Source organism: Thermocrispum sp., from assembly GCF_002919275.1.
Taxonomy (GTDB): domain Bacteria; phylum Actinomycetota; class Actinomycetes; order Mycobacteriales; family Pseudonocardiaceae; genus Thermocrispum; species Thermocrispum agreste.
Genome location: NZ_PKFA01000015.1, coordinates 1 through 57671, shown reverse-complemented (window position 1 = coordinate 57671; position 57671 = coordinate 1). Strand labels below are relative to the sequence as shown.

Sequence of the window (57671 nt, the reverse complement as noted above, 5' to 3'; positions counted from 1 at the left end):
CGATTGAGCTCAGTGCAAGTCGCCAGGTGGACCGGACGAGAAACGACCGCGCTCAGACACGCGATGCGCCTCAGCATTCGTGCATTTGCCCAGCTGATCGGTGTGTCGGATCGCACGGTCTCCGTGTGGGAAAGGCGCGGCCGAAGTATCCGGCCACGCCCGTTCATGCAGGGCGTGCTGGACACCGCACTGCAACGCTCGGATCACGCCACCCAAGCACGATTCGTGCTTCTGCTGTCGGCACCGGCCACCGAAGAGCCGGTCGCACCGACCGGGCCGAGGATCACAGCGAGCAGCCGATGAGCAGCGGTTCCGGGTGCAGCACGATCCCGAACCGGTCGGCGACCCCGTCGCGCACCTCCCTGGCCAGCGCCAGCAGGTCCTCCGTGCTGGCCGAGCCGCGGTTGGTCAGCGCGAGCGTGTGCTTGGTGGACAGCGACACCCGGCCACCCGGGCCCGGGTGCCCCTTGGTGAACCCGGCCCGTTCGATCAGCCACGCGGCGGAGAACTTCACGGCGTCCCCAGGCGCCGGATAGGTGGGAATCCGCACGTCGCCGCCGACGACCTCGGCGATCCGCCGCATCGCCCTGTCCGCCTCGCCCGCGGGCAACACCGGGTTGGTGAAGAACGATCCGGCGCTCCAGGTGTCGTGATCGTCCGGGTCCAGAACCATGCCCTTGGTCCGCCGCAGCTGGAGCACCGCCTGGCGGACGTCCGCCGCAGGCACCCGCGCGCCCTGCTCGACGCCGAGCATGCGCGCCAGCTCCGCGTACCGGATCGGCCTGCTGAGCCCGTCGGCGTACAGGTCGACCGTGACCGCGAGCACCACGGCCTCGTCCGTCCCCTTGAACCTGCTGGTGCGGTAGCCGAGCGCCAGCTGCGACGGCTCCATCGTCTCGCGCCGGCCGGTGGCACGGTGATACACCCGCACCGAGTGCAGGAAGTCGCCCACTTCCCAGCCGTAGGCGCCGACGTTCTGGATCGGCGTGGCCCCGACCCGTCCGGGGATGCCCGACATGCACTCCAGCCCGCCGAAGCCGGCCTCCACCATCTCGGCCACGAAGGCGTCCCAGTCCTCGCCCGCGGCCACCTCGACCCGGACCCGGTCGCCGCCGCCGGAGCCGGGCGAGGTCACCCGCTCGATCCGCCGGCCTTCGGTGCACACCCGGATCACCGTGCCCGGGAACCCGCTGTCGGCAATCACCAGATTGGACCCACCGCCGAGCAGCAGCACCGGCTCGCCCGCGGCATCCCGCTCGGCCACCGCGGCGACGAGTTCGTCGTCGGTCTTGACCTCGAGCATGCGGCCCGCCGGGCCGCCGAGCCGCAGCGTGGTGTAGTCGGCCAGGGATGGGGACATGACCAGCAGGGTAATCTCCCGCCCATGGCACGCCCCCTGCAGCACAGCACGGAGTTCGCATACCCGGTCGAGAAGGTCCTTGCGGCCATCGCCGACGAGGAGTCGGTGCGCGGGCGATTGGCCGCCATCGGCGGACACAATGCGAAGCTTGTGGATTACCAACGGTCACCGGACGCCGTCCGTTACACCGTGCAGCAAGGCATACCGGCGGAAAAGCTGCCGCCTGTCGTGCGCAAAATCCACGCCGGTGACCTGATTGTTAAACGCACGCAGGAATGGCGGACGCGCGGCGACGGCACCGTGGTGGGCACCGGTTCGGCGCATGTGTCCGGTGTGCCGGGTTCGATCCAGGTGAACACCGCGCTCACCTCGCATGGCAGCGGGTCGAAACTGCAGGTCACGGGCCAAGTTCAGGTCTCGATTCCGTTGGTCGGCGGCAAGATCGAGCAGACCATCGCCGAGCAGGTGGTGCGCCTGCTGCGGCACGAGGACGCCCACGTCGCGCAGCAATTGGCCCACGCCGAGACCGGGTGAATCCCCTCGGGGACAACCCGGATATTGCTCCATTTCGGTGGTGACGGGAGTCGATTCGGGCCACCATCGAGACATGTTCGAGCTTCTTGATCAGTTCGTCACCCTGCTGCGGACCACCGTCGATTCGCCGTGGCTGTGGGTGCTGCTGTTCCTGATCACGATGCTCGACGCCGTCATCCCGTTCTCGCCGAGCGAGACCACGGTGGTCACGGTTGCCGTGCTGGTCAGCCCGCAGACCGAGCTGCTGCTGCTGGCCGTCGCGGTCGCGGCCATCGGGGCGTTCGTCGGCGACTGCGCCAGCCACGCCATGGGCCGGTTCGCCGGCCCGACCCTCATCGCCCGGTTCTCCCGGGGCGAGAAGGGCCGCCAGCGCATCGAGTGGGCGCGCGCCAAGGTGCATCAGCACGCCGTGATGTTGCTGCTGGTCGCGCGCTACCTGCCGGGTGGAAGGTTCGCCACCGGCGTCGCCACCGGCGGCATCCGGTACCCGTGGCGCAAGTTCCTGACCTTCGACCTCATCGGCACCACGATCTGGGCCGCCTACAGCGTGACGATCGGGTACGTGGGCGGCGCCTACTTCGCCGACAACCCCGGCAAGGCGTTGCTGCTGGCCTTCGCCCTGGCGCTGACCACCGTCGGCCTGATCGAGATCGGGCGCCGCATCTGGGCCCGCAGTCACGGCAAGCACGAACCAGGTGAGGACGTCGCCGCGACACAACCGCTCACCCCTGAGCCCGCGCAGCAGGACGCCTGCGCCGGCTGACCCGCGCCCGCTGCCGGATACGTGCCCGGCTTACAGTGGCCGAGTGCCAGAACGCCGTTACGTGATCACCTTCGGTTGCCCGGACCGCACCGGGATCGTGGCGGGCATCGCCACGTTCCTGGCCGAGGCGGGCGGATGGATCGTGGAGGCCGCCTACCACACCGACCCCGACACCGGGTGGTTCTTCACCCGGCAGGAAGTACGGGCCGATTCGCTGCCGTTCGACGTCGACGAGCTGCGTGCCCGGTTCGAGCCCGTGGCCCGCTCACTGGGCGGTGACCAGGCGCAGTGGCGCATCGACGACACCGGCCAGAAGCGCCGCGTGGTGATCCTGGTGTCCAAGGAAGGCCACTGCCTGTACGACCTGCTCGGCCGGGTGGCCTCCGGTGAACTGGACATCGACCTGCGTGCGGTCATCGGCAATCACGACGTGCTCGCCGACATCACCCGCGCGCACGGCATCCCGTTCCACCACGTGCCGTTCCCGACCGAGCCGGACCCCGAGGCCCGCGCGGCCGCGTTCGACCAGATCGAGAAGCTGGTCGACGAGCACGATCCGCACGCCATCGTGCTCGCCAGGTTCATGCAGATCGTGCCGCCGCACCTGTGCGAACGCTGGGCGGGCCGGGCGCTGAACATCCACCACAGCTTCCTGCCGTCCTTCGTGGGGGCCCGGCCGTATCACCAGGCGTACCAGCGTGGCGTGAAGCTGATCGGCGCGACGTGCCACTACGTCACGCCCGAGCTCGACGCGGGGCCGATCATCGAGCAGGACGTCATCCGGGTCAATCACGAGGATGCGGTGAGCGACCTGGTGCGCAAGGGCCGCGACATCGAGAAGGTGGTGCTGGCCAGGGGGCTGCGCTGGCACCTGGAGAACCGGGTGCTGGTGCACGCCGGACGCACCGTGGTGTTCTGACTCCCCGCCGGTTCAGCCGCGCCGGAGGACCCCTCCAGCTCCGGCCGAGGCCCACAAGGCCGACGCTCGGGCACTGGGCTCCACTCAGCGGCAAGCGGCCGCACGCCGACAGGACCTCGACGCTCACCCGCAAGAGCTCGACGCTCACCCGCAAGAGCTCGGCCCCGCACCCGCAAGAGCTCGGCCACCGGCGGGCCCGTGCGGCTCACCCGGCCTGCCCAGCGTGGGGCGTGACACTGTCCACCAGGGCCCGGAAGTCGCCGACCACCTGATCGATCTCCTCCGGCACCGCGCTGAGCACCAGCTCGATCACCGCCCGTTGTTCCGGGTACTGCGGGTCGGGCACCGCGAGGAACACCTGGACCTGCAGCACGCGGCGCGGCGTGCCCTGCACGTCGGTGGTCAGCGAAACGATCTGGGTCACGCTCGGCGTCTGTTCGGCGTCGGTCTCGGTGCGCTTGACCAGCTCCGCGTCGGGTGCGGTCTGACGCAGCCGACGCAGGGACTCGTCGACGTACTCGACCAACGAACGATCGCCGTTCAGCCGTTCGCCTGCGACGGTGATGTTGGCGACGAAGTCAGTGACTGTGACCGGCTCGGGCCGCAACGCAACGTAGGCCGCCTCCGGCGCTCCGACCTGTTCGGGCTCGGCGGGCCGCCAGTTCTGCGGCAGCTCGAACGCGATGGGCACGGGCAGTGCACTGCTCACGACGCGATCCTCCTGATTCGTCCCTCGCGCATTCTGGCAGGCCGTGATCGTCTGCATGCGGCACTTGCCGAACTCCGTGCCGGACCGTCGAGAATGTCCGCGGTGGCTTCCCGGCACAGCCCCTCGTCATGCCGGAAAGCCACCGCGGTCAGGCGCGTCGTGGGACAGGCCGACGGAACCTCGGCGCGGTGAAGTCCGTCGGAGCGACGCGCCCCATCGGGCGCGGGGCGTGCTGACGTGGCGCACGCCGTGCGGGCCCGAAACCGGTTTCGCGCCGTGCGGTGGGCTCCGGCGCCGCGGGGGCAACGCGGCGCCGGAGCAGGACCCCGAGAGGCCGGGCGCGGTCGGCCCATCGGGTTGCTCGCGGGCGACCGCACTCGGTCTCGTGCGCGGGACGGTGCCCGGCGCTGTTGTGAGCAACGATGCGGTCGGTCATCGGAAATGCCCCTTGTGCGGTCGGCGGCCGACGGACCACGAACGTCGGTACGCCGGAACGGACGGATGGCTCAGCTTGCTAGGCCAGGTGGGGTAAGGCGAAAAAGGACGCAGCTGTCCCGTCGGATCCGGGGCGAGGTCAATCAGGGGAGGTACACGGCAGCGCGGCGGTCATGACGGCGCGCGATTCCGGTGCGACTGCCACGGCGCCGATCCGGTGCAGCGGGTTGCTCGCCGTCGTCGTCGCGACGACGCCGAGCAGCTTCTTGCTCGGCGCGTCCGCGTGTGCCACCGTCGGCGACGAAGCGCCGCACGGCGTCGACGGCATCTGCTTCTCCATGGCGCCAACCGCGCCGTCCTGGCTCGACAGCGCCGAACCCGTCGACGCGCTACCGGCGGAACGTGCCAAGTCGGCCATGCCAGCCGCAGGAGCGCGGTCGTCGTGACGCTCGGCCCGCGCCGGCGAGCGCTCGCTCGACTGCGGCTTCTTCGCTTCTGGCCGCTCGGACGTCGTGACGGCCTTCTTCGTGACCGTGCGCACGGAGGACGTGGCCGGTGGTGTCTGCGGCTTGATCGGCACGGTGACGACCGGCTGCACCACCGGAATCGACGGCGCGGGATCGATGATGTCACCGATTCCGCTGCCGGGGCGGATGACGTTGCCCACTGTGTCACGCACGCCGCCGGTGACGGCGTTGACAGTCTCCGACACCTGCTTGACGGTGTCGTGCACCGTCTTGGTCACCGCACCGGTCGTCTGCTTGACGGTGTCCACGGCCGAATTCGCGATGTGCGACGTGGTCTGAGCCAGACCGCCGATGACACCGCCCAGCAGGCCGGGACGCGATGCGCTGGTGGCGGCGGTCGTGGCCTCCTTCGTGGCGGCTCCCCGGCTCACGGACTCGTCCTCGGAGCCGGGCTCGGCGGAGTTCCCGGACCGTGCCGGCTGCGCGGGAGAAGCGCTCGCAGGCCGCTCGACAGAGCCGAGCGAAAGGCTCGGTTCGTCGGCCGAAGCGGCGGCGGAGCCGACGACCAGCATCAGCCCCCACCCGGCAGCCGCCAGACCTGCGGCGACCGCGACACGGACCACAACGCGGGCGAGCAGGACCGACACGCGCGCGGCAGCCCTACGGATGCCGTCGGCCCACGTCGTCGAGGTCGCCGCGTTGACGTACACGTGCACGAGTGTTACATCCTGCACCCCTTTGATCCAGTCCCCCATGCGGCGTTTGGGCGGTTTGCCGGTAGTCCATCTCGCCCACCCGCGACCATCGTGACCTGCACTGACACGCTCACAGACGGCTTCGAACCGGTAAGGACGGGCGTGACCAGCGGATCGGCGGAACCGCGCGCGGCGGCGGACAGGTCGGCACCGCGCCCCGGCCTCGGCGAAGAACCCGGCGAACTTTTCGTCCTCCGCCACGGCGGGTGAGGCCGAACGGGTGTAGGGGCCGCTACAGCGAGCGCAATCGCTTGATGGCTTCGTCCAGCACGTCGTCCTGCTTGCAGAAGGCGAACCGCAGCAAGTGGTCGAATTCCGGCCCCTCGGTGAACGAACCCACCGGCACCGCGGCCACCCCGATCCGCTCAGGCAACTGCCAGGCCAGCTCGGTGGCGTCCGTGATGCCGAGCGGCCGGACGTCGGCACAGACGAAGTACGTGCCGGACGACTCGAGCACACCGAAGCCCGCGTCCGCCAGCCCTTCCGACAACCGGTCCCGCTTGCGCTGCAGTGCCTGCCGATTCCGCTCCACCCACGGCAGCTCGTTGTTCAGCGCGTGCGCCACGGCGACCTGGAACGGTCCGCCGGAGACGAACGTGAGGAACTGCTTGGCCGCCCGGACCGCAGCCACGATCTCCGGCGTGCCGCAGGCCCAGCCGATCTTCCAGCCGGTGCAGCTGAACGTCTTGCCCGCGCTGGAGATGGTGACGGTGCGCTCGGCCATCCCGGGGAACGTGCCCAGCGGGATGTGCTCGCGGCCGGACGGCGCGTCGAACACCAGGTGCTCGTACACCTCGTCGGTGATGGCGATCAGGTCGTGCTCGACACACAGCTGAGCCAGGCCGGCGAGCTCGTCCCTGCCGAACACCGTCCCGGTCGGGTTGTGCGGGGAGTTGAGTACGACGGCCCTGGTCCGTGGGGTGATCGCGGCCCGGATCGCGTCCAGGTCCAGCCGGAACGTGCCGTCGGACTGGGCCAGCGAGACCACCACGCGGCGCGCTCCTGCCATCGCCACCGCTGCCGCGTAGGAGTCGTAGTAGGGGGCGAGCAGAATCACCTCGTCGTCGGCGTCGGTGAGCCCGAGCAGGGCGGCGGTGATCGCCTCGGTGGCTCCCGCGGTCACCAGCACCTCCGACTCCGGATCGAACGAGGTGCCGTACCGCTGCCGGTGCGCCGCGACCGCCTCCCGCAGTTCCGGCCTGCCCGGTCCCGGCGGGTACTGGTTCACCCCGTCGGCGATGGCTTGCCGGGCCGCGTCCAGCATGCCCGCGGGCCCGTCGGTGTCCGGGAAGCCCTGCCCGAGGTTGACCGATCCGGTTCGCGTGGCCAGCGCGGTCATCTCGGCGAACACGGTGCTTGCGAACGGCCGCAGCCGGGGTACCAATACCGGGTCGCGCATGACGATTGATCCTCGCAGATCACCGGCACGCGGGAACAGAGCGGGCAGACAAGCCGCGCCGGCGGCGACAATGACGGCCGCGCGGATGTTGAACCGGTGAGTCGCACGCCAGCAGCAACGAGGGAGCCACCGTGACGCAGACGGAACAGGCCGAGACCCTGACCATGGTCACCCGGCGCACACAGCTGGCCGAGGAGGAGAAGCGGCAGGGGCTGCGCCGCATGAAAGCGGTGGCGCTGTCCTTCCTGCTCGGCGCCGCCGCGGTGTTCCTGCTGAGCAGCTGGGCACTGTCGGCCGGTGGCGGGGAGTGGCTCGGCTACGTGCGGGCGGCCGCCGAAGCCGGCATGGTCGGCGCGCTGGCCGACTGGTTCGCGGTGACCGCGTTGTTCCGGTACCCGCTGGGCATCCGGATCCCGCACACCGCGATCATCCCGAACAAGAAGGACCAGCTGGGCTCCAGCCTGGGCGAGTTCGTCAGCACCAACTTCCTGTCCGAGCAGGTGGTGCGCCAGAAGCTGCGCAACACCGACCTGGCCAGGCGGCTCGGGCAGTGGCTGGCGAAGCCGGAGAACTCGGCACGGGTCACCAGCGAGGTCGCCACGGTGGTGCGCGGCGCGGTGACGGTGCTGCGGGACGAGGACGTGCAGGCGGTGATGGAGCAGGCGGTCGCCCGCCGGGTGATCGCCAAGGAGTGGGGCCCGCCGCTCGGCAAGATCCTGGCCAAGGTGGTCGAGGACGGCTCCCACCACAAGCTGGTCGACCTGGTGTGCGACCGGGCGTACGAGTGGGTGCGGGACAACCAGAAGACGGTGCTGACCGTGGTGATGGACCGGGCGCCGTCCTGGTCGCCCCGGTTCGTCGACGAGCTGCTGGCGGACAAGGTCTACAGCGAGGTGCTGTCGTTCGCCTGGGCGGTGAAGGTGGACGCCGACCACCCGATGCGGCAGGCACTGGACCGGTTCCTGACCGAGTTCGCCAAGGACCTGCAGGTCGACCAGGAGACCATCGCGCGGGCCGAGCAGGTGAAGATGCAGATCGTCGAGCACCCGCGGGTGCAGGAACTGATCGGCTCGGCGTGGGCGACCGCCAAGGAGATGTTGCTGACCGCGGCCGAGGACCCGTCCAGCGAGCTGCGGCTGCGCCTGCAGCAGAGCCTGGTCCGGCTGGGCGAGCGGCTGTCCGGCGACGACCCGCTGCGCGCCAAGGTGGACACCTGGGCCGAGGACGTGGCCGCCCATGTGGTCGGCAACTACGCCGACGAACTGACCACGCTGATCACCGACACCGTCGAGCGCTGGGATGCCGACGAGACCGCGCGCAAGGTGGAGCTGCAGGTCGGGCGTGATCTGCAGTTCATCCGGATCAACGGCACGGTGGTCGGCGCGCTGGCCGGGCTGGCCATCTACACGGTCGCGCAGCTGCTGTTCTGAGACCGGAAAATCAGCTGCGGCTGTCGGTGCCCCGGAACACGATGGGCGGCACCGGTAAACCGACGAAGGAGTCGCCATGCCCGACATCACCGTCAGCTGTGTCGCTTTGGACTGCCCGGACCCGTACGCGCTGGCGCAGTTCTACGGCGAACTGCTCGGCTGGTCCATCTCCGCCGAGGACCAGCCGGGCGACCGATGGGTGACGCTGGTCAACCCGGACGGCGGCGTGGACATCTGCTTCCAGCAGGACCCGGAGTACCAGCCGCCCACCTGGCCGTCGAACGAGCGCGCGCAGATGCTGCACCTGGACTTCGACGTCACCGATCTGGAGACGGTGCAGGAACGCGCGCTGCGCCTCGGCGCCCGGATGCTGGACGACACGCCGAAGACGTTCCGCGTCTTCGCCGACCCGGCGGGCCATCCGTTCTGCCTGTGCTTCGACTCGACGGCAAACGGTCAGGGATAGCGGGCGCCGCCGGCGAGAGTCCGGCCACACCTCGGCACCGTCGCGTTTGGCCTCCCGCGGCACAAGGAAATCCGGTACCGAGCACGGTGCTTGCAGTAGTGCTTGCGCCCGCTGCCCGTGTCGGCATCCCGCCGAAGTCTGATCGGCACGCGCATTTGCCGACGTCAGGGTCGGTCGCCGAGCGTCATGTGGCCCCACCCATGGTGGCTGAGCTCACACCGAGTGGTTGCAAGCAATGTGCTTGCAATTGCTAGCACTTGGGCGTAGCGTGGGTGATGTCGCAAGGAGGTGGGCGGGATGCCTGAATCGACCAACGAGGGTCCGGGTGCCCGAACCGACGCGTCCGGCACAGCCGGCTCGCGGGAGTCCTCTTCCGGCAAGCCCATCGGCAGGGTGGCCGATTTCGGCCGGGACATCGGCCGGGACATCGGGCAGTACATCAGGCAGCAGCGCACCAACGCCAAGATCTCGCTGCGTCAGCTGGCCAAGCGCGCGGGTGTTTCCAACCCGTACTTGAGCCAGATCGAACGGGGCGTGCGCAAGCCGAGCGCGGAGATCTTGCAACAGATCGCCAAAGGGCTGCGTATCTCGGCCGAGGCGCTGTACGTCCAGGCGGGAATCCTGGACACCCCGAGCGGGGGTCCGGTGCCGGACGCGATCCGCGCAGACACCGAGCTCACCGAGCGGCAGAAGCAAGTACTGCTCGACATCTACCACTCATTCCGCCGGGAGAACGCGGCGAAGCAGGACCAGCACCGTGCTGAGTCCGACAAGAACGAGGAGTGATCTCAGCATGACCCGTCCGACCGTGACAGACACCAAGGACAACATCGCCAAAGTGCGCGAGCAGGTCAACAGCGCCTTCGAGCAGGTCCGCACGCCGCTGCTGGCCGCGCTTGGCGCGGGCAACCTGGCCACCAAGGCCGTCGTGGACACCGTGCACAAGGCGCGCGAGCGGGCCGGTGAGGGCCGCGAAGGCGTGCGCAAGACCATCGACGAAGCGGGCGAGGGCCTGCGCAAGGCCATCGACGAGGCCCGCAAGGCCGCCGAGGACCTGCGTGGGTCCGGCGACTTCAGCGAGCTGCGCAGCAAGCTGACCGCCGACGAGCTGCGCAAGCTGGTCGACGAGTACAGCGAGTCGGCGCGCAAGCTGTACGACAAGCTGGCCGAGGCCGGCGAGGAGGCGTGGGACCAGCTGCTGGCGCAGCCGCAGGTGCGCAACACCCTCGAGCAGCTGCAGGACGCGCTGGAGAAGGCGCAGGAGCGGCTGGAAGAGGTCGCCGGCGAGGCGCGCGAGCGCATCGACGAGGTGCTGAGCAAGGTCACCCAGCGCACCCGTAAGGCCACCGCGGCCGCGGAGCAGGCCGTCGACACCGCCGCCGAGGAGAGCGTCAAGACCGCGACCTCGGCCAAGAAGACGGCCAACGCCGTCGCGGCCGAGAACACCGCGGCCACCAAGCGGGCGAAGGCGAGCACCACCCGCAAGAGCACGACCCGCAAGACGGCCGGTTCCACCTCGGCCCGCAAGACCACGCGGAAGACCGCCGAGTAACAGGTCCGGTCACCACACCGATTCAGACCCCGGCGCACCTGGCATACGCCGGGGTCTGAGTGCTATTTGTGGAGGTCTGCAGCGTGACCCGAGCTGGCCATGGCTCCGCGATTCCAGGAGACTGGTGACGTGGCACCGCTTTCGTTGGACATCCTCTACATCATTCAGCTGGCCGGAATCCCGGTCGGTGTCTTCGCGTTCGTGCATGCCGCGTTGCAGCGCCCCGATGCCTATGCGGCGGCGGATCGGCTGACCAAGACGGCCTGGATGGGTCTCACCGGCGGTGGTACGGCGGCCATGGTCCTGTTCGGGGCGTTCGGCGTGGCCGGGCCCGGCCTGATGTTCTGGATCGCGGGGCTGGTCGCCGTGCTTGTCTACATGGTGGACGTGCGGCCGAAGCTCATCGAAGTCCAGCGCGGCGGGCGATGGTAAACGTTCAACCATGACGTGGACGATCGCCGGGACGCTGGACGTCCTGCCTGCGCTGGAGAACACGCATCTGCTCGCCACCCCCGTCGCGAAAGCGCTGCCCGAGGTCGAGGACGCGGAGCGGATCGGTGTCGCGGCCATCGACCGGGCGTTGGCGGACACGGCGGACTTCTGCGCCGCCTACTCCTCTCCGTTGGAGGCCTCCGCCAACTGTGTCGTGGTAGCCGGCAAGCGTGCCGGTGAAGTGCGCTACGCGGCGGCGATGGTGCTGGCCACTACCCGCGCCGACGTGAACACCGTCATCCGCAAGCGGCTGGATGTGCGCAAGGCGTCGTTCGCGCCGATGGCCGACGCGACCGAGCTGACCGGGATGGAATCCGGCGGTATCACACCGATCGGGCTGCCCGCAGGATGGCCGATCCTGATCGACGAGCGGGTGGCCGAAGCCAAGGAGTTGATCGTCGGCAGCGGGGTGCGCGGCTCGAAGCTGCTGGTGACCGGTGCCCAGCTGGCCGCGCTGCCGGGTGCCGAGGTGATCGCTGGACTGGCCAAGCCGGTGGCATGACCGCGCCGCTGGCTGGCCGCGCGGCCACGGTCTATCCGAAGCCGGACCCGCGCACCGGCGCGCCGCTGATGGTGAAGGTCTTCCACCGACCCTTCGATCAGCAGACCCGCGGTGAGATCGCGGCGGAACAGGCCGCACTCGCCACGCTGACCCACGTTCGCTCGATCCTGCCGTCGGTCTGCGAAGAGCTGCCCAACGGCTTCCTGGCCATCCGGATGCCGCGCTGCCCGCAGTCACTGGCGCAGCAGGTGCGGGCAAGCGGACCGCTGCCGGTGGACCGGGCGCTGGCGGTCGCCGAGACGGTCGCGCTGGCGTTGGCGGCCGCGCACCGTGCCGGGGTGGTGCACGGCGCCGTCCACCCGCACAACGTGCTTGTCACCGCGCCCAGCCAGCAGGCTCCGGAGGTCGTGCTGGCCGACTTCGGTGTGGCAGCGCGACGGACGTACGGCCAGCCGACGGGCGAGCACCTGGGGTTCACCGCACCGGAAACGCTGCGCGACGGAACACTCGACCAGCGCACCGACGTGTACGGGATCGGGGTCGTGTTGTACTTCGCGCTGACCGGCCGCTCGCCGTATCCGGTGGTGACGGGGGAGCCCGACGCCCAGCGCATTCTGCGCATCCTGAAGGACGGCCCGCCCACGGTGGAGCGGGACGACCTGCCCGCAGCGGCGCGGGAACTGATCGGCCAGCTGCTGGCGACCGAGCCGGGAAACCGTCCGGACTCCGCATCGGCCGTGGCGAACCGGTTGACGGTGCTGCTGGCCGGCGGCTCCCCGGAGCGGCCGGTGCACCGAGAGGGGCCGGTGCGTCGACCCGCCGGTCCGCCGGTGGCGGTGTTCCGGCCCGAGCGGAAGCGGCGGCGCGTGACCGGTGTCCGCGTGGCCGCGCTGGTGGGAGTGATCTTGATCGCCGGGATCCTTGCCGCCGTGCTGCTGATCGGGGACCAGGGTGCGCCACCGACAGCCCTGCCTGCCCCGCCGAGTGGTACGGAGAGCGAGCCGCCGTCCCGGAGTGATCGAGCCGGCGAAGTGGTGCGGCTGGCCGTGCCGACCGTGGCGGACGGGTACGTGGAGCTGCGCTGGAACGGACCGCCGGGCTTGGACTACGTGGTCTGGTTCCGCGAGGGCTGGTCGAGCTGGGAGCACCGGATCGCCAAGCGGCGGCAGGACATCCGTCTGCCGGTGAAGCCCGGCCGGGAGTACTGCTTTCGCGTGGAGGGGTCCTCGGTGGACGGCAGGTACACGAGCCGGCAACTGGGGCTGGACGGATCGAGCTGCGACTAGGGGTCACTGGCGTCCGACCGACAGCGGGGCCGGGGCCTGCTGCTGTGGTTGGTGATGTCCCTGTGGGTGATCTGCCAGGGTGCGTGACTTGCCAGGGTGCGTGCCAGGGTGGGTGACTTGCCGGGGGCGTCGCCGGCGCGAGTGGGCTTGCCGAGGCCCTGCTCACCGCCCAATGGGGCGTTTGGCTCGTGTGGGTGACGTTGCGCCGCTCTCTCGCGCGGGTCCGCTACGGGGTGCCTCGCACAGGTTCGTCACGGGACGCCTCGCGCAGTTCCGCAGCGAGGGGCACCTCGCGCGGCTCCGCTGCAGGGGCACCTCGCGCGGCTCCGCTGCGGGGGGCACCTCGCGGGTTCGCTGCGGGGTGCCTCGCACAGGTTCGCTGCGGGGACAACTCCGATCGGCTCCGTCGCGCGCCTCCCCGCATGGCCCGTCCGCATCCACGGGCCGCCGCTCGCACCCTCGGGCGATCCCGTCCGCTTCCACAGGCAGGCCGCCCGTTTCCTCGGGCCAACCCGTCCGCGCCCACAGACAGCCCGTCCCCACCCACAGGCAACCGCTCGCACCGCTCGGGCGAGCCCATCCGCATCCTCGAGGCATTCGGTCCGGCGGCGGGCTGTGCACGCTTCTGGAGCTGCTGTCCAAGACCATCGGATCGACGGAAAGACCCCGCGTCAGGTCACAGGCTGCCCAGCAGTTCGTCTCTCGTGTGCAGGGCACGCCGGGCGAGCCGTCCGCACCCTCGGCGGCCCGCGCTTCTCGAGCGAGTTCGCTGCGCAGGTATCGCCGACCAGCCCCCTCGCACGGCCCTGTCACCCACACGTACACCAGACGCATCAATTGCCACGACCGAGCGGGTTACCGGCTCCCCTGGGTGCCTTCTCCTTGGGCGGAAACAAACTCTTCAGGTCGAGCGCGGCACGCAGGCGTGCCCCCAGCGGGCGAGTCGCCAGCCCTCGCCGGACCAGCCGCACCGACGCCCACGCCTGATCCGCCGTCGCTTGCGTCACCGCGCTGCCGGACCACAGCGCGAAGTCGACCGCCTGCGCCAACGCCCGCACCCCCTCCACGGTGGCCTGCCCACCGATCCGAGCCGCAGCGGGCGCGAGGTCCCGTACCGTCATTCCCGGGCTGACCGGCACACCGTGCGCACGAAGCCGGTCGCGAACCTCGGCCCACGCCCCGACGACGGCACGCACCGGGACAGCTCGGCGACGCCGCACTGCGCGTATCCCCCGGACCACGGGCACCATCAGCCACGCCAGCAGCCCCGACGCCAGCACCGTCCCCAGGCCCACCGCGAGCGTCAAGGACCACGGCCAAGCGTCGTCCGCCGACGAAGCCGAATCACCCGGCTCGGGCGCCACCGGCGGGTCGGACAGCCGGCTGACGTCCTTCGGCAGCTCCGACCGCACCTGCTCCGCCACCCCGGCGAGCCCGGTCGGCCGCTGCCCACCCGCACCGGCTGCGCTGCCCACCGGATCCAGCGGGACCCAGCCCAACCCCTCGACCGCGACCTCCGGCCACGCCGTGGCCTGCGCGTTGCGGACCACGTACCGACCGCCATCGCTCGGCTGCCCCGGCCCGCGGAAACCCACCACCAAGCGCGCCGGGATGCCGCGGATTCTGGCCAGCATCACGTATGCGGCGGCGAACTGCTCCGTGGTGCCGCGCTTGTCCGGCCCGGTGAGGAAGCGACGCAGGTGAAAAAGGGTATGCCCGGCAGGCACGTTCTCCCCGGTCGCCAGCTGGTAGTTGTCCCGTAGATAGTTGGCCAGCACCAAGGCGGCGCGGAAGGTGGCGCGCAGCCCGCCGGTCGCTTCGTGCGCCAGCTCGTCGAACTCCGGCGGGATCGGCCCGAGCGGGCCGAGTTCGGCCAGGGCGTCGCCGTCCACGGCCGCATCGGCCAGCTCGGCCGCATCGACGGCCGGCTCCCGCCACGCGATCCGGTACCCGGCGAGTGGACCGCTCTGGGTCAGCAACGTGCCACTGGCCTCGTCGACGAAAGGACTGATGCCCTGCACACCGGACAACCGGGGCTGACTGGGCAGCCACGGCGCCAGCAACGCATCCAGCTGCGTGACCTGGGCGGTGCGGGCTGTGGTCGGCGCGGTCACCGCTGGATCCGGCTGCAACGCGGTGCCGAGCCGCCGGAACCTCCAGTCCGCGGTCCAGCTGACACCGTCGAATCGGTCCAGCACGGCGAGCGTCCACCGGTCGACCGGCGCATCCGCGACATAGGTGAAAGCGGTCGCCTCCGGCTCTTGCACTCGCGCTGCCAAGGCGTCCAACGGTTTGGCCACCGAGTGCTGCACCACCGGGGCGACGACGGCGTCGCGCAGCGTCGTCGGTGGCCGCGCCAGCGGGCTTGTCACCGCAAGCAGCAAGGCACCGACGACCGCGAACACCACCACGGGCACGGCCAGCCCGGCGAGCACCCAGCGACGCGGACCGGCCGTGGGCCGGGTGACCATCAACAGCACCGCCGCCAGCAGCGCATAGCTCAGCCCGGCAACGACTGCGAGACCACCGGTGAGCGGAAAGAACGCCTGACTGACGGCCACGACCACCGCACTGGGCAGCAGCGCCACCAGCGGAGGCCGCACCCGATGCAACAGTTCCACGCCGAGCACTGCGGCCAACAGAACAGCCAGCGGAACGAACGTCACCACGTGCGGTTCGGCACGAGCCGGCCACGTCGACTGCAATGCCAGCTGCCACGAATCGGTCAGCCCGGCCAGCAGCAGCTGCAGCGTTCGCCCCGACGGGATTCCGGCAACCGTGGTGTCCGCCAGGACCGTCCAGACCACACCGAGCAACCCCGCGGCGATCACCAGCAGCGGGCGCACCGGGATCAAGCGGGGCAGGTGCCGGCACATCTCGTCGGCCAGGAAGGCCAGGACGAGAACGACGAACACGGGCAGCAGGAGCGCTTGCACCGAGAACACCGGGGCGAACAGCAAGCCACCCACGGCGGCAGCCCCGAGCACACAGCACACCGCCCGCCGATTGCGCAGGGCGTCCTGGGCCGGCTGCACCCCCGTCGGCAGCCCCGGCGAGCCCGCGCTGACCGCCGAACCAGGCCGTTCGTCCTTCCTCACCGGCGCACTCACACGACCACCGCATTCCACTCACGGATCGCCTGCTCGGCGTCCACCGCGGAGATCGCTTGCGCAGCGGGCAGGCCGGACAGCCGCTGCACGCCGATCCCGTCCCACCCGAGTCCGTGCTTGGCGACACCGATGAGCACCATGCGCGAGTACCGGTCGCGCACCGTGGACAACCCGCGGACGTCGCGCTGATCCACCCGGCCAGTGACCGCGACCAGCAGCCCGCCACCACCGGCACCCGAACCGGCCAGCGTCTTCGGCACGATCACGTCGCCTTCCGGCTCGTCGCTCTGGGCGACGTCACACAGGGCGTCGAGGATCCGGCGCAGCGCCGCCGGACCGCCAGGCGTGGCGACGTCGATGCCGCCCGGCGTGAGCAGCCGGCACCGATGGCCCGCCAGCGCGGCCGGCTTGACCAGCGAGGCCGCCACCTGCACCGCCTGTTCGAACTCGTCCGGGCGCAGCACCCGCTTACGGGTGTCCAGCAGCACGCTGAACCGAGGCTGATCCGGGTCGATGTAGTCGCGCACCATCAGCCGGCCGGTGTGCGCGGTCGCCTTCCAGTGCAGGTGCCGCACCTCGTCGCCGATCACGTACTCCCGCACGTCCCGCAGATCCGACGACCCGTGCAACGGCTCGTCGATCGCCCGGCCCTCGTGGTGGTGCCGCGGATACCCACCGACTCGTTCCCGCGCCGGGTAGGTCTTGGGATAGACCCGCAAGGTGGCCGTGTTCCCGGTGGCCAGCGGCCTCCGCACCACTCCGAGCGGGTCGACCCTGGCCATCTGCAACGGCCCGACGGTGATCCGCCCCCGGCGCTCGGTGGGCAGCTCGTAGTGGAAGGTCGCGGTGCCGCCCGGCGGCAGGGACGGCACCAGAACGCTGTGCTCACCGCCGTGCTCGATCCGATCACGCGCCAGGAAGGCCGATTGCCGCCGTCGCGTCGGATTGGTGACCCGCAACGTGGCCAACGCGGGCCGGCCGCTCTCCACCCGATCCGGATAGACCTCGCGTCGTACTTCGACCCGCGGACGCCGGACGGTCGTGACCACGCCCGCGATCAACGCCCCCAACGCTGCTCCCGCCACCGCGCGCAGCATGGGCCACCCCGCCAGCTCACCGGCCGCATACAGGGCGATCGCGGAGATCAGCACGGCAACGCCCCGCCTGGTGAGGCGCACGGCAGGCAATCGCATGGCTCAGATCTGGTTGATCGCCGGAGCCGGGGTGGCCGCCAGCACCTCGTCGACCACTTCGGACGACGAGCGCTGGTTCAGCTCGGCGTCCGCGGTCAGCACCAGGCGATGCGCCAGCACCGGCTGCGCAACGCTCTTCACGTCGTCCGGGGTCACGAACGCCCTGCCCTCGGTGGCCGCCATCGCCTGGGCGGCCCGGACCAACGCGATCGAGCCGCGCGGGCTGGCGCCGTAGCGGACCGCGGCGTGCTCCCTGGTCGCCGCCGCGAGCCGGACCGCGTAGGAGACGATCGCCGGGTCCAGGTACGCCTGCCGGACCTGGACAATCGCCTGGCGCAGCGTGTCCAGGTCGACCACCGGCGCCAGCTCGTCCGGGTTGATCCGCGCAGTGTCGCCCATGACCACCCGCACCTCGGCGTCGTGGTCGGGGTAGCCGACGGCGATCCGCATCAGGAAGCGGTCCAGCTGCGCCTCCGGCAGCCGGTAGGTGCCTTCCATCTCGATCGGGTTCTGGGTGGCGACGACCATGAACGGGTCCGGCACCGGATGGGCCGTGGCGTCCACGGTGGCCCGGCGCTCGGCCATCACCTCCAGCAACGCCGACTGCGTCTTCGGCGTGCCCCGGTTGATCTCGTCGGCGAGCACCACGTTGGCGAAGATGCCGCCGGGGTGGAACTCGAACCGCTCGGCGTTCTGGTGGTAGACCATCACCCCGGTGATGTCCCCGGGCAGCAGGTCCGGGGTGAACTGGATGCGGTTCCACGTGCCGCCGATGCTGCGCGCCAGGCAGCGGGCCAGCGTCGTCTTGCCCAGCCCCGGCACGTCCTCGATGAGCAGGTGCCCTTCGGCCAGCAACGTAGCGATGGCCAATCGCACCACGTCCGGCTTGCCGCGCACCACGCGCTGCACGTTCTCGGCGATCAGCCGGTACACCTCGGCTACGCCCACGCGGTTCCTCCCTCGCCCTCCAGCTGCCCGACGTGCCCCGACCCTACTGACGTGCGGGCGGGTGATCACCACACCATTTCGTTCGACTTGACCTTCGTGCCGTCCGGCAGGGTCGCCACCACCCACACGGTGTGCCCGGTCCCCGCGTAAGCGAAGCGATCGGTGGAAGCCGTGCCGTCCTCGTCGATGACGATCGTGGCACCCGGGTTGTCGTAGTCCGGATCGCTGGAATACGGATCCAAGTGCACGCTGCTGCCCGGCTCGAATCCGGTGAACTCGATGTGCATCCACGCGCAGCCGGGGAGGTCGCCGCAGTACTCGTCGGTCGGCTCGCCCTTGGTCAGCACCAGCTTCGGGCCGATGACCTGCACGGTCGCGCCTCGGCCGCGCGGACCCCGGCCTGCCCGGTTCTCCCCGCTCGCGTAGAACGTGTAGCTGCCGGGCGGCAGGTTGCCGATGACCAGCTGCCGCGTGGCCGTGCCGCCGTTCGAGGCGGCATTGCACAGCATCGTGCGGCCTGCGCTGTTGCGTTGCCAGGTGACGCGGCACGTCACGTTCGGATCACCGCCACCGTCGACCCGCACGGTCAGCGTCACCTCACGGTCACCGGTCTGACGCGCGGAGACGACGTCGACGGTCGGAACGGCGCGCGGCGTCACTGCGCGCGAGTTCGCCTTGGTGCCCAGCCCCGCCGCGTTGCGGGCGGCGACGGTGAACACGTAGCTCCGGCCGTTGGTCAGCCCGGTGATGCGGGCGCTCGTGGCGTCCGCCGACACCGTTCTCGACCCGCCTGCCCACGTGATCCGGTATCCGGTGATCGCACCACCACCGGTGGACCTCGGCGGCGACCACGAGACCACGGCCGAGGCGTTGCCCGGGCTCGCCGAGACGTCGCGCGGTGCGCCCGGCGGCGTCGCAGGCTTCGGATCGGGGAGCACGTTGCCCTCGGGCCGGTCGTCGACCGACCGATCGGATGCGGACGGCTGCTCCTGCTGCCGCCGGGGCCGTTCCCGATCGGTGCGGTCGGGTCGGCGGCTGGGCGCCCGGTCCACGTTGCGATCGGCGGTGCGGTCCTTCGCCGTCCTCTCTCCGTCGCCGTTCGCACCGGTCAGGTCGACGTCCGCGACCTTGCCGTCGTGATCGACCACCAGGACGTGATCCCCACGCTTGCCGTCCGCGTAGACCCGGCCGTCCTCACCGGTGATCAACGGCTGCTCGCGGTCGGCAGGCTCGCCGGGCAGCTGCTGCCTGGCGATCTGCCGTCCGTCACCGCCGTACGTCTCGACCGTGTTCGACGACCGATCCAGCAACGCCACCGCATCACCGGTGGACGCCGGGCCCTCGTAGTCACCCCCGGCCAACGGCACGATCAGCGGCTGCTCGGGCCGCCCGCTTCTGGTCAACGGCTTGGCGTCGACCAGCACCAACCGCTTGGCCTGGGGGTCCAGCACCGCCACCCGGCCGTCCACGTCCCGCGGCGCGACCTCGACTTCGGTGGGCACGTCCACGCCCATCGGCACCCCTTCGCCCAGGCCGGCTGGCCCGAGCGGGTGCACGCTGTCGGTCGTGGTGTCGACGAACGCTGGCCGGTCGGCGACCACGGTGAGCTTCCCGCGGTGCCCCTCCGGCACGCTGACCGGACAGCTCACCAGCCGCGCGTCCTTGGCCAGCCAGCACAGCAGCCCGTTGTCCACCCGCAGCAGCCACAGCGTGCCGTCGCTGGTCACCACCGGGTCCGCCAGCGGGCCACCTACGTCGATCGGGCCGCCGTCGGCGCCGAAGCGCATGATCCGGCCCGCCTGCCGGTACACCGCGTACGGCCCGCCGTTGGCCTCCAGCATCACCGGCGGCTCCGGCGACACCGACGGCCGGACCCCGGCGACGCTCATGTCGGCCTTGCCGAACTCGACCACGTGCTCCTTGCCGACCACGTACCCGCTCTTGTCGCCCTGGACGACCTGGCTGTCGGGGTCGGCCATGCCGTTCATGTCGACCTCGGCGTCGACGGCCTGGCTGGCTCCGTCGACGTGATACACCGTGTCGGTGGCCTCGTGGTAGACCCAGTGGCCGGATGAGAAGAAGTGCAATCCGTGCAACGGCTTGGCCGCTCCGCTCAGCGCCACGACCACGGCCGCGACGCACGCCAGGACCAGCACGACGACCGGCACCCGGCTGCGCCACCTGCGCTGAGTCGTGCCAACCTCCCCGGACCGCACGTGATCAGCGTAATTCATCGGGCTCCGAAACCGTCCAGCCGCGAACCGGGCAGTGGCACCAAGCTGTCATCGCACAACCAGCACAACCGGAGACAAAACAACACATCACCGAGTAGCCGGCGGCAAAACCAATTCGAAAATTGCTCCCCCTTGTTCGGCGTTGTATACGCTCAACGTGCCGCCGTGCGCCAGCGCCACCCAGCGCACGATGGACAGCCCGAGCCCGGACCCTCCGCTGGTGGTGAACCGGTCGAACGCCGACTGCGCCACCGCCGGATCGATGCCCGGGCCGCTGTCGGCGATGGTGACCCTGCCGTTGGCCACCGCGACGTGCACGATCGCCTTCTGGCCCGGCAGCCTGCCGTAGCGCAGCGCGTTGTCCAGCAAGTTGGTCACCGCCCGCTGCAGCAGCACCGGGTCGCCGTGCACCATCGTCGGCGCGGCGGTCACGGTCACCTGGGCACCGTCGGCCGGAGTCTCCTCGACGACGCCGGTCACCAGCTGGTCGAGCCAGATCGGCTGCATGGTCAGCTGCTCGACGCCCGCCGCCAGCCGGGCGCGCACCAGCAGCCCGTCGATGATGCCGCCCATCCGCTTGGCCAGCCGGACGGTCCGGGAGAGCAGTTCCTCCCGCTGCTCCGGGTTGCGCTCGGCGGCCTCGGCCAGCGCCCGCAGCGCGGCCACCGGCGTGCGCAGGTCGTGCGCTGTCTCGGCGAGCAGCGTCTCCTGCTGTTCCAGCGCACCGGCCGCAGGCCGGATCGCCCTCCCGGCCAGCAGGTAGCCCGCCACACCCACCACCCCGATGAGCAGCACGCAGCCGCCGACGATCAGCAGAACCATGCGATCGTGCCGGGCCGCCTCGGGTTCCGCGTCGGCAACGGAGACGACCGCGCCGACGTACGGGCCTTCGGTGTCGGTGCGGAACCGTTCGGCGGCGAACCGGACGGTTCGGTCGTCGGGCGTGGTGGCGTAGCCGACCTGCATCCCGTCGGCGACGACGGCCCGTCGCGCGATGTCGGTCATCAGCTCCGCCGGCACGTCGACGCACTGACGGGCACTGTCGTGACGGGTGAACGCCTGGTCCGCGGGGACGACGGCGAACTGGGGACATGTGTCGTTGAGCGGGTCGTTGATCACCCGCTCGAGCAACAGGCTGTCGTCGGCGACGCCGAGCGCGCGCAGCACAGCAGTGGTCACCCTGGTCAGCTCGGCGTCCAGGCGCTGCCTGCCCTCGTCCGCGTCGGCCTCGATCAGCAGCAGCGCCAGCACGATCACCGCGACCGCGTTCATGGCGGTGAACAGGGCAGTCAGCAGCCAGCGCAGACGGCGCAGGCGATCCGCGGCGCTTCTCATACCGTTCGGTCGCTGGTCATCGGATCCTCGCGTCGCCCACGGACATCTGTTGCCGAGGTCTTCCGCCGACGGCTCCGGCGCAAGACCACCTTGCCCCGCAACGCTAATGCGTGGAGTGAGCTTAACCGGATCGAACGCCGCGACATGGCAGCAAACGGCCGCTGCCGCGCCAGGCGCCCGAGCACGCCCACCGAGCGGGCACTGTGGCACTGACCCACCACGAGGGACGCGGCTGCGCACCGGGCACCCCGACCCTGCGACCGGAACTGCTGACCGCCACGAAGAGACATGGCCGCTGCACGCCGGGCACCCCGACCCTGCAACCGGAACTGCTGGCTCGCTGCGAGGGGACACGCCACTGGCACGAACGAGTGGTTGTGCGAGCTTGACACTCGCTCGAACGGAGTAACGCGCCCTTGCCACCCCGGCCCGGCGGTACTACTGCCGGTATTGCTTTCGAAACGTCCCGGACATGCCAGGAATCACCCAGCAGACTGACCGTACGGTCAATTTTCCAGGCTGACCGCCCGGTCAATTATCACGGCCGATCTCGCCGCGACGAGCCTACTGTCGAGGGAGATCACGAAATTCTGCAGGCGTATGACTGGCGAAACTCGCCCCGGCGAGGTAGACATAATTGTTCACTCGGTTCGACGATTCGAGGAACTCGTACCGAGAACGGGCGTCATACGACCACTGTGAGGGGCGTCGCCTGACTGCCGGCCTCGGCGGATCCACGCGGCAGCAGCGACGGGAGGAGGGACTATGAAGGTCAAGGACACCAGGCCCAGCGGCCAGTTGCACCGAGCGCTCGGACCAGCGAACGGGTACCCGAACGGGTCGTCGACGGCCAAGCGAACGGTCACCGTGGGGGTGGTGGAGACCGTTCCGCTGTACCGGGACGGCCTCACCGCGCTGATCGAGCGCACCCCATGGGCCAAGGTCGCCGCGCACTCGGCCAGCCAGCAGGGTGCACTGCTGATGAACGAGCAGCTGACGCCCGACATCGTGCTGCTCGACTCCGGCCTGGCGCCCAACGCTCATCTGGTCGAGCTACTGACCGCGCACAAACTCCACGCACGGGTCGTGGTGCTGGTGCGCGACGCCGACCGCAACCCGCGCTACCTCGCGTCCTGCATGCGTGCTGGGGCGCACGGCGCGGTGCCACGGACCGCGGAACCGCAGCGTGTCCTGGAGGCGGTTCGGCAAGCTGCCCGCGCCCATCGGTATCTCGACCCGGCGCTGGCCTCGCTGGTCACCCATCCCGAGGCCCAGCCGCCCGCGCAACGCCGCGCCGGCGACGGTGAGGCGCCGCCTCCTCGCGTCCCCCTGTCGCGCCGCGAGTACCAGGTCATGCAGCTCATCGCCGAGGGCCAGGAGAACGCGGCCATCGCCAAGGAGCTGTTCCTGTCGGTGGAGACGGTCCGGACACACGTCAAGAGCATCCTGCGCAAACTGTCCGCACGGGACCGCACGCATGCGGTGTCCATCGCGTTCCGCACCGGGATGCTGTCCATCTCACCGGACGCCGCCCGGGACGACGATCTGGCGGCACCGACCACGCCGACCCGCCCCGTCCGGCGCTGACCCCGACTCGGGCCGACCAGATCCCGGTGGGCCCGGTCGGCGGCGTGTCGACGGGCCCGCGGGTCGCCGCGGCCAAACCACCACGGTCGGTCGGCGTGGCTAATCGAAGAAGAGGTGAACAACGCACCACCACGTCTTGCCGTTCACTGACAGCCTGGACACCATGAGCGCGCCGTCCGCCGGCTTCCCGCCGAGCGTGCCGCGCACCAACCGCGTCGCGTGCGCGGGGCTCGCTTGGGTCACCTGACCGAGGGTCAGCTTCGCGTCGTCGTCGAGCAACTTGGCCAGTCCCCCACCGATGATGCTCGGGCATTCCAGCCGCAGCACGCTCTGGTCCCTGTCGTTGATCTTCCGCACGACCCTCTTCATGAACTGGTCAGCGGCGGGCGGCACACCGCCTTGCCACCGTTCGTCCGGCTCGCTGGTCTTGCTCGGCTGCGGCGGCTTGAGCGGGGAAGGACCTTCGAAGGTCACTGCGTCCCAGCACACGGTCCCGCCTTGCTCCTCCACGTGGACCTTGAGCACGGTCCTGTCCTGTGCGGTGGACAGCCTCATCGAGGCCACCACGAAGTGGTCGTTGTGCTTGAGGATCCGGAACAGCGTCGCCGAGCGGATCTCCGGCACGATGTCGATCGTGCGGTCCACCGTCGAGCGCCGCTTCGGGCACGCCACCTTCTTGAGCGCTGCGGTGTCCTTGCGGTTGAGTCCTTCGGCGATCCGGAAGACGAGACGTTCCCCAGGGGATGTCTGCGGGCGCTTGGTCGGCGCGATTCGCTCAGTGCCGCCCGCGACCGCCCGCTGATCCTCGTCGCCCGACAGGAAGAATCCAGGCGCGAGGAATCCGGTGACACCGACGATGCCGAGGATGACCACCACCGCGACGATGCCGACGATGCGGGGTGGTCGATCTCTTGACGGGCGGGGGAACCGGCACGGGCGGTGCCGCCGGGAGATGCTGCTCGCCGGGCGTGGTGGCTCCCTGCTGCGAGGAGCCTGCCCCTTGCTGCCGTGGGTCGTGCGGAGTCGTCATGGTCGTCCCATCACTCGATGACACCTGCCGGACTCGATGACACTTGCCGGCGCGTGTCGCCGTCTGGTCCTCACCGACACCGACCCACCCGCGTCCCGTCAGGTTGGGTCTCCGCCGTCGGCGCCGGGTGGAATGCCGCTCATGATGGCGCGACGCGGCCCGACCGGGGACAGTGCGGCGAATTTCACCCGGACGGACTACCTCGATGCCCGGACGGGTCGCGTCACGCCGACCACTTGCCCTAGTTACCGGCAGGTAATATCGTCGGAGTTACCGGCAAGTAATAGCCCGCAACGCGGCACCACGCACGCGGAGAGACGAATCCGGAGCCACGACATGGGCCACTACAAGAGCAACGTCCGCGACCTCGAGTTCAACCTGTTCGAACTGCTGAGGATCCAGGAGTACCTGGGGAAGGGTCCCTACGCCGAAGCTGACTCCGACACCGCCCGCGCGGTGCTGACCGAGGTCGACAAGCTGGTCTCGTCCGACGTCATCGCCCAGGCGACGGTGGACACCGACCGCAACCCGCCGGTGTTCCACCCGGACAGGTTCGACGTGACCATGCCCGAGTCGATGAAGAAGGCCTACCGGGCCACCCTCGAAGCGGGCTGGGACCGCATCAACCTGCCCAGTGAGCTCGGTGGCTTCGGGATCCCGCCGTCCGTGGCGTGGGCGGTCGCGGAGCTGTTCACCGGCTCCAACCCGGCCCTGTACTTCTACCTGGCGGGCAAGACGTTCGCAGGCATCCTCTACGAGGTCGGCAACGAGCAGCAGAAGCGCTGGGCGGAGATCGCCATCGAGCGCGACTGGGGCGCCACCATGGTGCTCACCGAGCCGGACGCCGGCTCCGACGTGGGCGCCGGCCGCACCAGGGCGATCAAGCAGCCGGACGGCACCTGGCACATCGAGGGCGTCAAGCGCTTCATCACCGGCGCCGCTCAGGACGACATGACCGAGAACATCTACCACCTGGTGCTGGCCAGGCCGGAAGGCGAAGGCATCGAGCCGAAGCCGGGCACCAAGGGGCTGGGCCTGTTCTACGTGCCGATGTGGCACCACGACCCGGAGACCGGCGAGCTGACCGGCGAGCGCAACGGCGTGTTCGTCACCAACGTCGAGCACAAGATGGGCATCAAGGGCTCGACCACGTGCGAGCTGACGTTCGGGCAGCACGGCAAGCCCGCGGTGGGCTGGCTGGTCGGCGACAAGATCGACGGCATCGCGCAGATGTTCAAGGTGATCGAGCACGCGCGGATGATGGTCGGCACCAAGGCGATCTCCACGCTGTCCACCGCCTACCTGAACGCGCTGGAGTACGCCAAGGAGCGCATCCAGGGCGCGGACATGACGCAGATGACGGACAAGACGGCGCCGCGGGTGCCGATCACCCGTCACCCGGACGTCCGCCGCGCGCTGATGACGATGAAGGCGTACGCGGAAGGCCTGCGCGCCCTGTACCTGTACACCGCGTCGTTCCAGGACAAGATCCGGCTTGGTGAACACCAGGGCGAGGACGTCTCGCTGGCCAAGCGGGTCAACGACCTGCTGCTGCCGATCGTCAAGGGCGGCGGCTCCGAGCGGGCGTGGACGCTGCTGGGCACCGAGGCGTTGCAGACGCTGGGTGGCTCCGGCTTCCTGCAGGACTACCCGATCGAGCAGTACGTACGGGACGCCAAGATCGACACCCTGTACGAGGGCACCACGGCCATTCAGTCGCTGGACTTCTTCTTCCGCAAGATCGTGCGGGACAAGGGCCAGGCGCTGACCTACCTGGCCGGCGAGATCACCAAGTTCATCGAGGCCGAGTCCGGCAACGGCCGCCTCAAGCAGGAGCGGGCCGCGCTCAAGCAGGCGCTGGAGGACGTCCAGGGCATGCTCGGCGCGATGTTCGGCTATCTGACCGAGGCGCAGCAGGACCCGAAGAATCTGTACAAGGTCGGCCAGCACACCGTCCGGCTGCTGCTGTCGGCGACCGATCTGCTGGTCGGCTGGCAGCTGCAGCGCCAGGCCGAGGTGGCCATCGCGGCCCTGGACAACGGCGCCGCGGACAAGGACAAGCCTTTCTACCAGGGCAAGATCGCGGCGGCGTCCTTCTTCGCCAGCACCGTCCTGCCCGAGCTGTCGGCCCGGCGCAAGGTGGTCGAATCGGCGGACAACACGCTGATGGAGCTGGACGAAGCGGCGTTCTGAGGACCACTCGCTCCCGCGGCGTGACAGGTCGGCGGCGGTCCCGGCACGGGGCCGCCGCCGTCGTCTGTCGGGAGAGCCCACCGCTTGCCGGTCCCGGCCACCCCCGGCAAGCAACGAACTAAGCCACAGACACCAACCGACGCCTGTCAGGAAAGCCCACCGCCTACCGATCCCGGCCACCCCCGGCAAGCAACGAATTGGGGCACGAGCGCTAACGAGTTGGCTTCCACCGCCCGTTCAGGTCCACCTGGAGCACTCTCGAATCGCGAGCGCGGCCAAGTGGTGGGACAGTTTCGGACAAAGCTCGTTCGGACTCGAAGCGAGGAGAAGTCATGGCAGACACCTACACGCTCGCTGCTAGCTTCAGCGAAGCGCTCGGCAAGGCGTTCGACGGGTGGGGCATCTTCGGCTTTCTCATCACGGGCATCATCCTCGGCTTGCTCGCCAAGCTGGTCATTCCCGGCGACCAGGGCATCCCGCTCTGGCTGACCATCATCTGCGGCATCCTGGGCGGCGGCCTCGGCAACGTGGTCTACGCCCTGTTCGGCGGCTCGGACACCGCGGGTTTCGACTGGCTGCGGCACGGCCTGCAGCTGGCCGGGGCGGTGGTCGTGGTGCTCATCGCCGCTGCTGTGTACCCGAAGTCACGCGGGCGCACCGCTGCCTGACACCCGCCGACGCACGGGGAGTACGCGTCGACCGGACGGTCCGCCCTCAGGCCGTCTGCTGGAGCCACCTGGCCCCGGCAGGCGGCCTGACGGCTTTTCGCCTACCGACGAGCACCGGTCACTCACCGGCAGGAGCTTGGCCCCACACAGCGGCAAGCGGCCGACCGCACGCCGACAGGACCCCGACCGCATGCCGGCGACGCAACGACCGTCCGCTCCGATTCGCGGCCGCGGAAGCGGGTCCTTCCCGGCTACCGGTACCCGCACCGGGCCGCTCGGCGGCTTCTCCGTCCACCACCGCCCGGGCCCACGCCGACCGGATTGCCCGCTTCCGTGCGGACGGGCTCAGGTCAACCGTCAATCGTCGTCATCGTCCCGCTTGCCGCACACGATGGTCGGCTTCGGGTTGTAGGTGACCGTCCTGGTCTCCCTGCGCACTTCCCGCCCGGTGTTGATGTCGTACAGGATGCGGGTGTCAGTCGCGGTGAAGCCGGGGATGCCGGGGGACGGCTCACAGCTGCTGCCGTTCACCCGCTGCGTGCCCGGCTGCTTGACGTTCGTCTTCGGGCCGGTCACCGACTCCACCCGGTACCGCTTGGTGCCCCACAGCTTCACCGTGATGCTCTGCGGCGTCCAGTGCGTCTGGATGGCCACGCCGGTGTCCGAGTCGTTGGTGATCTTCAGGTCGATGCCGCCACCACCGGGCGCCTGGAACACCGTCGCCTCCCGGGCGATCGGGTAACGGCTGATGTAGTAGCTGTGCTCCTTGTGCCCGGCGTCCTTCAGGCCGGCGAAGTACGCCGCGTTGTACAGCGTGGTGGCGAACTGGGAAATACCGCCACCGACCGCGCGACCCGGCACGCCGTTCTGGATGATGCCCGCCTCGACGTAGCCCTTGTCCGCGGTGCGCGGGCCGGTGTATTCGTTCAGGCTGAACGTCTCGCCCGGCTTGATGATCGCGCCGTCGACCTCGGCGGCCACGGTCCGGATGTTGATGCCCGAGTCCGGCGCGAACCCACCCGTGGTGAACTCGCCGATGACCTCCTTGATGCCCAGCTTCTTCGCCTCGGACGTGGTCAGATCGGGCTTCTTGGTGGCGTAGCTGACCTTGAGCACCCGGCCCTCGGTCTTGGTGATCACGTCCAGGTACGGCCGGAACGTCTTCTTCCAGTCCACCTTCCGGCCGTTCTTGGCCGGCTTGACGGTCGGCTTGCCGCCGGTGAAGACGATCTCCGCGTCCTGGCCTTCCTGCTCGGTCGGCTTCAGCGCGGGCTCCAGCGCCTTCTTCAGCACCTCGCGGTCCACCAGCGCCTTGAGCGAACCGTCCTCCTGCGGCTTGAACTCGAACGCCTCGCCGATCTGTTTCGGGGTGAGCGACGTGCTCACGCCGTCGCCCTGCACCTCGATGGGGGCGGCCACGGCGGGTTTGGCCAGCTTCTCCAGCGTCGCCCGCACCCCGTCGGGGGTGGCCTTCACCGGCTGCACGTCGACGTCGAGCCGGACACCGCCCAGCTGCAGCCAGGTGTCCTCGATGGTCTCCACCGCCTGGTCCACCGAGCGCAGCTGCTGGCCCTGCCGCGGTGGCACCGCCACCGGCTGCACGGCGCCGTCGGTGCCCTCGATCTCCTTGAAGGTGATGTTCCCTTCCCGCTTGCGGTGGTTGATCTTGGTCTTGGCCAGCCGCTCCACCGCCTTGCGCAGCGTCGGCCGGTCCGACTTGCCGACGATGCCGACCTCGCGGGTCTCCCAGAACGACGTGAGCCTGGTGATGGGGTTCCACGGCTGCTTGCCCGCCTGCTCCAGGGTGGCCTGCCAGTCCACACCGAGCCCCGACTCCGCCGGGTCGAGCGTGGTCTCCACGTCGCCGGCCTTGACCGTCACCGGCTTGTCGAAGCGCGGCTGCAGCTCCTGCCGCAGTTTCTCCTCGGCCGCCGTCCGGCTCAGGCCGCCGACGTCGACACCGGCGACCGTGACGCCACGCGGCACGTCGCCCCAGCTCACCACCATGTCGACGACGTAGGCGACCATCAGCACGCCGAGGGTGGCACCGGTGACCAGCATGGCCCGACCCAGCCCGCTGCGCAGCTTCCGGCGCGGCTCCTCTGGCTCGTCGTCCGCGCGGTAGATGCCGTGCGCCACCGGCTCACGCTGGACGGTGGGCTCGTCGAACAGACCGAGGTCGTCCGGGGCCTCGCCGTCCGGGGCCCGGTCCGGATCGAATCGGGGGAACGCCTCCGTCGCGCCCGCGGCCATTTCCGGCATGCGCGACTTGGGCAACGCTTCGGTCGCGCCGTCGTACCCCCGGTCGTTCGGCAGGTCCCCCCATGTCTCCGTCGCACCGTCGGGTGCCTGGCTGGAGACCGCGTGGTAGATCTGCGTGGCTTCGTCCGACCACTCGGTGCCGCGGCCCGCTGATTCGCTCGGCCACCCCGCACCGCGCCCGCCGGACGCAGCGCCGGCTCGATCCGGGCCGTAGGGGGCCGCGGGCCCTTGCTCGGGGTAGGCGGACGGCATCGGGCGATGGAACCGCGTCGGCTGGCCGGCGTCGTGCCCCGGCGGCAGGTGGCCTCGCCCGCCGGTGTCGTCGATGCGCCCGGACAGTGCGCCGGACGAGGTGTCCAGCTCGCCGGCCAGGGCGTCGTCGAGGCTGCCCGAGACGCTCTCCCGCTCCTCGCCGCCAGACGGAGGACGACCGGTGTCAGAATCCCATGTCGGCCAGTTCTGCTGGTCGTCGGCCACGTTTTCCTCCGTATGCCGCTACAGGTACAGCCCGGTCCCGTGCTCGGTGCGCTCGCTGGCGATGGCGTGCACGTCCCGCTCGCGCATGACCAGATAGGTCTGTCCCTGGATCTCCACCTCGAGCTGGTCGGCCGGATTGAACAGCACCCGATCGCCGACCTTCACACTGCGGACATTGTTGCCCACGCCGAGCACATCCCCCCAGGCGAGGCGGTGTGCGACCTGCGCCGTCGCGGGGATGACAATGCCGCCGCTGGAACGTCGCTCCCCTTCCTCGCCCGGTTGCTTCACCAGCACCCGGTCGTGCAGGAGCTGAATCTCCAGTTTGTGATCGTCGTCAGGTGACAAGGGCACTCCAGCATGGTACTTGTGTCTCGCCGGGCCTTCTGCTAGCGGGCTCAGCTTCGGTGCAGGGTGCGCGTGATGCCCGCGGCCACCGTGGTGGCCAGGATCCACCCCGCGGCGATGAACCCGGTGGCCACCCACTTGTCCACCCCGCTCATGTGCCAACGACCCTTGTTGCCCAGATCGACGATGGGCAGCAGCAGGTCGGCGGTGTAGAGCACCGGATTCCACTCCAGCCCGGTGTCGTCGGCGTTGACCAGGCACCGCGGCCCGCTGACGGTGAACCGCGGATCGTGCACGCAGGAGTCCGGCGTCAGCCAGAACCACAGGCTGCCGAGCACCAGCAGCAACACCAGCCAGCCGAGCGCGCGCATCGGTTTGTAGCCGTAGCCGACCAGCACGCGCTGCACCGTGCTCCACAGCGTGATGCCCGCGGCCACCGGGCGGGCACGGCCGCTGGCCAGCGCCTCGTAGCGGTACCGCTGCTTGAGCATCAGCACCGTCACCGCGTGCTCCTCGTTGCCTGCTGCCCGCAGGACGGCGGCGAGCTGGTCGTACGGCCCCGGCCGGTAGCCGTTCATCGCGTTGCGCAGCCACCACACGCGCCGCAGCACCTGCACGTTGTCGTCCAAGTCGATGGGCTCGGCCAGCGCGTCGTAACGGAAGTCGTCCACTTCCACCTTGCCGGTGGCCTGCCAGAGCGCTTCGTTGTCCTCGAGCGAGCCGCAGTGCGCGCCGCGCAGGATCACCCTGCCCTGCGGCGGCTTGCCCGGGGTGAGCTGGAACTCGTCGGCCGTCGCCCCTCCGGCGTCCAGTGCCACGACCGTGCGCAGCGACCCGAGCAGCGCGCCGTCCAGGGTGAGGATGCGGCCCACCCGTACAGCGTCGAGGTTCACGCCGCCGTCGGCGCGCATGACCTCGTCGGCGAACCTCGCCATGACCAGGTCACGGCCGACGGTGGCAGCGCGCATGCCGACCGAGAAGTTGCGATGACCGTGCACCGCGGGGTCGGTGAACGCCGTTCCGGAGAAGCGAACCGACCCGCCGACCTGGGCGCCCTGCAACTGCACCGTGCCACGCACCCTGGCGTTGACGATCTCCACGTTGCCCGCCACCACGGCACGGCGGGCCAGGAACACCATCCGCCTGGGGTGCCGCAGCTCGGCGTTCCTGGCCAGCACGTTGCCCCCGACCTTGATGTCCGCCAGCCGCAGCTGGCCGCGGGCTTGCAACCTCGCGGCCTGCAGGTCGCCGCTGATCTCACTGCCGTCGAGGTGAATCGCCCGGTCGTAGTGCGGTTCCTGCTCCCGCCGCTCGGCGACCACGGTGGCGTCGCTGAGCCGGAACGACCCGCCCACCAGCGCGTTCACCATCCGGACGGTGCCGTAGGCGGCCAGCCGGTCGGCGACCAGGTTGCCCTCGACCCGTAACCGGTCACCGACCAGTGACGGCCACGGGTCGATGGACGGATCACCCGCATACGCGCCGTCCCGCCACTGTTCGATTCCGATGCCGGAGAAGTCGCCGGGCGTCTGACCGGTGATCCGGGCGCCGGACAGCCAGAAGTCGCCGTCGATGGTGGCACCGGGAACGAACAGCATGCCCTCCGCGGTGAACTCGCGCGGCTGCTCGTTGCGGGCCGCCTTGCCGGGGTCGCGCTCGCACAGCAAACTGCCGCGCACGTGGACGCCGGTGGCGTTCAGCGCGATGCCCCTTGGGTTGCGCAGCTGCGAGCCGGAGAAGATCACGTCGCCGCCGCTGGTCATGCCGGACAGCCGCACCTCGCCGCTGGTCACCATCCGGTAGGCGGTGACCGCACCGGCCACCCGCAGGCGATCGGCCTGGATCGCCTTGCCGTGCGAGTGCCGGACGGTGCTTCCGGTGAGCACCACCGAGCCTTCCACCACGGCGTCGGTGAGCACCACGGCCGCATCGGGCACCCCGGGCTCGGCCGTCTTCGGGTTCATCGTGAGGCTGGTGCCCGGCTCGGTGGCGTGTTCGGCGGGAGTCATCCGCACTACGCAGCGGTGCAACCGTAGATCGTTGCGGCAGCGCAGGTTACGGCCGCGCAATCCGGGCAGCACGCAGTCGGAGAAGGACAGCCCGAGCAGCTGGGACTCGCGCACGTCCGGACGGTGCTCGAACAGGCAGCGCTCGAAGTGCAGCAGCATGTCCAGCACGGCACCGCGCAGGTTCAGCACCCCGGTGATGTACTTGCCGACCACGCGATAGGTCGGCGTGCCCGCGGACGAGCCGCGCCTGCGCCACCAGCTGTCCGGTTCGATCAGCTCCCGCACGATGTCGGCAGCCTTCAGCTCGTAGCGCAGGTCGGGGCCCTCGCGCGGGTCGTACGGCGCGTCGTCCTTCGATCCCGGCATCGACTGCGTGCTGCTGCTCCGGCCGTCGCCTATTCGTTGGCGTGCACCGGGTTGAGCACCCGGCGCAGGAACTCCCGTGTCCTGGCCTGCTGCGGATCCCCGATGACGCGGCTGGGCGGCCCCTGCTCGACGACCACCCCGCCGTCCATGAACAGCACCTCGTCGGCCACCTCGCGGGCGAACTGCATCTCGTGCGTGACGACCAGCATCGTCATGCCCTCGTCGGCCAGCGAGCGCATCACACCGAGCACGTCACCGACCAGCTCGGGGTCCAGCGCCGACGTCGGCTCGTCGAACAGCATCACCTTGGGGTTCATGCTCAGCGCGCGGGCGATCGCCACCCGCTGCTGCTGGCCGCCGGACAGCTGCGACGGCATGGCGTACACCTTGTCGGCCAGGCCGACGCGCTCGAGGTTCTCCCGCCCGATGCGCTCGGCTTCCGCCTTGCCGCGCTTGAGCACCTTGCGCTGCGCCAGCGTCAGGTTGTCCAGCACGTTGAGGTGGGAGAACAAGTTGAACGACTGGAACACCATGCCGATCGACGCCCTGGCGGTGTCCAGGTCGCAGTCGGGGTCGTTCAGCTCCACCCCGTTGACCTTCACCGACCCGGAGTCCGGTTGTTCCAGCAGGTTCACGCAGCGCAGCAAGGTGGACTTGCCGGAACCGGAGGGCCCGATGATGCACACCACCTGCCCGTGCCGGACGTCCAGGTCGATGCCCTTGAGCACTTCGAGCCTGCCGAACGACTTCCGCAGCCCACGCAGCTCGACGGCCAGGCCGCTGTCGGTCCCGTTCCCCTGCGTCATGCCTCCACCTCCAGGCCCCGGTCACGCTGCCGCCCAGTACGCCGCTCCAGGTAGCGGGACAGGTAGCTCAACGGGACCGTGATCAACAAGTAGCACAGCCCGGTGATCAGGATCGGCGTCAGCGACTTGGTCTCGTTCAGCGCGTCCCGGCCGAACTTGGCCAGCTCCAGCTGGTCGATGCTCAACCCGAGCAGGTAGATCAGGGACGAGTCCTTGGTCAGCAGGATGAGCTCGTTGGTCAGCGGGGGCAGGATGATGCGGAACGCCTGCGGCACCACGATGGTCGCGGTGGTGCGCAGCGGGGTCATGCCCAGCGACCTGGCCGCCTCGATCTGCCCGGCAGGCACCGCCTGGATCCCGGCACGGATGGTCTCGGCCATGTAGGCGGCGCCAACCAGGCCGAGCGAGAGCGCGGCGGTGGAGTAGTTGTCGAACTTGATCCCGAAGGCGGGCGGCACACCGTAGCCGATGGCGATGAACACCAGCAGCAGCGGCACGCCGCGGAAGAACTCGACGTAGATGGTGGACAGCCACCGGTAGGGACCGATCGAGGACAGCTTCATCAGCGCCAGCGGCAGCGCCATGACCAGTCCCAGCGCGAAGCCCAGCGCGGTGTACACCAGTGTGTTGACCAGGGCGACGGTGAACAGGTCCGGGAACAGCACGCTGGCCGCTTCCCAGTCGAAGAAGGCCTTCCCGATCTTGCCCCAGTCGGCCAGGAGCGCCAGTACCACCACGACGATCACCAGGATCGCGTACTGGATGCCCCTGGCGAGCTGCCCGCGCTTGCGGCGCGACATCGCCATGTTTTTCCGCTCCTCTTGCCCTGACACGGCGGCAGGCGCACCGGCCGCGGTGGCGGCCCATGCGCCTGCTGACTACCGCTGGACGGTCAGTTCTCGGCCTGCCCGGCCTCCGGGAACCACTTCTTGTAGAGCTTGTCGTAGGTCCCGTCCTTCTTGGCCTGCTCGATGACCTTGTTGACCACCGCGAGCAGGGCCTTGTTGCCTTTCTTGACGCCGATGCCGTACTGCTCGCCGGTCTCGAACTCCTCGGTCACCTCGACGTCGTCGTTCTTGGCCAGGAAGTCGTAGAGCACGGTGTTGTCGTTGATGGCCGCGTCGATCTGGCCGTTTTGCACCGACTGCAGCAGCAGCGCCAGGTCCTCGAACTGCTTGGTCTGGTAGCCGAACTCGCTCTTGTGGTCCTCGGCGTAGATCTCCCCGGTGGTGGCCTGCTGGACGCCGAGCACCTTGCCCTTCAAGTCGTCCAGCGACTTGATGCCGGACCCCTTCTTGACCAGCAGGGCCTGGTTGGCGTCGAAGTAGCCGACCGAGAAGTCCATCACCTTCTTGCGCTCGTCGGTGATGGTCATCGCCGCCGCGGCCAGGTCGCAGTCGTCCCGCTCGAACACGGCCGCGGACTCGATGCCTTCGAACGCGGTGTCGAAGATCTCCTGCTCGACACCCAGTTCCTTGGCCACCAGATCGACGAGGTCGACATCGAACCCGACGATTTCGCCGCCCTTCTTGAACTGGAACGGCTCGTAGGGCAGGTGCGTGCAGGTGACCAGCTTGTCCCCCTTGACCAGGGTCGGCTTCTCGCCAGCCTGGCTGTTGCCCGAGTTGCCCACCTCCTCCGCACATCCGGCTGCGGCCAGAGCCAGTGCGACGGCCGGAATCAGGACAAGCCTGGTGAGCTTGTTTCGACGCGCCACGATGTCACCTCTCGTATGTGGTCCGATCGAGTGAGGGCAGTTTGCCACCTTACGGCGCGCGACGAGAAGGGCAAACCGGGCTCGTAACCGACTCGTATATCAATCGATCGTCTCGTAGAGCATTCGATCGGGTGGAAGCACCCCACACACCGGCCCGACGCAGATCACCGGCAACATCCTCACGGGAAAACCTCACCCGGCCGCAGCCACCAAACCCCCGCCGGACACGTGGCGGATGAGCCGGCGATGCGCCTCCGTGAGCGACCGGGCGATCAGGCCGCGACACCCACCACGATTCGCCATCCGTCCTTTTCCGCATGCCGGCTAATCACGGGCCCGGCGCGTGGTGCGCCGGGCCCACCTCGGCCCTCAGCCGCGAGCGTGCGCGTCCAGCAGCGCGGCGACCGCGGCGGTGACCCGCTCGGCGTGCGCCAGGTGCAACCACTCGTCCGGCACGTGCGCGTTGGAGTCCGGCCCCAATGCCCCGGTGACCAGGAACTGCGCGTCCGGGTACTTCTCGCCGAGCAGGCCCATGAACGGGATCGACCCGCCCAGGCCGATGGCCCCGTACGGCGCCCCGAACACCTCGTCGCTGACCCGCTGCAGCCCACGCTCCAGCCACGGCGCGGTCTGCGGAGCATTCCACCCGTCGGCGTGCTCGATGCCGGACAGGCTGACCTGCGCGCCGTACGGCACGTCGGTGGTCAGCGCCCGCTGCACCGCTTCCAGCGCCGCCTTCGAGTCCGCCGTCGGCGGCAGCCGGAAGCTCAGCGCCAGCGTGCTCGACTCCCGCAGCACGTTGCCCGCGTTCTCCGGCTCGGGGAAGCCGGACGCGCCGATCACCGACAAGGTCGGCCGCCACGCCACGTTGAGCAGCAGCTCGGCTTCGTCGTCCGTCACCGTCCGCGCCCCGTCGGCCAGCGGGAACGAGGACCGGATCGCGCCCGGCGTGGCCGCCGCCGCGTCGCGCGCCTGGCGCTCCCGGTCCGCCGGGATCTCCACGTGGAACTCCGGCAGCAGGATCTCGCCGGTCCGCGCGTCCTCGATGCGGTCGAGCAGCTGCCGCAGCACCCGGAACGAGGACGGCACCGCGCCGCTGGCCAGTCCGCTGTGCTGGGCCACGTCCAGCACCTTGACCGTGACCCGCACCTGGGCAAGTCCGCGCAGGCTGGTGGTCAGCCACAGCCGCTCGTAGTCGTTGCCGCCGGAGTCCAGGCACACCACGAAGCGGACGTCACCCAGGAAGCCCGCCAGGTGCTCCAGGTAGGCGGGCAGGTCCGGGCTGCCGGACTCCTCCCCGGTCTCCAGCAGCAGGACGGCCCTGGCGTGCTCGCCGCCCGCCTCCCGCACCGCGCGCAGCGCCGCGGCCGCCGCGTACCCGGAGTAGCCGTCGTCGGCCGCGCCCCGGCCGTACAGCCTGCCGTCCCGCACCACCGGCGTCCACGGGCCCAGCCCGTCGGACCAGCCACCGACCGGTGGCTGCTTGTCCAGGTGGCCGTAGAGCAGCACGGTCCCGCGGTCGGCGGCGCCCGGGGTGGCAGGCACGTCCAGCACCAGCACCGGCGTGCGGCCGGGCAGCCGCACCACCTGGGTCTGGCCGAGGCCCTGCGCATCCAGCCAGTTCCGCACGTGGTCCACCGCCGCGTCCAGGTGGCCGCTGCCTGCCCAATCGGCATCGAACGCCGGGGACAGCGCGGGGATCTCCACCAGTCCGCACAGGCTCTTGAGGATGTCGTCGTTCCACTGCCGCCGAACGGCCGATTGCACAGCGTTGATGTCCACGGCGATGATCCTGCCATCGGTGGCCGGTGGCGGGCACGTCCCGTCGGGACTGCCACTCCGGCCCCGGTTCATGCCAGGATGTCTGGCATACCGTCAACGCCGACGGCAGTTGTGACCTCCGAACCGGAAGCCGGCTCGCCGTTGAGGACCGTCGTCGCGCCCGTCACAAGCGAGCGCGAGGAAGCGCAGAAGGAGAAGCCGACATGTCTGACATGTCGTCCGCCGAACAGTGGACGCACCCCGGAGAGGGCGATCTACCACCCGCAACGGCGGCGAAGCCAACCAAGGAACAGGTGATCGCTGGATTGCGGGCAACCACGGAAGGCGGCGCGGACCTGACGCAGCTGCTGACTCCCGAAGGTGAACGGGTCGCGTCGCCGATCTTCGATCCGTACGTGGCCGACATCGATTTCGCCGCACTGCGTGGCCTGTACAAGGACATGGTCATCGTGCGTCGTGCGGACCGGGAAGCCAACGCGCTGCAGCGGCAGGGCCAGCTGGGCATCTGGGTGCCGCTGCTCGGCCAGGAGGCCGCGCAGGTCGGCTCCGGCAGGGCGCTGCGGCCCAACGACATGGCGTTCCCCAGCTACCGTGAGCACGGCGTCGGCTACTGCCGCGGCGTCAGCTTCAAGGAAATGCTGGGCCTGTTCCGCTGCACGTCGATGGGCGAGTGGGACTACCGCAAGCACGGTTTCCACCCGTACACCATCGTGATCGGCAACCAGGTGCTCAACGCCACCGGCTACGCGATGGGGCAGAAGTTCGACGGCAAGGTCGGCGACGACGACGGCGAAGCCACCATCGTCTACTTCGGCGACGGCGCCACCAGCCAGGGCGACGTGCACGAGGGCTTCGTGTGGGCGGCGGTCTACGACGCGCCCATCGTGTTCTTCTGCCAGAACAACCAGTGGGCCATCTCCGAGCCCACCGAGCGCCAGTCGCGGCTGCCGCTGTACCAGCGGGCCCGCGGCTACGGCTTCCCCGGCATCCGGGTGGACGGCAACGACGTGCTCGGCTGCCTGGCGGTCACCCGCTGGGCGCTGGAGGCGTGCAGGCACGGCAACGGCCCGGTGCTGATCGAGGCCTTCACCTACCGGATGGACGCGCACACCACCACCGACGACCCGACCCGCTACCGGCTGTCGGACGAGGTGGAGACGTGGAAGCTGAAGGACCCGATCGAGCGGGTCCGGGTGTACCTGACGCGCAACGGGGGAGCGGACGCGTCGTTCTTCGAACAAGTCGAGGCCGAGGCCGACGAATTCGCCGCCGACCTGCGGGAGTTCGTGTTCAACATGGAGGACCCGCCGCCGGAGCGGATCTTCGACAACGTCTACGCCGAGCCCTCTGCTCAGCTGGAGGCCCAGCGCGAGGAGTTCCTGGCGTACCTGGCCGGGTTCGAAGGAGGCGAGCACTGATGTCGGCACCCACCACGCCCAACGTGGCCGCTCCCGCTTCGTCGACGGTGCAGACCCTCACCATCGGCAAAGCCATCAACATGGGCCTGCGGGCCGCGATGGAACGCGACAACAAGGTCATCGTGATGGGCGAGGACGTCGGCAAGCTCGGCGGCGTCTTCCGCATCACCGACGGTTTGCAGAAGGACTTCGGCGAAGAGCGCGTGCTGGACACCCCGCTGGCCGAGTCCGGGATCATCGGCACCGCGGTCGGCCTCGCGGTACGCGGCTACCGCCCGGTGTGCGAGATCCAGTTCGAAGGGTTCATCTTCCCCGGGTTCGACCAGATCAACAGCCAGGTGGCCAAGCTGCACGCACGCACCCAGGGCAGGGTGAAGGTGCCGATGGTCATCCGGGTGCCGTACGGCGGCGGGATCGGTGCGGTGGAACACCACTCCGAGTCCCCGGAGTCGTACTTCGCGCACCTGGCCGGGGTGAAGGCGGTGACCCCGTCCAACCCGGTGGACGCGTACTGGATGATCCAGCAGGCGATCTTCTCGGACGACCCGATCCTGGTGTTCGAGCCGAAGAAGCTCTACCACATGTCGGCGCTCAAGGAGCCGGTCGACACCGCGGCGACGCCGATGCCGCTGTTCAAGTCGAAAGTGCTGCGCACCGGCACCGCGGCCACGCTGGTCTGCTACGGCCCGACGGTGAAGACGTGTCTGGAGGCCGCGGAGACCGCGGCCGAGGAGGGCAACGAGCTGGAGGTCATCGACCTGCGTGCCCTCTCGCCCATGGATCTGGAACCGGTGTTCGCATCGGTGCGCAAGACCGGCAGGCTGATCGCGGTCAGCGAGGCCCCGTCGGAAGCGTCGCTGACCTCGGAGATCGCGGCCAGGGTGCAGCAGGAGTGCTTCTACTCGCTGGAGGCGCCGGTACTGCGGGTGACCGCGTTCGACACCCCGTACCCGCCGTCCAAGCTGGAGGAGCACTACCTGCCGGACGTGGACCGGATTCTGCACGCCGTCGACCAGTCGCTGGAGTGGTGAGCGCCGATGCCTGAGTACAAGCAGTTCCCGCTCGCCGACACCGCGGAGGGCCTGACCGAGGCGGAGATCGTCGACTGGAAGGTGCAGCCGGGCGACAAGGTCGAGGTCAACCAGATCGTGGTGGAGATCGAGACCGCGAAGGCCGCCGTCGAGCTGCCGATTCCGTGGTCGGGTGTGGTCACCGAGCTGCACGTGGAACCCGGTCAGGTGGTGGAGGTCGGCACCAACCTGCTGACCATCGACGTGGACCCGGACGGGACCGGGTCGTCCGGCGCCCCGACCGGGGCGCAAGCGGCCTCGGTCAACGGGTCCGCTCCCGAACCGGCTGCGGAAGAAGAGATGAAACCGCTGGTGGGCTCCGGCGCCAAGGAGGTCACCAGCAAGCGGCGCCGCCGCCGGAAGGCGGCAGCGGCGGCCGGTGGCGGGAGCGCGGCAGCAGCACCAGCCGCCGCGGCGGCCACTGCGACCGCGCCGCGTGACGCGGCCACCACCACCGAAGCGCCGTCGTCGGGCACCCTGCCGTTGCCTCAGGTCAAGCCGCACGAGTACGTTCCGCTGGCCAAGCCGCCGGTGCGCAAACTGGCCAAGGACCTCGGCATCGACCTGCGCACGATCACGCCGAGCAGCGGTGACGTCATCACCCGCGAGGACGTGCAGCGGGCGGCCGAGGCGAAGACCGCCCAGCCGGCTGCGGCAAGCGTGAACGGTGCCGCGGTGGCGGCCGGCGCCCGGGAGCGCCGGGTGCCGATCAAGGGTGTGCGGCGGATGACCGCGGAGGCGATGGTGTCCTCGGCGTTCACCGCGCCGCATGTCACCGAATTCCTCACGGTGGACGTCACGCCGATGATGCAGCTGCGCGAGCGGCTGAAGAAGCACCCGGATTTCGCCGGGGTGAAGCTCACGCCGCTGGCGTTCGCGGCCAAGGCGATGTGCATGGCCGTCAAGCGCACGCCGGACGTCAACGCCACCTGGGACGAGGAAGCGGGCGAGATCGTCTACAAGGACTACGTGCACCTCGGTGTCGCCGCGGCGACACCGCGCGGGCTCGTCGTCCCGAAGATCCGCAACGCGGACGCGATGTCGCTGGTGGAGCTGGCGAAGGCGCTCGAGGAGCTGACCAACACCGCGCGGGAAGGCAAGACCCCGCCGGAGGACATGGTCAACGGCACCATCACGATCACCAACGTCGGCGTGTTCGGGGTGGACACCGGCACTCCGATCATCAACCCGGGGGAGTCGGCGATCCTGGCGTTCGGCGCGATTCGCGAGATGCCGTGGGTGGTCGACGGCGAGCTGGCGGTCCGCCAGGTGTGCCAGCTGGCGCTGAGCTTCGACCACCGGATCGTCGACGGGCAGCAGGGCTCGCAGTTCCTGGCCGACGTCGGCGCGCTGCTCAGCGACCCGGCCATGGCGCTGACGTTCTGAGCCGACGGCCTTCGAGCCGAAGAGATGTGCGACGGCCTCCCCTCCGGTCCACGCGGCCGGACGGGAGGCCGTTCACGTGCGCGCCCCACTCCGACCAGCCAGCCTCACCTTGTGATGTGCGGCCTGGACGGCCCCCGGTGTCGGCCGGTCGTCAAGCCGTACCGCCTCCCCTTCGATCCGAGCGTCGGGCAGCCCGCATGCTTCACTCGGCCGGCCAGCGATGCATCTCTCTTGACCGAGAGCCGGACATGACCGAATCGCCCCGGTGCCGCCCGGCCAGCCGCGCACCCCTCACCAAGAGCCCAACACGAGCAAACCGCCGCAGAGCCGCCCGACCAGCGGGTCGTCACTTGACCCCCGGAACCAGGCGATGGCCGGACCACAGCAGTGCCGCCGGAAAGCCGCGTCCGCTGCCCCTTCGATCCATGCGATCGGGCGGGAGGCCACCGGTGTGCTTGGGGAACGCGCGCCGAGTGCACTACGTTGTTTCCGATATGGCCGTAGTGATCCTGCTGTACCTCGTGGTCGAAGTGGCCGCCATCTGGGCGGTGGCCTCGCTGGTCGGCGCGCTGTGGACGATCGTCCTGCTCATCGGCGGTGCCGTGGCCGGCTCGTGGCTGGCTCGGCGCGAGGGCGGCAAGGCCATCCGTGCGCTGCTGGACGCGGCGCGCAGCGGCCGGTCGGGTCATCAGGAGATCACCGACGGCATGCTGGTCACGCTCGGCGGGCTGCTGATCTTCCTGCCGGGCTTCGTCACCGACGTGCTCGGCCTGCTGGTGCTGCTGCCGCCGACCCGCACCGTCCTGCGAAAGGCGTGGCTCCGGCGGATGGCGCGGACCGGCCGGGTACGCAGCCACCGCACGGTGGTGATCGACGGGGAAGTCGTCGAGAGTACCGAGGCTCCCCGCTCGGACAAGCCCACCGGTCCGGACGACCAGCCTCGCGCCATCGAGGGCTGACCGCGGCGGCAACGCACCCCGTCGCAACGATCACGCGCGCGGCTTCGGGATGTCGAAGTAGCCCAGGAACCGTGCGGCGACGCCGAAATCACCTCGTACTTTCAGCTTGCCGGTGACCAGCAAAGACAGCGCCCGGGAGTTTCCGGACACAGCCAACCGCAGGACGTCCTCGGCAGCCGCCGTGATCGTCACGTCCGGTGTGTACACCGGATCGGACGTCGTCTCGCAAGCACCTTCGACGACGCGTGTCTGGTACCGGAGCGGTTCGGCATCGCCGCTGGTCACGACCCACTCGACCACCGCATCCACGTGCCGAGTCTTCTCCGCCACCACATGGTCGGCCATCCGCCGGAACAGCTCCTCGAGCAGGAGCGTACGCAGTTCCTGGCGCGCGGCGGCCGCCCTCAGCTGCTTCCTCGACGCCCGCGCGATGAGGTCGACCAGCGACTGCGTGCTCATCGCTGAGACGCTGACCCCCGCGTCCGCCCGGTCGAGCATGTGCACCACGGCGAGCAGCTGAACGAACTGGTCCTCGGTCAGCTTGGCCAGGTCGAGCGCGTCGGCCAGCGCATCGAGTTCCTTGCCGCGGACGACCTCGCCCCGCTCCGGCCCGCCGCACCGGCATCGCCGTCGCACGGCCCACCGCTGCCGGATCGGCCTCATCGCGGCAGGTCGAAATAGCCGATCAGCCCGGCCGCGAAGCCCAGGTCGCCCTTGACCTGGATCTTGCCCGTGACGTACAGCTCCGCCGGGGTCGTCTGCCGGCAGATCAGCCGCACGAAATCCACCGGGGACACCGTGATGGTCACCCGCGGCTGCGGGCTCCTCTCCCGCGAGACGGTGCAGGCACCGTCGGCCAGCGTGCACTCGTAACGGTCGTAGCCGCCCTCACCGCTGCCCCCGGTCAACCGCCAGCGCACGACGGCGTGCATGTCGCGAACCTTCTCCGTCCGCACGTGCGTGGTCATCCGGCGGAAGATCTCGTCGAGCAGGCGGCGGCGTAATGTTTCGTCGGCGAATGCCGCCTCGAGCTGCTTGCGCGGCGCGGAGTCGACCATGCCGATCAACGTGCTCGCGTCGACGGTGGCCAAATCGGTGCCGGCGACGCGCTCGGCCAGCTCCAACCCGTCACGGTGGTCCACAACGCCTCCAGGTGGCTCGACAAGCGACTCGCCGGGATAACCTACTCACGAGTAGATTGGCGGGCAAGCCACACCCGCACGGAGGTGCCTGTGTCCGAGACCGAACGCAAACGACGCGTGCGCCGCCTGCCCCGCGAAGTACGCGAGCGGCAGATCGCCGACGCCGCGGTGGAGGTGTTCTCGCGGCACGGGTACCACACCGCGTCGATGGACGAGATCGCCGAGGTCGCCGGCGTGTCCAAGCCGATGGTCTACGCCTACCTCGGCTCGAAGGAAGAACTCTTCGCCGCCTGCATCCGGCGGGAGGCGCAGCGGCTGCTGAAGGCGATCGCCGACGGCGTGCGCAACGACGTGGAACCGGACATGCAACTGTGGACCGGGCTGCGCTCGTTCTTCCACTTCGTCGGTTCGAACCGCAGTTCGTGGATGGTGCTGCACCGGCAGGCGCTGGCCGTCGGCGGCGAGTTCGCCGAGGAGGTCTCGCAGATGCGCTCCCGGTCCATCGAACTGGTCGCCGCTCTGGTGGTGGCCTCCGGTACCCGGAAGGGCATCGGGGAGCAAGCGGAGAAGTCCGGCGAGGCGCTGGCCGCCGCGCTGGTCGGCGCGGCCGAGTCGCTGGCCGACTGGTGGCTCGACCACCCCGGCGTGCCCGCCGACGTGCTGGCCTCGTGGCTGATGAACCTGGTCTGGCTCGGGTTCGGCGATCTGGTGGCGGGCGAGGTCTGGTCGCCCAAGGACCTGACCCCGCCCGCCTGAGCGCGCTCCGGACCTACTTCGCGGTGATCCGGCCCTGCAGGTACGGCTTGGGCTTGCGCGCGTCCCACAGCTCGAAGGCGAACCCGTCGTCCAGCTGCCACGAGGTGAACGCCGCCTTGGCGGGCAGCAGCACCGGCAACTTGAACCGCACGTCCAGCTCGAACGCCTCGGGCAGCCTGCCCTCGAACGCCGCCAGGCTGTGCGCCTTGGTCCACATGCCGTGCGCGATCGCCTTGGGGAAGCCGAGCAGCTTGGCCGTCACCGGGTACAGGTGGATCGGGTTGCTGTCCCCGGAGACCGCGGCATAGCGGCGGCCGATGTCGGCCGGGATGCGCCAAATCGCCTTCGGGGCGGGCGGCGCCAGCTGGGTCTCCTTCTTGCCGTCCGACTTCTTGCCGCTGCGCCGCAGGTAGGTGGACACGTCCCGCCACACCGGCTCGTCCTCGCCGGGCACGACCGCCTCCGAGACGAAGTCGAACTGCTGGCCCTTGTCGTGCGGGCGCAGGTTCTCCACCCAGACCCGCAGCGAGAAGTCCTCGTCGACCCGCATCGGCCGCCGCTGCGTGATCACGTTGCGCAGGTGCACCAGCCCGATCAGCGGGAACGGGAACGTCGGCTGCGTCATGAGCTGGATCTGCAGCGGGAAGGCCAGGATGTGCGGGTAGGTGGCGGGCAGCTCGTTGCCCAGCCGGAACCCGCACACCTCGTTGTAGGCCGCCAGGTGGGCGGGATCGACCACGACGTGCGGCCGCTCCAGCACGGTGCCCGGCAGCTTCGCCTGGCGTGGCTTGCGCTGGCCGGGCAGCGCCGTGGCGACCAGCGACTTGGCCAGCATCGTGGACAGCTTCTGCGGGGCGTCGACCCGGACGACGTCCTGTGCAGTACCGGTGCCCATGGTCACGCTCCGATCAGTGCCTGGCCGCACACCCGCAGCACATTGCCGTTGACCGCGGCCGATGCGGGGTTGGCGAAGTAGGCGATCGTCTCGGCGACGTCGACCGGCTGGCCGCCCTGCGCCAGGCTGGACAGGCGGCGGGCGGGCTCACGGATCATCACCGGGATGGCCGCGGTCATCTGGGTCTCGATGAAGCCGGGCGCCACGGCGTTGAACGTGTAGCCGCGCTCGGCCATCTCCGGCGCGGTGACGTCGACCATGCCGATGACGCCCGCCTTGGACGTGGCGTAGTTGGTCTGGCCGAGGTTGCCGCCGATGCCGGCCACCGACGACACCCCGATGAACCGCGCGCCGTCGCCGAGCACGTCGGACGCCAGCAGCTCGTCGTTGATCGCCAGCTGGCTCAGCAGGTTGACCGACAGCACCGAGTCCCACCGGGCGTCGTCCATGTTGACCAGCTTCTTGTCCCGCGTGATGCCCGCGTTGTGCACCACGATGTCGAGCTTGCCGAAGCGCTCGGAGAAGTACTCGACCAGCGTCTTGCCCGCGTCCGCCGCGGTGACGTCCAGCTGCAGCGCGTTGCCGCCGATCCTGTTGGCCACCGCGGACAGGTCGGCGCCCTGGGCCGGGATGTCCAGCACCACGACCTTCGCGCCGTCCCTGGCCAGGGTCTCGGCGATCGCCGCGCCGATCCCGCGTGAAGCGCCGGTGACCAGCGCGACCTTGCCGTCCAACGGCTTGGCCCAGTCGGCGGGCGGGGTCACCTTCGCGCCCGCGGTGCCCGCGGTGCCGATCCGGATGACCTGCCCGTCGACGAACGCCGACTTCGCGCTGAGCAGGAAGCGCATGGTCGACTCGGTGGCCTCTTCGCTGCCCGGCGCGACGTACACCAGCTGCGACGTCGACCCCTTGATCAGCTCCTTGCCCAGCGAGCGGGTGAAGCCCTCCAGCGCGCGCTGCGCGATCCGCTCGCGGCCGGAGGTCAGCTCCGGCGGGGTGCCGAGCACCACGGTGCGCCCGCATGCGCCCAGCGACCGCAGGCGCGGCTTGAAGAACGCGTAGACCTCTCGCAGCTGCGCCGGGTCGGTGATCCCGGAAGCGTCGAAGACCAGCGCCCCGTACTTGCGGTCGCCGGGACGCTCGGACTCATCGAGCACGTCGATGCCCGCACCGGTGATCTGCTCGGTGATCACCTTCGCCAGCCGGCCGCCTGGCGCGCCGCCGACAACTGCGGGACCCTCGAGGGGAGGTTGCCCCGGCCGGTACCGCCGCAACGGGGCAGGCTGTGGGAGCCCGAGCCGAGGGGCGAGCCACTTGCCCACCGGGGACTGGGTGAACCGCTGATATTTGTCAGCCATGACGTGCTGCCTCCTGGGTGGTTCCCGACTGGCGTGCGGTATCGCACAGCCTAACCTACTCGCGGGTAGGTTACGATCGCTACCACGAGGACGAGACGCAGGGAGCGACAATGGCCACATCGAGCCAGGCCGGATCGAGCAAGACCGCATCGAGCAGATCCACCAGGACGAGCAGGGCAGCCGGCAAGGCGGGCGGCAGCCGCGGGTCGGTCCGCAAGGTCGCCATCGTCGGCGCGAACCGGATCCCGTTCGCCCGCTCCAACGGCCCGTACGCCACGGCGTCCAACCAGGACATGCTCACCGCCGCGCTGAACGGCCTGGTCAGCCGGTTCGGGCTGGCCGGGGAACGGATCGGCGAGTTCGCCGCCGGCGCGGTGCTGAAGCACTCCAGGGACTTCAACCTGGCCAGGGAGACCGTGCTCGGCAGCGCGCTGTCCCCGCAGACCCCGGCGTTCGACGTGCAGATGGCGTGCGGCACCGGGCTGCAGGCCATCATCAACGTGGCGAACAAGATCGCGCTCGGCCAGATCGACTCGGCCATCGCCGGTGGTGTGGACACCACGTCGGACGCCCCGCTGGCGGTCAACGACGACCTGCGCAAGCTGCTCATCCAGGTCAATGCGGCCAAGACGCCTGCGCAGCGGCTCAAGCTGCTGGCCAAGCTGCGTCCCGGGCACATCGTGCCGGAGATCCCGCGCAACGCCGAGCCGCGCACCGGCCTGTCCATGGGTGAGCACGCGGCGCTGACCGCGAAGGCGTGGGGGATCACGCGCAAGGAGCAGGACGAGCTCACCGTGGCGTCGCACCGCAACCTCGCCGCGGCCTACGAGCGTGGCTTCTACGACGACCTGATCACGCCGTTCTTGAAGCTCACCCGTGACCAGAACCTGCGCCCGGACACGTCGGTGGAGAAGCTGGCCAAGCTCAAGCCGGTCTTCGGCGGCGAGAACGGCACCATGACCGCCGGGAACTCCACGCCGCTGTCCGACGGCGCCTCGGTGGTGCTGCTGGCCACCGAGGAGTGGGCCAAGGAGCGCAGGCTGCCGGTGCTGGCGTACCTGACATTCTGCGAGACGGCCGCCGTGGACTACGTGCACGGAGACGAGGGCCTGCTGATGGCACCTGCCTACGCGGTGCCGCGCATGCTGGCCAGGGCCGGCCTTGCCCTGCAGGACTTCGACTTCTACGAGATCCACGAGGCGTTCGCTTCCCAGGTGCTGGCCACCCTCAAGGCGTGGGAGGACCCCGGCTTCGCCAAGGAGAAGCTGGGCCTGGACGAGCCGCTGGGCAGCATCGACCGGAGCAAGCTGAACGTCAACGGTGGCTCGCTGGCCGCTGGGCACCCGTTCGCGGCGACCGGCGGCCGGATCGTCGGCACGCTGGCCAAGGCGCTGTACGAGAAGGGCTCCGGCCGCGGACTGATCTCCATCTGCGCGGCGGGCGGTCAAGGCGTGACGGCCATTCTCGAGCGGTAAGACGAGCCCGACCCATCCCCCGGGATCGACAGACGAACCTGACCCATCCCCCGGGATCGACAGACGAGCCCGGCCCATCCCCCGGGGCGTCGGCGGCGCGAGCGGTACGTTCGCGCCGCCGACGTGTTTCTTGTAGCCGTGGCCATGCACGACCCTCGGCCGTGCATGCCACCGACAACCACGCTGACCTGCACGTTCTCCTTCATCCCTGAGAAAATCTCAGGGTCGGTTCAGGCCGAGTCCAGGGAGAAAACCGGACGACAGGCACTTTCTTCGTCCGTACGTTCTTCGCCATGGCTACTGGCGCATCCGACATCGCGGTACGGGCCGAGGGCCTGGTCAAGTCCTTCGGATCGACGAAGGCGCTGAACGGCGTCGACCTGGAGATCCCGAAGGGCACAGTGCTCGGTCTGCTCGGCCCGAACGGTGCTGGCAAGACCACCACCGTCCGCATCCTGACCACGTTGTTGCGGCCCGACGCAGGTCGGGCGTACGTCGCGGGCCACGACGTGCTGACCGAGCCGGACAAGGTGCGCCGCTCGATCGGCCTGTCCGGCCAGTATGCGGCGGTCGACGAACATCTCACCGGCGCCGAGAACCTCTACATGGTCGGCAGGCTGTACGGCATGAACCGCTCCACGGCGCGGGCGCGGGCCCGCGAACTTCTGGCGCGGTTCCGGCTGACCGAGGACGCCGACCGGCCGGCGAAGGGCTACTCCGGCGGTATGCGCCGCCGGCTCGACCTGGCTGGGGCCCTGGTGGCCAAGCCACCCGTCGTGGCGCTCGACGAGCCGACCACCGGGCTCGACCCGCGCAGCCGGATCGACATGTGGGAGGTCATCTCCGAACTGGTCGACGACGGCACTACGGTGCTGCTGACCACGCAGTACTTGGAGGAAGCCGACCAGCTGGCCGACACGATCATGGTGATCGACCACGGCAAGGTGATCGCCCGCGGCACCGCCGACCAGCTGAAGGCCCAGATCGGCGGGGAGCGGCTGGAGCTGGTCGTGGACGACGCGGCCGACCTGCCGCTGGCGCAGCAGGTCCTGGCCGACGTCGGCTCCGGCGAACCGCACGTCGACCAACACACCCGTCGAGCCGAAGTGCTGGTGGACACCGGCACCAAGGCGCTGATCGAGGCGCTGCGCAGGCTCGATCAGCACAGCGTCGTGGTCAACGACGTGGCGCTGCACCGGCCGACCCTCGACGACGTCTTCCTGGCGCTGACCGGGCACGCGGCCGAGGAAGCGGCGGCGGAGTCCGGCACCACGAGCAAGAAGAAGGTGAAGGCATGACCACGCTCGCGCTGACTCCGCAGGGCGGCTTCGGTGGCGCGCTGGCGCGCACGTTCAGCGACGGCGGCACGATCATGTGGCGGAACCTGATGAACGTCCGCCGCAACCCGGAGCTGCTGCTGAGCGCCACCGTGCAGCCGATCATGTTCGTGCTGCTGTTCGCCTACGTCTTCGGCGGCAGCATCGGCGACGACCCGGTGATGTACCGGGACTTCCTGATGGGCGGCATCTTCGTCCAGACGGTGGCGTTCAACTCCGCGTTCACCGTCATCGGGATGGCCAACGACCTGCAGAAGGGCATCATCGACCGGTTCCGCTCGCTGCCCATGTCCCCGGCAGCGGTGCTCATCGGCCGCACCATGGCCGACCTGGCGGTGACGCTGCTCGGCCTGCTGGTGATGTCGCTGTGCGGCCTGGTCATCGGGTGGCGGATCCGGGGCAGCTTCACCGACGCGGTGCTGGCCTACGCGGTGCTGATCCTGTTCGCCTTCGTGATGGCCTGGATCGGGGCGCTGGTCGGCCTGATCTCCGGCAGCGTGGAGGTGGCGCAGAGCGCCGGGTTCATCTGGATCTTCCCGGTGACGTTCATCTCCACGGTGTTCGTGGCGGCCGACCGGCTGCCGGGGCCGCTGCAGGCGTTCGCGGAGTGGAACCCGATCAGCGCGCTGTCCGACTCGGTGCGGTCGCTGTTCGGCAACTACCAGCTGCGGCCGCCGACGGACGCCTGGGCACAGCAGAACCCCACGCTGTACGCGCTGATCAGCTGCCTGGTGCTGCTGGTCGTGTTCATGCCGCTGGCCGTGGCCAAGTACCGCAAGGTCGCGGCGAAGTAGCCCCGGTCGCGGTAGAGATCTCTGGCCCTCTCTAGTGATTCCGCTAGAGAGGGCCAGATTGCATGATGGTCAGTGTGATCGAGGCCACATAAACAGCGTCGACAAATCGGTGGACCTTGACGTTACGTCAACTCCTACCGTGGTCGGCGTAAGGAGGGAACAGTGACCGCCGCGAGAGCCACGTCCGAGTGGTCCATCCAGGAGATCGCCAGAGCGGCCGGGACCACCAGCCGGACGCTGCGTTACTACGACGAGCGTGGGCTGCTGAGACCGAGCCGGGTGGGCAGCAACGGCTACCGGTACTACGACCAGGAGTCGCTGGTGCGACTGCAGCGCATCTTGCTGCTGCGCGATCTCGGCCTCGGGTTGGACGCCATCGCCGAGGTGCTGGACGGCGAGCAGGACTCGCGCGCCGCCCTGCGGGCGCACCTGGACTGGCTCGAACACGAAAGGGCTCGCCTGGCCAGGCAGATCGCGTCGGTTCGCCGAACCCTGGACGCACTGGAGAAAGGGGAGCCGATCATGGCAGACGAAGCGTTCGACGGCTTCGACCACACGCAGTACAAGGACGAAGTCGTCCAACGGTGGGGCAAGGAGGCCTACGAGAGCAGCGACCGCTGGTGGCGCTCGCTGTCGAAGGACGAGCAGCGCGAGTTCCAGCGCAGGCAGGAGTCCATCGCGGCCGACTACGCCAAGGCGTACCAGGCCGGGGAGACCCCGGCGAGCAAGCAGGTGCAGGAGATCACCCGCCGTCACCTCGAGTGGATCACCAACGCCTGGGGCGGCAAGCAGCCGTCGGCGGAGCAGTTCACCTGCATCGGTCAGATGTACGTCGACGATCCGCGCTTCACCAAGAATTACGACAAGCACGGCGAGGGCACGGCGGCGTTCGTCCGGGACGCCATGAAGGCCTACGCCGAAGCCAACCTGTAGTGACACCTGATGGCCGGGGCCGCGGACCCGGCCATCCGCCGCTGTCCACGACGGCCTTGCCCACGCCCGGCGGCCGCCCGAGCAGCAGCCCGGCCAGGACCTGGGACCGGCACGCTTCACCCGGGTCGCGCGCACCACGATGCCCGTCCTCCGGGTGGTCAGGTGAGGGTGCGCCAGACCCGGGCCGGGCGCGCACCACGATGACCACGGTCACCTGCGACAACGGGCGGATCCGGCCGGCAAGACCGGACAGTTAACCTGGACGATGTGCCTGCACCAGCCCAGCGGTTGCGAATCGGCCGTTTCGAGGTCGATCCGCCGGTCGTGCTCGCCCCGATGGCGGGCATCACCAACCGGGCGTATCGGCAGCTGTGCCGGGAGTACGGGGCAGGTCTGTACGTCTGCGAGATGATCACCGCGCGGGCGGTGGTGGAGCGCCACCCCGGCACCTTCCACATGATGAGCTTCGCGCCCGGCGAGTATCCGCGGTCCATGCAGCTCTACGGTGTGGACCCGGCCACGATCGCGGAAGCCGTCAAGATCGTGCTGGGCGAGGGGCTGGCCGACCACATCGACGCCAACTTCGGTTGCCCGGTGGCGAAGGTGACCCGCAAGGGCGGAGGCGCCGCGCTGCCCTACAAGCGGCGGCTGTTCGGCAAGATCGTGGCCGCCGCGGTCGCCGCCGCCGAGCCCTACGGTGCCCCGTTCACCGTGAAGTTCCGCGTCGGCATCGACGACGACCACCACACGTACTTGGACGCAGGCCGGATCGCCGAGCAGGAGGGCGCGGCCGCCGTCGCCCTGCATGCCCGCACCGCCGCGCAGCGCTACTCGGGCAAGGCCGACTGGTCGCACATCGCCCGGCTCAAGGAAGCGGTCACCAGCATCCCGGTGCTGGGCAACGGTGACATCTTCACCGCGCACGACGCCCTGCGCATGGTCGAGCAGACCGGCTGCGACGGAGTGGTCGTCGGCCGCGGCTGCCTGGGCAGGCCGTGGCTGTTCGGCGAGCTGGAAGCCGCCTTCGCCGGGCGTCCGATCCCGCCGGGGCCGAAGCTGGGCGAAGTGGCCAAGGTGCTGCGCAGGCACGCCGAGCTGCTGATCGAGCACGACGGCCACGACAAGGCCATGCGGGACCTGCGCAAGCACATGGCCTGGTACTTCATGGGCTTCCCGGTCGGTTCCGAGCTGCGCCGCAAGTTCGCGATGGTGAGCAGCCTGGCCGAGCTGGACGAGCTGATCGCCCAGCTGGATCACGAGGCGCCCTTCCCGGAGGCGGCGACCGGGCCGCGCGGCCGCCAGGGTTCCCCGGGCAAGGTCACCCTCCCGCACGGGTGGCTGGACGACCCGGACGACCCGAGCGTGCCGGAAGGCGCCGACATGATGCACTCCGGTGGATAGTTCCGCGCAGCTGGCAGCCGTCACCCAGCTGGTCACCGACGTCGTCGGCGCGCCGGCCATCGGCCTCTACCTGCACGGCTCGGCCACGTCGTCCGAGCTGCGGCCGGCCAGCGACCTGGACTTGCTCCTGGTCACCGACCGCAGCTTGCGCGGGCAGGAGCGGACAGCGCTGCTGGCTGGCCTGCTCGACATGTCCGGCGTCGCTGTCGACGTGCGTCCGATCGACATGACCGTCGTCGTGCGCACGGACATCGTCCCCTGGCGGTATCCGCCGAAGGCCGACTTCGTCTACGGCGAATGGTTGCGCCAGGAGCTGGAAGCGCGCGGCCCGCTTCCGCCGCATCCGCTGCCCGACCTCGCCGTGCAGCTGGCGCAGGCGCGGGAGTGCGGACGCCCGATCTTCGGGCCGCCTGCCGACGTGGTGACAGCCCCCGTGCCGCACCGCGACGTGGTCGAAGCGGGCGTGGCAACCGTCCCCGAGCTGCTCGCCGAGTTCGACGGCGACCGGCGCAACGTCCTGCTGACCCTGGCGCGCATCTGGGCCACGGGATCCACCGGCCGGCTGCTGGCCAAGGACGCAGCCGCCGAGTGGGCGCTGCCACTGCTCCCGGAAGAACACCGGCCGGTCCTGCGGCATGCCATCGAGCTGTATCGCGGTTGCACCTACGCCGACGAGACATGGCCTGGCCCACTTGCCGCCCGCGCCCGGGAGTGCGCGGAGTTCATGGCGATGGAGATCGGCCGCCGGGTCGGCCGCATGCCCGGCAAGCGCCCGCCGAAAACCACCCCTGTGCGGTAGGTCCGCCAGGGCGGACGCCGCACGTCGTCGACGAATCGCCGCCCGACCAGCCCGCCCCAGCCAGCTCAGATCGCCCGCATGCGCAGCGGCAGCCCGTCGGCCGGGATCGGCCCGGTGCCGTAGGTCATCGGTGGTTCGTAGTCCTCCGGGACCGACCAGGTGTAGCGGAGCAACAGCTGGTGCATGATCGCCTTCACTTCCATGGTCCCGAAGTGCATGCCGATGCACTTGTGCGCGCCGCCGCCGAACGGCATCCAGGCGAACCGGTGCGACTTGTCCTCCCGCCGCGGCTCGGCGAACCGCTCCGGGTCGAACACGTCCGGGTTCGACCACCACGGCTCCATCCGCTGCGTCGGGTACACCCCCAGCACCACCCGGGCGCCTGCCGGGATGTAGCGGCCTTCCAGCTCGGTGTCGGCGATCGCCCGGCGCATCAGCACCCCCACGGGCGCGGACATCCGCAGCGACTCCTTCAACACCAGGTCCAGCGACCGCAGCCGGTCCAGGTCCGCGTACCCGATCCGCTCGGTGCCCAGCGCCATCGACTCGGCCCGCACCCGCTCCTGCCACTCCGGGTGCTTGCCCAGGTAGTAGGCCATCATCGCGGCGGTGACCGTACTGGTGTCGTGCGCGGCCATGAGCAGGAAGATCATGTGGTTGACCACGTCGGCGTCGGTGAACCGCTGGCCGTCGTCGGTCTCCGCCCGGCACAGCACGCTGAACAGGTCGCTGCCGCCGCCCGCCCGCTTGGCCGGGATGCGCTCGGCGAAGTACCGCTCCAGCTGCCGCCTGGCACGCAGGCCTCGCCGCCAGATCCCGCCGGGCACATCCGCCCGGATCAGCGCCTGGCCTCCGCGCACCGTGTCCACGAAGGCCTCGTTCAGCCGGTCCGCCTCCGGCCCGAGCTTGCCGCCGACGAAAACCTCGGTGGCGATGTCCAACGTCAACCGCTTGAGGGCGGGATAGATCGGGAACCGGCCGCGCGGCTGCCACTGCGCCAGGCCGCGCGCGATGGCCGGGTTCATCACGTCCAGGTAGCCGAGCAGGCGGTCCCTGGTGAACGCCTGCTGCATGATCCGCCGATGCCGATGGTGCTCGTCGAAGTCCATCAGCATCACGCCGCGGTGGAAGAACGGTCCGATGAAGTACTCCCACCCGGGGCCGTTGGCGAACGCCTTGTCCCGGTTCACCAGCACCCGGCCGATCGGCTCCGGGCCGAGCACGATCACCATCTTGGTGCCGAATCCGCCGACCCAGTGCACCGGCCCGAACCGCCGGTACCGCTCCCTGGCGAAGCTGAGCAGGTCGCTGGTCACCACCAGCGAGTAGCCGAGCAGCGGCGGACCGGCGTCGCCGAGCACCGGTTCGAGCCCGCTGCCGGGCGGCGGCGTGGCCAGCGGCTGCACCGGCGCCTGCACCCGCTTCGACGCCGTGGCCAGGGTGGTGTGCACGCGGCGGACCACCGTCGACTTCACCGTTGATGCGAGCGTCGCTGTCATCGGCCCTCCAACATCAGGCGTGATGCGCACCATAGCGGAATCAAACGTTTCCGTAAACATTCGTTTCCTAATATCGCCCGTGTGGCAGACTCGGCGAGGTGACCAGAGCGGCGACGGGCATCTATCGCGGAGCGACCGCCGAGGAACGGCGCGCCCAGCGCAGGCGCCGCCTGATGGACGCGGCGCTGGAGCTCATCGGCACCCAGGGCTGGGCGCAGACCACGCTGCGCGGTGTGTGCGAACGGGCCCGGGTCGGCCCGCGCTTCTTCTACGAAAGCTTCGCCGACCTCGACGAACTGGCCGCGGCGGTGCACGCCGAACTGGTCGACGACGCATTGCAGAAGACGCTGCGTGCGGTGCGAGAAGCGCCGGACGACCTCGCCGCGAAATCGCACGCGGGCGTGGCCACGATCATCAGGGCGTTCACCGACGACCCCAGGCGGGCCCGGTTCGTCTTCGCCGAAGCGCACGCCAGCGAGACGTTGATGCGGCTGCGGTTCCGCGCGATGCGCACCATCGCCGACGTCGTCGCCGAGCAAGCCGCGACCCTGCTCGACATGCCGCCGGACAGCGAAGTGGTGCGGCAGGCCTTCGCGTTGCTGTTCACCGGCGGCGTGGCGGAAATGATCTTGGTCTGGCTGGACGGCGGCCTCGACCTGGACCGGGACGGCCTGATCGACTTGTGCCACGAGTTCCTGCTGACCTCGGCACGTACCCTTCCCGACCTGGCGGCCAGGGTGAGCAGGCGATGAACCGGACACGCTGGGCGCGGTACTGGGACCGCCAGTCCGCACGCTACGACGCCGAGATGATGCGCTGGGACAAGCGCCTGTTCGGCGACTCGCGGTCGTGGGCGTGCTCGCAGGCGCGCGGCAACGTGCTCGAGGTCGCCGTCGGCACCGGGCTCAACCTGCCCCACTACCCGCCGGACGTGCGGCTCACCGGCATCGACTTCAGCGCACAGATGCTCGCCCTGGCCGAACGGCGAGCCACCGGCCTCGGACGCCCGATCACCCTGCTGCGAGCCGACGCTCAGCGCCTCCCCCTGGCCGACGACAGCTTCGACACGGTGGTGTGCACGTTCGGCCTGTGCGCCATCCCGGACCACGAAGCCGCCCTGGACGAAATCGACCGGGTGCTGCGCGACGGCGGCAGGCTCATCCTCGTCGACCACGTCGTCTCCACGAACCGATTCCTGCGCGCCGGGCAATGGCTCCTCGAGCGCATCACGGTGCCGCTGGCCGGGGAGAACTTCCGGCGACGTCCCCTGCTGTCGGTCCAAGCCCGCGGCTACACCGTGCAGCAGGTCGAACGGTTCCGGTACGGGCTGGTCGAACGCCTGGTGGCGACCCGGGAACCAGCGGTTCGGTGACCGTGCACCGGCATCCGTGAGCTGGAGAAGCCGCGGTGTCCGGGTGGTGTTGCTGGGCGCTGTCCCGGCCGCTGGGGGCCGGTCGGTGGAACTGGGGAAGGCGCACGAGAACTGCGGGTGGCGTCGGCGCGGCCGCACCGATCGAGAGCACGACTGTGACCACGCTCACCCGCCGATCGAGTGATGTTCTCGCCACCACGGGGGACGGCACCTCAAGCGCATTCGCGAATCCGTCGAAACACATTACGAACATCAGGGAGGCGGGGCGCGGATGCATGGACCGGAAGCCAGTCGCATTCCAACCGCTTCCGCCCTGTCGTCGGCAGCAGGCCACCCGCAACTGGGGCCGAACGGCAACGGCGCATCACCGGCCGATTTGATCGCGCTGCACGAGTCGATCGCCAAGCTGCTGGCCGTCCAGGGCAACTGGAAGCGGGCGTACTCGCACATGCACGCGGCCTTGCGCCTGGCGCGCGAGGCCGAGAACGCCGGCCCGGTCGTTCCCGAGCAGTTCCGGATGCAGGTGGCCGAGCTGCACCGCGCCCACGCGGCCGCGTTGCACGCCAGCATGCGCGACTCGCTGACCGCTGCGTACAACCGCCGCTATCTGGACCAACGGCTCGCGGAACTGCTGGCCGAGCATTCCGCGGACCCGCGCAGCCCCGGCATTGCGGTCGCGCTCGTCGACCTGGACCTGTTCAAGGACGTCAACGACCGGCACGGGCACCTGATCGGCGACCGCGTACTGCGCCAAGTGGTCCGGCTGCTGCAATCCGAACTGCCCAACGGCGGCTTCTGCGCCCGGTACGGCGGTGAGGAATTCGTGCTCGTCCTGCCGGCAACGACGGCGCAAGCCGCGGTGAGCTGCGTGGAACGGACGCGCCGCCGGGTGGCCGCGCATCCGTGGACGATGCTGGCACCCGATCTCCGGGTGACGATCAGCGCGGGCGTGGTCCACATCGGCGGCGGCGACTACCCGGCCGACACCGAACTGTGTCTCGGGCTGGCCGACGAAGCCCTCTATGCCGCAAAACGCGCCGGCCGCAACGCGGTCAGCTATCGGATGGCCGACACGATCAAGCTGGCGAACACCGGCGACGGTGACCGGTAACGGCGCGATTGGGCACACCGACCAGCGATTTCGTCACAGCGTTGGACCGCGCCATTGTGTTCTGCTCCATTGCGGTGATATCCGTACGGTAACGAACCGAATGCCGACGGCGTGTAACACACAGGCAACCAACGCGGAAGAGTTCGCCGTGTATCAGATGGTGTGAGCAGAGGGGAGCACTGAGTGCAGGACGACGACGGCGCTCAGCGTTCCCGATCCGGCCGGCGAGCACCCCGCCTCGGTCTCCGGCGGCCGACGGCGGAAACCGAACCACCGCGACACCACGCCGCCGAGCCGCGCGGCCGGTCACCCGGCGAGGTCGGCGAACGCACCCGCGTGACCGAGCCCCCACGGGACGAGCGGCCCGAACCCGCACGGCGGCGCCGCGCCTTCACCCCGCCGTCGGGCGTGCCCGGGCGCGCCGACCGCCCAGCGGGAAAGCCGAGGAAATCGCGCGCCGAACAGACCACGCAGGTCCGTCCTCCGGTGCCGTCACGGGTGGCCGGAACCCACGCCGCCGAACGCAAAGCGGACGATGCCGAACCCGCTCCGGACCGCCCGGGCCGCCGGCGAGCGGCGTTCGTCCCCCGAGCCGACAGCGCATCCAGGCGGTCGCCGGGCGCTACGAAACAGCAGGCAGCGGATGCCCCTGGTGACCGGCGTCGCGGCCCAGCGCCCCATGACCGGCACCGCGACCCGGCACCTGGCCGTCACGCCCGCGGTACCCCACCCGCCGACCGAGAAGACCGCGCCCGCGGCCCGGCGCGTCCGGACCAGCAGCGCGGCCCCGCAGGTGCGGCACCCGAGCGGGACCGGCGCCCGGCATCCGGCG

Annotated in this window: 51 protein-coding genes (1 of these 51 running past the window's edge); 28 read left to right on the top strand and 23 right to left on the bottom strand. The window is 69.9% G+C overall.

Features of this window, described 5'->3' with window-relative positions:
* Nucleotides 1-116, bottom strand: the 5' end (the start) of a protein-coding gene (locus tag CXP56_RS03260; protein WP_286899750.1) for an NsdA family TPR-like regulatory protein. Its footprint begins 919 nt before the window's first position; only the first 116 of its 1035 coding nucleotides appear in the window; its start codon is at nt 114-116; the stop codon falls past the left edge of the window.
* A 167-nt stretch (nt 117-283) separates the two neighbouring features.
* A complete protein-coding gene (locus CXP56_RS03255) occupies nt 284-1360 on the bottom strand; it encodes a UDP-N-acetylmuramate dehydrogenase (RefSeq protein ID WP_286899749.1) in 1077 nt (358 codons plus the stop codon).
* A 24-nt stretch (nt 1361-1384) separates the two neighbouring features.
* Here CXP56_RS03255 and CXP56_RS03250 point away from each other — a divergent pair, with 24 nt between their 5' ends.
* The 3 genes from CXP56_RS03250 (at nt 1385) to purU (ending at nt 3576) form a co-directional block, all read left to right on the top strand.
* Nucleotides 1385-1894 carry a DUF2505 domain-containing protein gene (locus CXP56_RS03250; RefSeq protein ID WP_028846955.1) on the top strand — a complete coding sequence of 170 codons (510 nt, stop codon included), beginning with the start codon at nt 1385-1387 and terminating at the stop codon, nt 1892-1894.
* A 73-nt stretch (nt 1895-1967) separates the two neighbouring features.
* Complete coding sequence (locus CXP56_RS03245; protein WP_051309927.1) at nt 1968-2657, top strand: DedA family protein; 690 nt, start codon at nt 1968-1970, stop codon at nt 2655-2657.
* A gap of 43 nt (nt 2658-2700) precedes the next feature.
* Entirely contained in the window at nt 2701-3576 is an 876-nt protein-coding gene (purU, locus tag CXP56_RS03240; protein WP_286899748.1) for a formyltetrahydrofolate deformylase, read from the top strand.
* A gap of 205 nt (nt 3577-3781) precedes the next feature.
* Here purU and CXP56_RS03235 read toward each other — a convergent pair whose 3' ends face one another.
* The 3 genes from CXP56_RS03235 to CXP56_RS03225 form a co-directional block, all read right to left on the bottom strand.
* On the bottom strand, nt 3782-4285 hold the full coding sequence (locus CXP56_RS03235; RefSeq protein ID WP_028846957.1) for a hypothetical protein: 504 nt from the start codon (nt 4283-4285) through the stop codon (nt 3782-3784).
* Between the two features lie 574 nt (nt 4286-4859).
* Nucleotides 4860-5453 (bottom strand): hypothetical protein, encoded by a 594-nt coding sequence (locus tag CXP56_RS03230; protein ID WP_286899747.1) that lies wholly within the window; start codon nt 5451-5453, stop codon nt 4860-4862.
* Nucleotides 5454-6174: 721 nt separating this feature from the next.
* Nucleotides 6175-7341: a pyridoxal phosphate-dependent aminotransferase gene (locus tag CXP56_RS03225; protein ID WP_028846959.1), complete on the bottom strand. Its 1167-nt coding sequence runs from the start codon at nt 7339-7341 to the stop codon at nt 6175-6177.
* Nucleotides 7342-7505: 164 nt separating this feature from the next.
* Between CXP56_RS03225 and CXP56_RS03220 the strand changes: the two genes are divergently transcribed.
* The 7 genes from CXP56_RS03220 to CXP56_RS03190 all read left to right on the top strand — a co-directional run bounded on the left by CXP56_RS03220 (nt 7506) and on the right by CXP56_RS03190 (nt 13069).
* Nucleotides 7506-8771: a DUF445 domain-containing protein gene (locus CXP56_RS03220; RefSeq protein WP_038044720.1), complete on the top strand. Its 1266-nt coding sequence runs from the start codon at nt 7506-7508 to the stop codon at nt 8769-8771.
* 76 nt (nt 8772-8847) lie between these two features.
* A complete protein-coding gene (locus CXP56_RS03215) occupies nt 8848-9237 on the top strand; it encodes a VOC family protein (protein WP_028846961.1) in 390 nt (129 codons plus the stop codon).
* 297 nt (nt 9238-9534) lie between these two features.
* Nucleotides 9535-10023: a helix-turn-helix domain-containing protein gene (locus CXP56_RS03210; protein WP_084609055.1), complete on the top strand. Its 489-nt coding sequence runs from the start codon at nt 9535-9537 to the stop codon at nt 10021-10023.
* A gap of 7 nt (nt 10024-10030) precedes the next feature.
* Nucleotides 10031-10789: a hypothetical protein gene (locus CXP56_RS03205; RefSeq protein ID WP_051309932.1), complete on the top strand. Its 759-nt coding sequence runs from the start codon at nt 10031-10033 to the stop codon at nt 10787-10789.
* 129 nt (nt 10790-10918) lie between these two features.
* Nucleotides 10919-11221 carry a DUF2516 family protein gene (locus CXP56_RS03200; RefSeq protein ID WP_028846963.1) on the top strand — a complete coding sequence of 101 codons (303 nt, stop codon included), beginning with the start codon at nt 10919-10921 and terminating at the stop codon, nt 11219-11221.
* A 10-nt stretch (nt 11222-11231) separates the two neighbouring features.
* On the top strand, nt 11232-11783 hold the full coding sequence (locus tag CXP56_RS03195; RefSeq protein ID WP_028846964.1) for a YbaK/EbsC family protein: 552 nt from the start codon (nt 11232-11234) through the stop codon (nt 11781-11783).
* Entirely contained in the window at nt 11780-13069 is a 1290-nt protein-coding gene (locus CXP56_RS03190) for a serine/threonine protein kinase (protein ID WP_286899743.1), read from the top strand. The genes CXP56_RS03195 and CXP56_RS03190 overlap by 4 nt, the downstream gene beginning before the upstream one ends.
* A gap of 833 nt (nt 13070-13902) precedes the next feature.
* Here the strand turns inward: CXP56_RS03190 and CXP56_RS03185 are convergent.
* The 5 genes from CXP56_RS03185 to CXP56_RS03165 form a co-directional block, all read right to left on the bottom strand.
* Nucleotides 13903-16179, bottom strand: coding sequence for a transglutaminase TgpA family protein (locus tag CXP56_RS03185; RefSeq protein ID WP_286899741.1), 2277 nt, complete (start codon nt 16177-16179; stop codon nt 13903-13905).
* Nucleotides 16176-17357 (bottom strand): DUF58 domain-containing protein, encoded by a 1182-nt coding sequence (locus tag CXP56_RS03180; RefSeq protein ID WP_028846966.1) that lies wholly within the window; start codon nt 17355-17357, stop codon nt 16176-16178. The genes CXP56_RS03185 and CXP56_RS03180 overlap by 4 nt, the downstream gene beginning before the upstream one ends.
* Before the next feature lie 18 nt (nt 17358-17375).
* Nucleotides 17376-18320 carry an AAA family ATPase gene (locus tag CXP56_RS03175; RefSeq protein ID WP_028846967.1) on the bottom strand — a complete coding sequence of 315 codons (945 nt, stop codon included), beginning with the start codon at nt 18318-18320 and terminating at the stop codon, nt 17376-17378.
* Between the two features lie 65 nt (nt 18321-18385).
* Complete coding sequence (locus tag CXP56_RS03170) at nt 18386-20536, bottom strand: fibronectin type III domain-containing protein (RefSeq protein WP_169725221.1); 2151 nt, start codon at nt 20534-20536, stop codon at nt 18386-18388.
* A 105-nt stretch (nt 20537-20641) separates the two neighbouring features.
* On the bottom strand, nt 20642-21889 hold the full coding sequence (locus tag CXP56_RS03165; protein WP_028846968.1) for a sensor histidine kinase: 1248 nt from the start codon (nt 21887-21889) through the stop codon (nt 20642-20644).
* A 765-nt stretch (nt 21890-22654) separates the two neighbouring features.
* On the opposite strand from CXP56_RS03165, the gene CXP56_RS03160 reads away from it, so the two are divergent.
* Nucleotides 22655-23476, top strand: a complete 822-nt coding sequence (locus CXP56_RS03160; RefSeq protein ID WP_286899737.1) for a LuxR C-terminal-related transcriptional regulator — start codon at nt 22655-22657, stop codon at nt 23474-23476.
* A 99-nt stretch (nt 23477-23575) separates the two neighbouring features.
* Here the strand turns inward: CXP56_RS03160 and CXP56_RS03155 are convergent, their stop codons facing one another.
* On the bottom strand, nt 23576-24349 hold the full coding sequence (locus tag CXP56_RS03155; protein ID WP_286899735.1) for a hypothetical protein: 774 nt from the start codon (nt 24347-24349) through the stop codon (nt 23576-23578).
* A gap of 493 nt (nt 24350-24842) precedes the next feature.
* On the opposite strand from CXP56_RS03155, the gene CXP56_RS03150 reads away from it, so the two are divergent.
* Both CXP56_RS03150 and CXP56_RS03145 read left to right on the top strand, forming a co-directional pair.
* Nucleotides 24843-26699 carry an acyl-CoA dehydrogenase gene (locus CXP56_RS03150; RefSeq protein ID WP_028846970.1) on the top strand — a complete coding sequence of 619 codons (1857 nt, stop codon included), beginning with the start codon at nt 24843-24845 and terminating at the stop codon, nt 26697-26699.
* A gap of 332 nt (nt 26700-27031) precedes the next feature.
* Nucleotides 27032-27367, top strand: coding sequence for a GlsB/YeaQ/YmgE family stress response membrane protein (locus tag CXP56_RS03145; protein ID WP_245566578.1), 336 nt, complete (start codon nt 27032-27034; stop codon nt 27365-27367).
* Nucleotides 27368-27724: 357 nt separating this feature from the next.
* Here CXP56_RS03145 and CXP56_RS03140 read toward each other — a convergent pair whose 3' ends face one another.
* The 7 genes from CXP56_RS03140 to CXP56_RS03110 form a co-directional block, all read right to left on the bottom strand.
* Entirely contained in the window at nt 27725-30106 is a 2382-nt protein-coding gene (locus CXP56_RS03140; protein ID WP_245566579.1) for a VanW family protein, read from the bottom strand.
* Nucleotides 30107-30124: 18 nt separating this feature from the next.
* Entirely contained in the window at nt 30125-30460 is a 336-nt protein-coding gene (locus CXP56_RS03135) for a GroES family chaperonin (protein ID WP_028846972.1), read from the bottom strand.
* A gap of 44 nt (nt 30461-30504) precedes the next feature.
* Entirely contained in the window at nt 30505-32829 is a 2325-nt protein-coding gene (locus CXP56_RS03130) for a hypothetical protein (RefSeq protein WP_028846973.1), read from the bottom strand.
* Between the two features lie 29 nt (nt 32830-32858).
* Nucleotides 32859-33635: an amino acid ABC transporter ATP-binding protein gene (locus CXP56_RS03125; protein WP_038044664.1), complete on the bottom strand. Its 777-nt coding sequence runs from the start codon at nt 33633-33635 to the stop codon at nt 32859-32861.
* Entirely contained in the window at nt 33632-34441 is an 810-nt protein-coding gene (locus tag CXP56_RS03120) for an amino acid ABC transporter permease (protein ID WP_028846975.1), read from the bottom strand. The genes CXP56_RS03125 and CXP56_RS03120 overlap by 4 nt, the downstream gene beginning before the upstream one ends.
* 86 nt (nt 34442-34527) lie before the next feature.
* Nucleotides 34528-35352 (bottom strand): basic amino acid ABC transporter substrate-binding protein, encoded by an 825-nt coding sequence (locus CXP56_RS03115; RefSeq protein ID WP_028846976.1) that lies wholly within the window; start codon nt 35350-35352, stop codon nt 34528-34530.
* 369 nt (nt 35353-35721) lie between these two features.
* The gene (locus tag CXP56_RS03110; protein ID WP_028846977.1) at nt 35722-37143 is read right to left on the bottom strand and encodes a M20/M25/M40 family metallo-hydrolase; all 1422 of its coding nucleotides are present in this window, start codon (nt 37141-37143) and stop codon (nt 35722-35724) included.
* Between the two features lie 203 nt (nt 37144-37346).
* Here CXP56_RS03110 and pdhA point away from each other — a divergent pair, with 203 nt between their 5' ends.
* The 4 genes from pdhA to CXP56_RS03090 all read left to right on the top strand — a co-directional run bounded on the left by pdhA (nt 37347) and on the right by CXP56_RS03090 (nt 41967).
* Complete coding sequence (pdhA, locus tag CXP56_RS03105) at nt 37347-38552, top strand: pyruvate dehydrogenase (acetyl-transferring) E1 component subunit alpha (RefSeq protein WP_028846978.1); 1206 nt, start codon at nt 37347-37349, stop codon at nt 38550-38552.
* Complete coding sequence (locus tag CXP56_RS03100) at nt 38552-39583, top strand: alpha-ketoacid dehydrogenase subunit beta (RefSeq protein ID WP_028846979.1); 1032 nt, start codon at nt 38552-38554, stop codon at nt 39581-39583. Before pdhA ends, CXP56_RS03100 begins: the two co-directional genes overlap by 1 nt.
* 6 nt (nt 39584-39589) lie before the next feature.
* On the top strand, nt 39590-41008 hold the full coding sequence (locus tag CXP56_RS03095) for a dihydrolipoamide acetyltransferase family protein (RefSeq protein ID WP_028846980.1): 1419 nt from the start codon (nt 39590-39592) through the stop codon (nt 41006-41008).
* 494 nt (nt 41009-41502) lie between these two features.
* Nucleotides 41503-41967: an FxsA family protein gene (locus CXP56_RS03090; RefSeq protein WP_286899729.1), complete on the top strand. Its 465-nt coding sequence runs from the start codon at nt 41503-41505 to the stop codon at nt 41965-41967.
* A gap of 30 nt (nt 41968-41997) precedes the next feature.
* On the opposite strand, the gene CXP56_RS03085 is transcribed toward CXP56_RS03090, so the two are convergent.
* On the bottom strand, nt 41998-42603 hold the full coding sequence (locus CXP56_RS03085) for an SCP2 sterol-binding domain-containing protein (RefSeq protein ID WP_286899728.1): 606 nt from the start codon (nt 42601-42603) through the stop codon (nt 41998-42000).
* Nucleotides 42604-42626: 23 nt separating this feature from the next.
* On the bottom strand, nt 42627-43109 hold the full coding sequence (locus CXP56_RS03080; RefSeq protein ID WP_342665096.1) for an SCP2 sterol-binding domain-containing protein: 483 nt from the start codon (nt 43107-43109) through the stop codon (nt 42627-42629).
* A 90-nt stretch (nt 43110-43199) separates the two neighbouring features.
* Between CXP56_RS03080 and CXP56_RS03075 the strand changes: the two genes are divergently transcribed.
* Entirely contained in the window at nt 43200-43865 is a 666-nt protein-coding gene (locus CXP56_RS03075) for a TetR/AcrR family transcriptional regulator (RefSeq protein ID WP_028846983.1), read from the top strand.
* A 13-nt stretch (nt 43866-43878) separates the two neighbouring features.
* On the opposite strand, the gene CXP56_RS03070 is transcribed toward CXP56_RS03075, so the two are convergent.
* Nucleotides 43879-44760 (bottom strand): MaoC/PaaZ C-terminal domain-containing protein, encoded by an 882-nt coding sequence (locus CXP56_RS03070; protein WP_051309943.1) that lies wholly within the window; start codon nt 44758-44760, stop codon nt 43879-43881.
* 2 nt (nt 44761-44762) lie between these two features.
* The gene (locus tag CXP56_RS03065) at nt 44763-46118 is read right to left on the bottom strand and encodes a 3-oxoacyl-ACP reductase (RefSeq protein WP_028846985.1); all 1356 of its coding nucleotides are present in this window, start codon (nt 46116-46118) and stop codon (nt 44763-44765) included.
* A 110-nt stretch (nt 46119-46228) separates the two neighbouring features.
* Here CXP56_RS03065 and CXP56_RS03060 point away from each other — a divergent pair, with 110 nt between their 5' ends.
* The 6 genes from CXP56_RS03060 (at nt 46229) to CXP56_RS03035 (ending at nt 52857) form a co-directional block, all read left to right on the top strand.
* The gene (locus CXP56_RS03060; RefSeq protein ID WP_028846986.1) at nt 46229-47593 is read left to right on the top strand and encodes an acetyl-CoA C-acetyltransferase; all 1365 of its coding nucleotides are present in this window, start codon (nt 46229-46231) and stop codon (nt 47591-47593) included.
* 293 nt (nt 47594-47886) lie between these two features.
* On the top strand, nt 47887-48891 hold the full coding sequence (locus tag CXP56_RS03055; protein ID WP_038044665.1) for a daunorubicin resistance protein DrrA family ABC transporter ATP-binding protein: 1005 nt from the start codon (nt 47887-47889) through the stop codon (nt 48889-48891).
* Complete coding sequence (locus tag CXP56_RS03050) at nt 48888-49724, top strand: ABC transporter permease (protein ID WP_051309944.1); 837 nt, start codon at nt 48888-48890, stop codon at nt 49722-49724. Before CXP56_RS03055 ends, CXP56_RS03050 begins: the two co-directional genes overlap by 4 nt.
* A gap of 162 nt (nt 49725-49886) precedes the next feature.
* On the top strand, nt 49887-50657 hold the full coding sequence (locus CXP56_RS03045; protein ID WP_286899724.1) for a MerR family transcriptional regulator: 771 nt from the start codon (nt 49887-49889) through the stop codon (nt 50655-50657).
* Nucleotides 50658-50915: 258 nt separating this feature from the next.
* Entirely contained in the window at nt 50916-52058 is a 1143-nt protein-coding gene (gene dusB / locus CXP56_RS03040) for a tRNA dihydrouridine synthase DusB (protein WP_286899786.1), read from the top strand.
* Nucleotides 52051-52857 (top strand): aminoglycoside adenylyltransferase domain-containing protein, encoded by an 807-nt coding sequence (locus CXP56_RS03035; protein WP_051309956.1) that lies wholly within the window; start codon nt 52051-52053, stop codon nt 52855-52857. Before dusB ends, CXP56_RS03035 begins: the two co-directional genes overlap by 8 nt.
* Before the next feature lie 65 nt (nt 52858-52922).
* On the opposite strand, the gene CXP56_RS03030 is transcribed toward CXP56_RS03035, so the two are convergent.
* Entirely contained in the window at nt 52923-54356 is a 1434-nt protein-coding gene (locus CXP56_RS03030) for a cytochrome P450 (RefSeq protein ID WP_051309957.1), read from the bottom strand.
* 98 nt (nt 54357-54454) lie between these two features.
* Between CXP56_RS03030 and CXP56_RS03025 the strand changes: the two genes are divergently transcribed.
* The 4 genes from CXP56_RS03025 to CXP56_RS03010 all read left to right on the top strand — a co-directional run.
* Complete coding sequence (locus CXP56_RS03025; protein ID WP_028846990.1) at nt 54455-55108, top strand: TetR/AcrR family transcriptional regulator; 654 nt, start codon at nt 54455-54457, stop codon at nt 55106-55108.
* Complete coding sequence (locus tag CXP56_RS03020; protein WP_286899721.1) at nt 55105-55728, top strand: class I SAM-dependent methyltransferase; 624 nt, start codon at nt 55105-55107, stop codon at nt 55726-55728. The genes CXP56_RS03025 and CXP56_RS03020 overlap by 4 nt, the downstream gene beginning before the upstream one ends.
* 271 nt (nt 55729-55999) lie before the next feature.
* Nucleotides 56000-56839, top strand: coding sequence for a GGDEF domain-containing protein (locus tag CXP56_RS03015; RefSeq protein WP_084609058.1), 840 nt, complete (start codon nt 56000-56002; stop codon nt 56837-56839).
* A gap of 643 nt (nt 56840-57482) precedes the next feature.
* The coding region (locus CXP56_RS03010; protein ID WP_286899720.1) for a hypothetical protein at nt 57483-57671 on the top strand (189 nt) is incomplete at its 3' end.

What these genes read in the sequence shown, in the direction of transcription:
- CXP56_RS03255 (WP_286899749.1), bottom strand. Translation starts at nt 1,360, where the DNA reads ATGTCCCCATCCCTGGCCGACTACACCACGCTGCGGCTCGGCGGCCCG.
- CXP56_RS03250 (WP_028846955.1), top strand. Translation starts at nt 1,385, where the DNA reads ATGGCACGCCCCCTGCAGCACAGCACGGAGTTCGCATACCCGGTCGAG.
- CXP56_RS03245 (WP_051309927.1), top strand. Translation starts at nt 1,968, where the DNA reads ATGTTCGAGCTTCTTGATCAGTTCGTCACCCTGCTGCGGACCACCGTC.
- CXP56_RS03225 (WP_028846959.1), bottom strand. Translation starts at nt 7,341, where the DNA reads ATGCGCGACCCGGTATTGGTACCCCGGCTGCGGCCGTTCGCAAGCACC.
- CXP56_RS03220 (WP_038044720.1), top strand. Translation starts at nt 7,506, where the DNA reads ATGGTCACCCGGCGCACACAGCTGGCCGAGGAGGAGAAGCGGCAGGGG.
- CXP56_RS03215 (WP_028846961.1), top strand. Translation starts at nt 8,848, where the DNA reads ATGCCCGACATCACCGTCAGCTGTGTCGCTTTGGACTGCCCGGACCCG.
- CXP56_RS03210 (WP_084609055.1), top strand. Translation starts at nt 9,535, where the DNA reads ATGCCTGAATCGACCAACGAGGGTCCGGGTGCCCGAACCGACGCGTCC.
- CXP56_RS03205 (WP_051309932.1), top strand. Translation starts at nt 10,031, where the DNA reads ATGACCCGTCCGACCGTGACAGACACCAAGGACAACATCGCCAAAGTG.
- CXP56_RS03195 (WP_028846964.1), top strand. Translation starts at nt 11,232, where the DNA reads ATGACGTGGACGATCGCCGGGACGCTGGACGTCCTGCCTGCGCTGGAG.
- CXP56_RS03190 (WP_286899743.1), top strand. Translation starts at nt 11,780, where the DNA reads ATGACCGCGCCGCTGGCTGGCCGCGCGGCCACGGTCTATCCGAAGCCG.
- CXP56_RS03165 (WP_028846968.1), bottom strand. Translation starts at nt 21,889, where the DNA reads ATGAGAAGCGCCGCGGATCGCCTGCGCCGTCTGCGCTGGCTGCTGACT.
- CXP56_RS03160 (WP_286899737.1), top strand. Translation starts at nt 22,655, where the DNA reads ATGAAGGTCAAGGACACCAGGCCCAGCGGCCAGTTGCACCGAGCGCTC.
- CXP56_RS03150 (WP_028846970.1), top strand. Translation starts at nt 24,843, where the DNA reads ATGGGCCACTACAAGAGCAACGTCCGCGACCTCGAGTTCAACCTGTTC.
- CXP56_RS03145 (WP_245566578.1), top strand. Translation starts at nt 27,032, where the DNA reads ATGGCAGACACCTACACGCTCGCTGCTAGCTTCAGCGAAGCGCTCGGC.
- CXP56_RS03130 (WP_028846973.1), bottom strand. Translation starts at nt 32,829, where the DNA reads ATGCCGGGATCGAAGGACGACGCGCCGTACGACCCGCGCGAGGGCCCC.
- CXP56_RS03125 (WP_038044664.1), bottom strand. Translation starts at nt 33,635, where the DNA reads ATGACGCAGGGGAACGGGACCGACAGCGGCCTGGCCGTCGAGCTGCGT.
- CXP56_RS03120 (WP_028846975.1), bottom strand. Translation starts at nt 34,441, where the DNA reads ATGGCGATGTCGCGCCGCAAGCGCGGGCAGCTCGCCAGGGGCATCCAG.
- pdhA (WP_028846978.1), top strand. Translation starts at nt 37,347, where the DNA reads ATGTCGTCCGCCGAACAGTGGACGCACCCCGGAGAGGGCGATCTACCA.
- CXP56_RS03100 (WP_028846979.1), top strand. Translation starts at nt 38,552, where the DNA reads ATGTCGGCACCCACCACGCCCAACGTGGCCGCTCCCGCTTCGTCGACG.
- CXP56_RS03095 (WP_028846980.1), top strand. Translation starts at nt 39,590, where the DNA reads ATGCCTGAGTACAAGCAGTTCCCGCTCGCCGACACCGCGGAGGGCCTG.
- CXP56_RS03090 (WP_286899729.1), top strand. Translation starts at nt 41,503, where the DNA reads ATGGCCGTAGTGATCCTGCTGTACCTCGTGGTCGAAGTGGCCGCCATC.
- CXP56_RS03070 (WP_051309943.1), bottom strand. Translation starts at nt 44,760, where the DNA reads ATGGGCACCGGTACTGCACAGGACGTCGTCCGGGTCGACGCCCCGCAG.
- CXP56_RS03065 (WP_028846985.1), bottom strand. Translation starts at nt 46,118, where the DNA reads ATGGCTGACAAATATCAGCGGTTCACCCAGTCCCCGGTGGGCAAGTGG.
- CXP56_RS03060 (WP_028846986.1), top strand. Translation starts at nt 46,229, where the DNA reads ATGGCCACATCGAGCCAGGCCGGATCGAGCAAGACCGCATCGAGCAGA.
- CXP56_RS03055 (WP_038044665.1), top strand. Translation starts at nt 47,887, where the DNA reads ATGGCTACTGGCGCATCCGACATCGCGGTACGGGCCGAGGGCCTGGTC.
- CXP56_RS03050 (WP_051309944.1), top strand. Translation starts at nt 48,888, where the DNA reads ATGACCACGCTCGCGCTGACTCCGCAGGGCGGCTTCGGTGGCGCGCTG.
- CXP56_RS03030 (WP_051309957.1), bottom strand. Translation starts at nt 54,356, where the DNA reads ATGACAGCGACGCTCGCATCAACGGTGAAGTCGACGGTGGTCCGCCGC.
- CXP56_RS03020 (WP_286899721.1), top strand. Translation starts at nt 55,105, where the DNA reads ATGAACCGGACACGCTGGGCGCGGTACTGGGACCGCCAGTCCGCACGC.
- CXP56_RS03015 (WP_084609058.1), top strand. Translation starts at nt 56,000, where the DNA reads ATGCATGGACCGGAAGCCAGTCGCATTCCAACCGCTTCCGCCCTGTCG.